This window comes from Streptomyces sp. NPDC038280 (genome assembly GCF_055600045.1).
Genome location: NZ_JBVJYZ010000001.1, coordinates 119,013 through 174,679 on the forward strand (window position 1 = coordinate 119,013; position 55,667 = coordinate 174,679).

At 71.9% G+C, this 55,667-nt stretch carries 50 protein-coding genes (1 of these 50 only partly in view); 24 read left to right on the forward strand and 26 right to left on the reverse strand.

Annotation, left to right across the window (positions count from 1 at the left end; translation table 11 throughout):
• From ACZ7J0_RS00545 to ACZ7J0_RS00555, 3 genes are all read left to right on the forward strand, one after another.
• Positions 1-1,341, forward strand: a 1,341-nt coding sequence (locus ACZ7J0_RS00545; protein WP_470882777.1) for a tachylectin-related carbohydrate-binding protein, incomplete at its 5' end; no start/stop codon positions are given.
• A gap of 932 nt (positions 1,342-2,273) precedes the next feature.
• A complete protein-coding gene (locus ACZ7J0_RS00550) occupies positions 2,274-2,984 on the forward strand; it encodes a recombinase family protein (protein WP_470884070.1) in 711 nt (236 codons plus the stop codon).
• 2 nt (positions 2,985-2,986) lie between these two features.
• Positions 2,987-3,118 carry a hypothetical protein gene (locus ACZ7J0_RS00555; RefSeq protein WP_470882778.1) on the forward strand — a complete coding sequence of 44 codons (132 nt, stop codon included), beginning with the start codon at positions 2,987-2,989 and terminating at the stop codon, positions 3,116-3,118.
• 143 nt (positions 3,119-3,261) lie between these two features.
• Here ACZ7J0_RS00555 and ACZ7J0_RS00560 read toward each other — a convergent pair whose 3' ends face one another.
• Complete coding sequence (locus ACZ7J0_RS00560; RefSeq protein WP_470882779.1) at positions 3,262-4,389, reverse strand: enolase C-terminal domain-like protein; 1,128 nt, start codon at positions 4,387-4,389, stop codon at positions 3,262-3,264.
• A 313-nt stretch (positions 4,390-4,702) separates the two neighbouring features.
• On the opposite strand from ACZ7J0_RS00560, the gene ACZ7J0_RS00565 reads away from it, so the two are divergent.
• Positions 4,703-5,152: a type II toxin-antitoxin system PemK/MazF family toxin gene (locus ACZ7J0_RS00565; protein ID WP_470882780.1), complete on the forward strand. Its 450-nt coding sequence runs from the start codon at positions 4,703-4,705 to the stop codon at positions 5,150-5,152.
• A 31-nt stretch (positions 5,153-5,183) separates the two neighbouring features.
• On the opposite strand, the gene ACZ7J0_RS00570 is transcribed toward ACZ7J0_RS00565, so the two are convergent.
• A complete protein-coding gene (locus tag ACZ7J0_RS00570; RefSeq protein WP_470882781.1) occupies positions 5,184-6,014 on the reverse strand; it encodes a TIGR02452 family protein in 831 nt (276 codons plus the stop codon).
• A gap of 149 nt (positions 6,015-6,163) precedes the next feature.
• Here ACZ7J0_RS00570 and egtA point away from each other — a divergent pair, with 149 nt between their 5' ends.
• Genes egtA through egtD form a run of 4 tightly spaced genes read left to right on the forward strand, consistent with a single transcriptional unit; the run spans position 6,164 to position 10,486 of the window.
• Complete coding sequence (gene egtA / locus ACZ7J0_RS00575) at positions 6,164-7,462, forward strand: ergothioneine biosynthesis glutamate--cysteine ligase EgtA (RefSeq protein ID WP_470882782.1); 1,299 nt, start codon at positions 6,164-6,166, stop codon at positions 7,460-7,462.
• A complete protein-coding gene (gene egtB, locus ACZ7J0_RS00580; protein ID WP_470882783.1) occupies positions 7,459-8,769 on the forward strand; it encodes an ergothioneine biosynthesis protein EgtB in 1,311 nt (436 codons plus the stop codon). Before egtA ends, egtB begins: the two co-directional genes overlap by 4 nt.
• Positions 8,769-9,524, forward strand: a complete 756-nt coding sequence (egtC, locus tag ACZ7J0_RS00585; protein ID WP_470882784.1) for an ergothioneine biosynthesis protein EgtC — start codon at positions 8,769-8,771, stop codon at positions 9,522-9,524. Before egtB ends, egtC begins: the two co-directional genes overlap by 1 nt.
• Positions 9,521-10,486, forward strand: coding sequence for an L-histidine N(alpha)-methyltransferase (gene egtD, locus ACZ7J0_RS00590; protein ID WP_470882785.1), 966 nt, complete (start codon positions 9,521-9,523; stop codon positions 10,484-10,486). Before egtC ends, egtD begins: the two co-directional genes overlap by 4 nt.
• On the opposite strand, the gene ACZ7J0_RS00595 is transcribed toward egtD, so the two are convergent.
• The 3 genes from ACZ7J0_RS00595 to ACZ7J0_RS00605 form a co-directional block, all read right to left on the reverse strand.
• Entirely contained in the window at positions 10,381-11,259 is an 879-nt protein-coding gene (locus ACZ7J0_RS00595; RefSeq protein WP_470882786.1) for a lysophospholipid acyltransferase family protein, read from the reverse strand. The genes egtD and ACZ7J0_RS00595 overlap by 106 nt on opposite strands.
• On the reverse strand, positions 11,256-12,032 hold the full coding sequence (locus ACZ7J0_RS00600; RefSeq protein ID WP_470882787.1) for a GNAT family N-acetyltransferase: 777 nt from the start codon (positions 12,030-12,032) through the stop codon (positions 11,256-11,258). The genes ACZ7J0_RS00595 and ACZ7J0_RS00600 overlap by 4 nt, the downstream gene beginning before the upstream one ends.
• Positions 12,033-12,211: 179 nt before the next feature.
• Positions 12,212-13,462: an extracellular solute-binding protein gene (locus ACZ7J0_RS00605; protein WP_470882788.1), complete on the reverse strand. Its 1,251-nt coding sequence runs from the start codon at positions 13,460-13,462 to the stop codon at positions 12,212-12,214.
• 264 nt (positions 13,463-13,726) lie between these two features.
• Here ACZ7J0_RS00605 and ACZ7J0_RS00610 point away from each other — a divergent pair, with 264 nt between their 5' ends.
• Positions 13,727-13,954: a dodecin gene (locus ACZ7J0_RS00610; protein ID WP_470882789.1), complete on the forward strand. Its 228-nt coding sequence runs from the start codon at positions 13,727-13,729 to the stop codon at positions 13,952-13,954.
• A gap of 56 nt (positions 13,955-14,010) precedes the next feature.
• Here the strand turns inward: ACZ7J0_RS00610 and ACZ7J0_RS00615 are convergent, their stop codons facing one another.
• Positions 14,011-14,499, reverse strand: a complete 489-nt coding sequence (locus ACZ7J0_RS00615; protein WP_470882790.1) for a phosphatase domain-containing protein — start codon at positions 14,497-14,499, stop codon at positions 14,011-14,013.
• 47 nt (positions 14,500-14,546) lie between these two features.
• On the opposite strand from ACZ7J0_RS00615, the gene ACZ7J0_RS00620 reads away from it, so the two are divergent.
• Positions 14,547-15,566, forward strand: a complete 1,020-nt coding sequence (locus ACZ7J0_RS00620) for an MsnO8 family LLM class oxidoreductase (protein ID WP_470882791.1) — start codon at positions 14,547-14,549, stop codon at positions 15,564-15,566.
• 9 nt (positions 15,567-15,575) lie between these two features.
• A complete protein-coding gene (locus ACZ7J0_RS00625) occupies positions 15,576-17,918 on the forward strand; it encodes an ATP-binding cassette domain-containing protein (RefSeq protein WP_470882792.1) in 2,343 nt (780 codons plus the stop codon).
• Between the two features lie 9 nt (positions 17,919-17,927).
• Here the strand turns inward: ACZ7J0_RS00625 and ACZ7J0_RS00630 are convergent, their stop codons facing one another.
• Genes ACZ7J0_RS00630 through ACZ7J0_RS00640 form a run of 3 tightly spaced genes read right to left on the reverse strand, consistent with a single transcriptional unit; the run spans position 17,928 to position 21,326 of the window.
• Positions 17,928-18,674: a succinate dehydrogenase/fumarate reductase iron-sulfur subunit gene (locus tag ACZ7J0_RS00630; RefSeq protein WP_470882793.1), complete on the reverse strand. Its 747-nt coding sequence runs from the start codon at positions 18,672-18,674 to the stop codon at positions 17,928-17,930.
• Entirely contained in the window at positions 18,671-20,617 is a 1,947-nt protein-coding gene (locus ACZ7J0_RS00635) for a fumarate reductase/succinate dehydrogenase flavoprotein subunit (RefSeq protein ID WP_470882794.1), read from the reverse strand. Before ACZ7J0_RS00635 ends, ACZ7J0_RS00630 begins: the two co-directional genes overlap by 4 nt.
• Position 20,618: 1 nt before the next feature.
• Entirely contained in the window at positions 20,619-21,326 is a 708-nt protein-coding gene (locus tag ACZ7J0_RS00640; protein WP_470882795.1) for a succinate dehydrogenase, read from the reverse strand.
• A 95-nt stretch (positions 21,327-21,421) separates the two neighbouring features.
• Between ACZ7J0_RS00640 and ACZ7J0_RS00645 the strand changes: the two genes are divergently transcribed.
• Complete coding sequence (locus tag ACZ7J0_RS00645) at positions 21,422-22,336, forward strand: LysR family transcriptional regulator (RefSeq protein ID WP_470882796.1); 915 nt, start codon at positions 21,422-21,424, stop codon at positions 22,334-22,336.
• Positions 22,337-22,406: 70 nt separating this feature from the next.
• On the opposite strand, the gene ACZ7J0_RS00650 is transcribed toward ACZ7J0_RS00645, so the two are convergent.
• The 3 genes from ACZ7J0_RS00650 to ACZ7J0_RS00660 all read right to left on the reverse strand — a co-directional run bounded on the left by ACZ7J0_RS00650 (position 22,407) and on the right by ACZ7J0_RS00660 (position 26,640).
• Positions 22,407-24,566: a putative bifunctional diguanylate cyclase/phosphodiesterase gene (locus ACZ7J0_RS00650; RefSeq protein WP_470882797.1), complete on the reverse strand. Its 2,160-nt coding sequence runs from the start codon at positions 24,564-24,566 to the stop codon at positions 22,407-22,409.
• Between the two features lie 2 nt (positions 24,567-24,568).
• Positions 24,569-25,381 (reverse strand): SAM-dependent methyltransferase, encoded by an 813-nt coding sequence (locus tag ACZ7J0_RS00655; RefSeq protein WP_470882798.1) that lies wholly within the window; start codon positions 25,379-25,381, stop codon positions 24,569-24,571.
• 266 nt (positions 25,382-25,647) lie between these two features.
• Entirely contained in the window at positions 25,648-26,640 is a 993-nt protein-coding gene (locus tag ACZ7J0_RS00660) for an SCO0930 family lipoprotein (protein ID WP_470882799.1), read from the reverse strand.
• 533 nt (positions 26,641-27,173) lie between these two features.
• Between ACZ7J0_RS00660 and ACZ7J0_RS00665 the strand changes: the two genes are divergently transcribed.
• The 3 genes from ACZ7J0_RS00665 to ACZ7J0_RS00675 all read left to right on the forward strand — a co-directional run bounded on the left by ACZ7J0_RS00665 (position 27,174) and on the right by ACZ7J0_RS00675 (position 28,800).
• The gene (locus ACZ7J0_RS00665) at positions 27,174-27,335 is read left to right on the forward strand and encodes a hypothetical protein (protein WP_470882800.1); all 162 of its coding nucleotides are present in this window, start codon (positions 27,174-27,176) and stop codon (positions 27,333-27,335) included.
• A gap of 14 nt (positions 27,336-27,349) precedes the next feature.
• Entirely contained in the window at positions 27,350-28,114 is a 765-nt protein-coding gene (locus ACZ7J0_RS00670; RefSeq protein ID WP_470882801.1) for a bestrophin-like domain, read from the forward strand.
• A 155-nt stretch (positions 28,115-28,269) separates the two neighbouring features.
• Positions 28,270-28,800 (forward strand): hypothetical protein, encoded by a 531-nt coding sequence (locus ACZ7J0_RS00675; protein WP_470882802.1) that lies wholly within the window; start codon positions 28,270-28,272, stop codon positions 28,798-28,800.
• Positions 28,801-28,904: 104 nt separating this feature from the next.
• Here the strand turns inward: ACZ7J0_RS00675 and ACZ7J0_RS00680 are convergent, their stop codons facing one another.
• Positions 28,905-29,408: a hypothetical protein gene (locus ACZ7J0_RS00680; protein ID WP_470882803.1), complete on the reverse strand. Its 504-nt coding sequence runs from the start codon at positions 29,406-29,408 to the stop codon at positions 28,905-28,907.
• Between the two features lie 309 nt (positions 29,409-29,717).
• On the opposite strand from ACZ7J0_RS00680, the gene ACZ7J0_RS00685 reads away from it, so the two are divergent.
• On the forward strand, positions 29,718-30,377 hold the full coding sequence (locus ACZ7J0_RS00685; RefSeq protein ID WP_470882804.1) for a class F sortase: 660 nt from the start codon (positions 29,718-29,720) through the stop codon (positions 30,375-30,377).
• 18 nt (positions 30,378-30,395) lie between these two features.
• On the opposite strand, the gene ACZ7J0_RS00690 is transcribed toward ACZ7J0_RS00685, so the two are convergent.
• Together ACZ7J0_RS00690 and lysX are read right to left on the reverse strand one after the other, a co-directional pair.
• On the reverse strand, positions 30,396-31,232 hold the full coding sequence (locus ACZ7J0_RS00690) for a polysaccharide deacetylase family protein (RefSeq protein WP_470882805.1): 837 nt from the start codon (positions 31,230-31,232) through the stop codon (positions 30,396-30,398).
• 96 nt (positions 31,233-31,328) lie between these two features.
• Positions 31,329-34,634 carry a bifunctional lysylphosphatidylglycerol synthetase/lysine--tRNA ligase LysX gene (gene lysX, locus ACZ7J0_RS00695; protein ID WP_470882806.1) on the reverse strand — a complete coding sequence of 1,102 codons (3,306 nt, stop codon included), beginning with the start codon at positions 34,632-34,634 and terminating at the stop codon, positions 31,329-31,331.
• 91 nt (positions 34,635-34,725) lie between these two features.
• Between lysX and ACZ7J0_RS00700 the strand changes: the two genes are divergently transcribed.
• Both ACZ7J0_RS00700 and ACZ7J0_RS00705 read left to right on the forward strand, forming a co-directional pair.
• Positions 34,726-35,190 (forward strand): universal stress protein, encoded by a 465-nt coding sequence (locus ACZ7J0_RS00700; protein ID WP_470882807.1) that lies wholly within the window; start codon positions 34,726-34,728, stop codon positions 35,188-35,190.
• A gap of 137 nt (positions 35,191-35,327) precedes the next feature.
• Positions 35,328-36,767, forward strand: coding sequence for an amino acid permease (locus ACZ7J0_RS00705; RefSeq protein WP_470882808.1), 1,440 nt, complete (start codon positions 35,328-35,330; stop codon positions 36,765-36,767).
• Between the two features lie 30 nt (positions 36,768-36,797).
• Here the strand turns inward: ACZ7J0_RS00705 and ACZ7J0_RS00710 are convergent, their stop codons facing one another.
• On the reverse strand, positions 36,798-37,994 hold the full coding sequence (locus ACZ7J0_RS00710; RefSeq protein WP_470882809.1) for a CapA family protein: 1,197 nt from the start codon (positions 37,992-37,994) through the stop codon (positions 36,798-36,800).
• Positions 37,995-38,185: 191 nt separating this feature from the next.
• Between ACZ7J0_RS00710 and ACZ7J0_RS00715 the strand changes: the two genes are divergently transcribed.
• Together ACZ7J0_RS00715 and ACZ7J0_RS00720 are read left to right on the forward strand one after the other, a co-directional pair.
• Positions 38,186-38,599, forward strand: a complete 414-nt coding sequence (locus ACZ7J0_RS00715) for a PaaI family thioesterase (protein WP_470882810.1) — start codon at positions 38,186-38,188, stop codon at positions 38,597-38,599.
• A 238-nt stretch (positions 38,600-38,837) separates the two neighbouring features.
• Positions 38,838-39,347: a hypothetical protein gene (locus ACZ7J0_RS00720; protein ID WP_470882811.1), complete on the forward strand. Its 510-nt coding sequence runs from the start codon at positions 38,838-38,840 to the stop codon at positions 39,345-39,347.
• Here the strand turns inward: ACZ7J0_RS00720 and ACZ7J0_RS00725 are convergent.
• From ACZ7J0_RS00725 to ACZ7J0_RS00745, 5 genes are all read right to left on the reverse strand, one after another.
• Positions 39,341-40,561, reverse strand: a complete 1,221-nt coding sequence (locus ACZ7J0_RS00725; RefSeq protein WP_470882812.1) for a sensor histidine kinase — start codon at positions 40,559-40,561, stop codon at positions 39,341-39,343. The two genes, ACZ7J0_RS00720 and ACZ7J0_RS00725, sit on opposite strands and share 7 nt — an antisense overlap.
• Positions 40,558-42,318, reverse strand: a complete 1,761-nt coding sequence (locus tag ACZ7J0_RS00730) for a sodium/solute symporter (protein ID WP_470882813.1) — start codon at positions 42,316-42,318, stop codon at positions 40,558-40,560. Before ACZ7J0_RS00730 ends, ACZ7J0_RS00725 begins: the two co-directional genes overlap by 4 nt.
• Positions 42,315-42,713 carry a hypothetical protein gene (locus ACZ7J0_RS00735; RefSeq protein ID WP_470882814.1) on the reverse strand — a complete coding sequence of 133 codons (399 nt, stop codon included), beginning with the start codon at positions 42,711-42,713 and terminating at the stop codon, positions 42,315-42,317. Before ACZ7J0_RS00735 ends, ACZ7J0_RS00730 begins: the two co-directional genes overlap by 4 nt.
• Before the next feature lie 25 nt (positions 42,714-42,738).
• Complete coding sequence (locus tag ACZ7J0_RS00740; protein WP_470882815.1) at positions 42,739-43,041, reverse strand: hypothetical protein; 303 nt, start codon at positions 43,039-43,041, stop codon at positions 42,739-42,741.
• Between the two features lie 379 nt (positions 43,042-43,420).
• Positions 43,421-44,215: a LytR/AlgR family response regulator transcription factor gene (locus ACZ7J0_RS00745; protein WP_470882816.1), complete on the reverse strand. Its 795-nt coding sequence runs from the start codon at positions 44,213-44,215 to the stop codon at positions 43,421-43,423.
• A 91-nt stretch (positions 44,216-44,306) separates the two neighbouring features.
• Here ACZ7J0_RS00745 and ACZ7J0_RS00750 point away from each other — a divergent pair, with 91 nt between their 5' ends.
• Positions 44,307-44,939, forward strand: coding sequence for an anti-sigma factor (locus ACZ7J0_RS00750; protein ID WP_470882817.1), 633 nt, complete (start codon positions 44,307-44,309; stop codon positions 44,937-44,939).
• Between the two features lie 467 nt (positions 44,940-45,406).
• On the opposite strand, the gene ACZ7J0_RS00755 is transcribed toward ACZ7J0_RS00750, so the two are convergent.
• The 4 genes from ACZ7J0_RS00755 to ACZ7J0_RS00770 all read right to left on the reverse strand — a co-directional run bounded on the left by ACZ7J0_RS00755 (position 45,407) and on the right by ACZ7J0_RS00770 (position 51,386).
• Positions 45,407-46,279 (reverse strand): Fpg/Nei family DNA glycosylase, encoded by an 873-nt coding sequence (locus ACZ7J0_RS00755; protein ID WP_470882818.1) that lies wholly within the window; start codon positions 46,277-46,279, stop codon positions 45,407-45,409.
• An 84-nt stretch (positions 46,280-46,363) separates the two neighbouring features.
• Entirely contained in the window at positions 46,364-47,716 is a 1,353-nt protein-coding gene (locus ACZ7J0_RS00760; protein WP_470882819.1) for a wax ester/triacylglycerol synthase family O-acyltransferase, read from the reverse strand.
• A 203-nt stretch (positions 47,717-47,919) separates the two neighbouring features.
• Positions 47,920-50,010, reverse strand: a complete 2,091-nt coding sequence (locus ACZ7J0_RS00765; RefSeq protein ID WP_470882820.1) for a SpoIIE family protein phosphatase — start codon at positions 50,008-50,010, stop codon at positions 47,920-47,922.
• 161 nt (positions 50,011-50,171) lie between these two features.
• Positions 50,172-51,386, reverse strand: a complete 1,215-nt coding sequence (locus ACZ7J0_RS00770; protein ID WP_470882821.1) for a DUF6777 domain-containing protein — start codon at positions 51,384-51,386, stop codon at positions 50,172-50,174.
• Positions 51,387-51,551: 165 nt separating this feature from the next.
• Between ACZ7J0_RS00770 and ACZ7J0_RS00775 the strand changes: the two genes are divergently transcribed.
• The 3 genes from ACZ7J0_RS00775 (at position 51,552) to ACZ7J0_RS00785 (ending at position 54,173) form a co-directional block, all read left to right on the forward strand.
• Positions 51,552-52,184 carry a DUF1990 family protein gene (locus ACZ7J0_RS00775; RefSeq protein ID WP_470882822.1) on the forward strand — a complete coding sequence of 211 codons (633 nt, stop codon included), beginning with the start codon at positions 51,552-51,554 and terminating at the stop codon, positions 52,182-52,184.
• A gap of 39 nt (positions 52,185-52,223) precedes the next feature.
• Positions 52,224-53,663: a lipase maturation factor family protein gene (locus ACZ7J0_RS00780; protein WP_470882823.1), complete on the forward strand. Its 1,440-nt coding sequence runs from the start codon at positions 52,224-52,226 to the stop codon at positions 53,661-53,663.
• A gap of 339 nt (positions 53,664-54,002) precedes the next feature.
• The gene (locus ACZ7J0_RS00785; protein WP_470882824.1) at positions 54,003-54,173 is read left to right on the forward strand and encodes a hypothetical protein; all 171 of its coding nucleotides are present in this window, start codon (positions 54,003-54,005) and stop codon (positions 54,171-54,173) included.
• Between the two features lie 91 nt (positions 54,174-54,264).
• Here the strand turns inward: ACZ7J0_RS00785 and ACZ7J0_RS00790 are convergent, their stop codons facing one another.
• Positions 54,265-55,667 carry the 3' portion of an SDR family NAD(P)-dependent oxidoreductase gene (locus ACZ7J0_RS00790; RefSeq protein ID WP_470882825.1) on the reverse strand. It continues 64 nt past the right edge of the window, so the window shows 1,403 of its 1,467 coding nt (coding positions 65-1,467); the start codon falls outside the window, past its right edge; its stop codon occupies positions 54,265-54,267.

The following is a 55,667-nucleotide window of genomic DNA, read 5'->3' on the forward strand; positions in this document are numbered from 1 at the left end:
GTCATCTACGCCATCACACCGGAAGGCGAGTTGCGGTGGTACCGCCACGACGGATGGCAGGACGGCACCACAAGCTGGACCGCCGGACAGGGCGGAGTCAGGGTCAGCGGCGGCTGGGACATCTACACCACCGTGTTCGGCGGCGGCGAGGGCGTCATCTACGCCATCACACCGGAAGGCGAGTTGCGGTGGTACCGCCACGACGGATGGCAGGACGGCACCACAAGCTGGACCGCCGGACAGGGCGGAACCCTGATCAGCGGCGGCTGGAACATCTACAGCAAGGTGTTCGGCGGCGGCGAGGGCGTCATCTACGCCATCACGCCGGAGGGTCAGTTGCGGTGGTACCGCCACGACGGATGGCAGGACGGCACCGCAAGCTGGACCGCCGGACAGGGCGGAAACCTGCTCAGCGGCGGCTGGAACATCTACACCACAGTCTTCGGCGATTCCGCCGTCGGCCACCCGCGCGGGGTGCTGCCGATCGGTGACATCTTCTACCAATGCAGCCGTTTTGGCGCGGATGGCGTCCTGCGGGTAGCTGAAGAGGGAACGGTGTCGGTCGACTCCCAAGAGCGGATGTCGATCAGTGGACCAGCGATACCAGGAGAAAACTTCTCCTGGCAATGGAGCCTCCTCGATGAGAGTAAAACCCTCAGATTCCGGAGAGGAGAGTATTCGATTACGGCTGATGGGCGAGCTCAGGTCGCCATAGTCAATCTCAGCGGCTCGTTTGACGGCAAGAAACTATCTGCCAAGGGTCACGCCGAAGTCGTCACGGCTAAGGTTGAAGGATCGACCTCGGTTACTGTTCCAGGTGGGTCGGCGGGCGCTGGTGGAATCGCTGTGGGGCCCTCTGCCCACACCGATGTCGAGATCAGTCCGGACGGAGCGGGCGTCGAGGTCGGCGCTTCGGCAGGCACGATTGGCGGGCACACCGAGATAAAGATCGGAGGCCAAACATACGGCACCGGCGTCGAGTTCGGACTCAAGGCAGAAGCGGGTCTACATTGGGGACCCACAAGCACCATCAAACTGCCTCTCATAACGGTTAGCGGCCCCAATCCGATGGCTGGGGCAACCTCGTTCGTTACACACGCCGTAACGGACCTTGCTCGAGACCCGATTAAGACCTCGGAAGAGACGTTCGGCGACATCCTCGGTGCGGGAAAGGACGCCGCCAAGTCCGTCGGCCAGGCGGTAGAGCTAGGCGAAGACCTCGTCGGCTTGGCGAAGAAGATTTTCCAGGTAGATGACGACGATAGTAATATCGTGACCAGCAGTCAGACATCAGGCTTCCGCCCCAAAACTCTGCCACCCGGCGCAGTCATCATTGACTGATGCAACTTTTGACGGGGAGTCGCATAAACAGCGCAGAAACGGCCCGCCACGGCGCGCGGCGGACGAGCCGGCACTGGAAGGCCCGTACCGCGCCTCGGCCCGCGTCCGTGGCGTCGGCCCACTGCTCACGGCCAGCGAGACGCTCTCGCCCCCAACACCACTGATTCGGAGTCGATCACAATCCTGGTCGAGGTCAGCCTGCGGCCTGCACAGTGGGACCGAAAGCTTCGGATGATTAGGAGCGATCATGAGACGCGGCGGGCAGATTGACATAATCCCGAGCTGGACCCCCCAGACTGCTCAGATAGAGATTGAATGGGAGGACACTGGGATCTCAGACCCTCACCCGACAGACAAATGGTTTGGCACTATTGCATTTATTGGTGGAGCCATCAGCCAAGAAGGGGCCTGGGAGTGGGAACCCACTGCAAAGACCCTTCACTTGTGGGTGCCAGTGCCGGGCGGGGAGGGGCACCGGCATCTGATCGCAACGCTCCGTCAATTCACGTTGCCTCTGGCATCGGGCATGACGGGGACCGGAGCCCTGGCCCCCACCCTCGGGCTTCCAGTTAACGGGGAATTGACACTGTCGTGGCGTGGGCAAGTCCATGGCACTTGATGCGGGTCACCGCCCCGGATGCGCTAGGGGTGGGGCCGGAATATGAGCGAAACGTGCCACACACCAGCGCTGGTAGGTCACAGGCGCGAATCGGTGTCGTAGGCGGTTGGCGAGGACGTCCACCGACGCGAAGAGGCGACAACGCCGGGGGTGTTTCATAGGTCGCTCGTGAAACACGGCGCCGTCCGCCGATCATGCTGCGGGTTTCATGTTTCATGAGTTGTTGCAAACGGCTGGACTCTGACACACCCCCATGAAACAGTCGGGGCTCGTGAGCGACGACGCCAAGCGCGTGGAATCGCACGCGCGCCCGATGTCCACCTGTGCAGTCCCGGCGGGCTCGCCGTGCCGCACCGGTAAGGGCAAGGTGGCCATCCAGTACCACAGCCCGCTTCCGGCTCGTGCCCCAACTCGCCAAGGCCCTGAACGTAACGACCCCCGCCGTGCGCAAGCCCGGCTCTGTCTGGACCGAGCTGCCCCGGCCCGCGGGTGCCGGCACCGAGCCGGTCGGTCACCTACGCCTCGGGTAGTCCGTGCGTCCAGAGCCCGCCAGTCCCTGGACTCCCAGCTCGACTCGCTGACCGAGGCCGGCGTGACCCGGATCTTCTCCGAGAAGATCTCCACCCGCGCTACCCAGCGGTCCGAGCTGGACAAGGCCGTCAAGCTCACCGGCGAACTGCGCGCCTCCGGTGTCCGCGTCACGCTCGTCGTCCACGAGCACAAGCGGCTCGGCCGCGGCATCGAACTGGCGTTGCTGGCCGAAGAGCTGAAGACCAGTGACGTCGGCCTTCAGTTCCTCACCGGTGAGCTCCAGGGCTCGCACTCGCACGACCCCTCCGGCGTCGTGTTCACGGTCCTGGCGGCTCTCTCCGGCATGGAACGCGAGTACATCCGCGACCGCACCCTGGAAGGCCACGCGTCCGCCCGCAAGCACGGCAAAACAATCGGCGGCGCGGGCGTCACCGACGACCACATGCTCTCCATGGCTCTCTCTCTCTCTCCCCCCCCCGCGAGCAGGAGATGAGCTTGCGCGACATCGCCGCCCGGCTCGTCATCACCACGGGCAAGGAGAAGGGCCAGCACCCCTCGCCCGCGACCGTCATGCGGATGCTGCGTGAGCACGACGAGCAGATGGCCGCGACGGAACCCGTGCGCTGACCTGCGGATCATTCCCTAGCGTTGTTTTTTCGGCGAGAACTACTGGGACCCCGATCTGAGGCCCCGGGGCCCGGCGCCGGATGGACGGCTCGACCCCAGGGTCCGGGCCCTGCCGCCCGGCCCGTCCTCGTGAGCCGGCCGGCTCAGTCCGTCGCGCGGCGGTCCTCCAGGCGGCCGCTCCAGACGCGGGTGACCGCCGGGTGGGCGGTGTCGAGTTCGAGGCCGACGCCTGGGGTGTCGGGGAGCGTGAGGCGACCGCCGTCGACGCGTTCGGCGCCGTGGACCACGTCGGACCGCCACGGGGTCTCCCCGAAGGCGTACTCCATCGGCTCGTCCGTGGCGCACACCGCGGCGAGGTGGGCGGAGTGGAGCGTGGCGACCGGGCCGGCGGGGTTGTGGACGGAGATCCGGGCGGCGGCCGCGTCGGCCAGGCGCTGGGCGCCCAGCGTGCCGCCGGCGTGCTTGACGTCCGGCAGGAGCACGTCGATCAGCCCCTCCACCCGCCACACCTCGGCGGGGTCGCAGGCGTACTCGCCTCCGGCCAGCGGGATGGCGGTGCGGGCGCGCAGTCGGGCCAGTTCCCGGGGGCGGCTGATACAGACGGCGTCCTCCAGCCAGTGGAGGCCGAGGTCACTCAACGGGCCCAGCAGCGGCACGAGTTCGTCGAAGGTGAGCCGCTCGTGCGCGTCGGCCATCAGCAGGGTGCGCTCTCCGACCGCGTCCCGGACGGCCTTGAGCCGGGCGATTCCGAGCCGGGACAGCGGCAGTTCTCCCGGGGCGTCGAAGGGAGCCACCTTCACGGCACGGAACCCGTCGGCAAGTGCCCTGTCGGCGACGGTGGCGAGGTCCTTGGGGGTGCGCCCGCCGGGAGCCCGGCCGAGACTCGCGTACAGCTCGATCGGGCCGGGGGCCCTGCCGCCCATCCACGACCACAGGGGGAGGCCTTCGAGACGCGCGGCGAGATCGGCGCGGGCCTGCTCCATGCCGCCGCCGACGGTGACTCCCGCGAAGCACGACTCGACGGCGCGCTCGTCCGCGTCCGCGCACTCGGCGGCGTCCCGGGCGCCGGGATCGTTCCGGGCCGTTTCGGAGCACGGTCCGTGCCGTACGGCCGTGTCGAGGACCGCGATCACCTTGGCGAGCGGGCCGGCGTCGGAGCACTCGCCGTATCCGTACAGCCCCTCCGCCTCGTCGGCGGTGAGTCGCAGGACCAGCCACTCTCTTCGCGCGCCGGCCGCGATTCTGAAGAGCTCCCAGATCTCACCGCTCATGCCGCGGCACCGCCCGTGCGTCGGAGGGCGGCCGGGCGGCTCGTGAGCCCGGCGGGCAGCACGGCGACCATCGGGGCGGACAACACGGCGGAAATAAGGTCTGCGCAGCGCCCCCGCGCATGGCTTCGGCTCGCATGTGGGCGCTGCCCTCCCCGTTCCACTTGGTCGGCTAATTGCGGAAATTAAGTGACCGAGGTCGTGCGGACGCAAGCATGGAGGGCCATCTATGTCACATTGCCCTGTCATCTCACCGTGGCACATTCGCCGTCCGGGGGTTTCCGGGACGGGCGGTGCGGGCTCTACGGTGTGGCGGGTGACGATCTTCTCCAGCACCCCGAACCACCCGGGCCGGCAGGGCCCTTCCGCCACGACCGAGGCCGACCCGCTCGACGTGGGCCCGGTCCGCACGTCGTACGCCCCCGACCGGGACGGGGACCCGGACCCCGGTGAGATCGTGTGGACGTGGGTGCCGTTCGAGGAGAACGACGGACGCGGCAAGGACCGTCCCGTTTTGGTGGTGGCCCGTGAGGCCGCCGGCACGCTCCTCGCCGTGCAGCTGTCCAGCAAGCATCACGACCACGACCGCGAATGGGTGCCGATCGGAGTCGGCGACTGGGACAGCGCCCGGCGCGAGTCGTGGGTGGACATCGACCGTGTGCTGCGGGTCCATGAGGACGGGATGCGGCGCGAGGCGTGTGCGCTGGACCGGCGGCGGTTCGACCTCGTCGTCCTGCGCCTGATCGAACGCTACGGCTGGTCCTGACCTCGAACGCCACCGGCGCCCGCCGCCTTCCTCAGCTTCCGGGGCTCCCGAACGCCGTCCTGAACGCGGCGAGCGTGGCGCCGCCCGCCGTACGGTCCAGGACCGCGAAGACGATCTCGTCGAAGTGCCCCGCGAACCGGCCCTCCCCGGTGAGCAGGGCACGGAAGGCCCCCGCCACGCGCACCGGGTCGTTGCGGAAGACCCCGCAGCCCCACGCCCCGAGCACCAGCCGCCGGTAGCCACCGGTGACGGCCGTCTCCAGGACCCGCTCGGCCCGTGAGCCGAGCGCCTCCCCTATCCGGCCGGCCAGCTCGGGCGTACGTGCGCGGATCACCCCGGCGTTGGGTGCGGGAGAGGTGAGGAAACCGACCTCGTAAGGCCTCTCCAGGAGCCGTCCCCGGTCGTCGCGGAAGACCGGGACGCCGGGAGAGAGAATGACCCGGTCGGAGTAGAAGGGACTGCGGTCGTCCCGGTGGTGGGCGTAGAACTCGGGCGCCCGCAGCAGCGTCGCGTAGAGCGCGGAGCCCCGGCACACGGCCTCTTCCTGGGCCTGGGCGCCGTTGAGGTATCCCCCGCCGGGATTGCGGGCGGAGGCGAAGTTCAGTACGGCGACGGGGCCTGGAGCACTCTCTGTGAGGCGCCGGGCGGCCTCCAGGCTGCTCTCGCCGGTCACCTCGACGGCGGTCGTTCGGTCGGTGTCCGGAACGACGGGAAGCGGCTCGGGGCCGTACATGCGGGTCCGGGCCAGGGACGCGGCCAGCGCCGGCCCGATCTCCACCTCGCGGCCGTCGGGGGCCAGGTAGCGGCCCGCCTCGACGATGGTCTCGGTCTCCTTGGCGATGCCGCGCAATCGTGCACTCATACCCGCGATCATCGCGGCACACGCCCCCGCCGAGCGATCTATTTTCCCAGCCCGGAGCCGATCGCGCGCGGCGGCGAATGGGCGCACTTGTGCGGTCGGCGACCGTGGCCTTAGGTGGATTCAGCGCCCTTCGACTGGAGGATCCGATCATGTCGCCCAGCGATGCAGACGAGGGCGGCCCGCCCCTCACCGAGGACGAGGCCGAGGATCTGCTGCGATGTATCTGCTTCAAGACGGGTCCCCCGCAGTCGGTGGGTGTCGAGGTGGAGTGGCTGGTCCATGAGCTGGCCGACCCCCGCCTGCCGGTCTCCGGCACCCGTCTCGAGACCGCCGTCGCCGGTCTCGCGAGCGTGCCACTGCGCTCGGCGCTGACCTTCGAACCGGGTGGACAGCTCGAGCTCAGCTCGCCTCCCGCCGCCTCCCTGATGGAGTGCGTGGACGTCGTCTCGGCCGATCTGGACGCCGTACGGTCCGCACTGCGCCCGCACGGCCTGCGCCTGGCCGGTCACGGTGTCGAGCCGTGGCACGCGCCGCGCGGCCGACTGCTGCGGGAGCCCCGGTACGACGCGATGGAGGCGTCCTTCGACCGGAGCGGCCCGGCCGGCCGGGCGATGATGTGCGAGTCCGCGTCGGTGCAGATATGCCTGGACGCGGGCCATGAGGAGCCGGGGCCTCTCGGCTACGGACGGCGCTGGCAACTGGCCCACCTCCTGGGGGCGGTGCTGGTCGCCGCCTTCGCCAACTCCCCGGTCCACGGCGGCCGCCGCACCGGCTGGCGTTCCACCCGGCAGTCGCTCTGGGCGGATCTCGACCCGCTGCGGGGCATGGCGCCCCCTCCCGGCGGGGATCCCCGGGCCGCGTGGGCCACGCATGTGCTGGACACCCCGGTGATGTGCGTACGGGCCGAGGAGGGGCCCTGGGAGGTGCCGGAGGGGCTGACCTTCCGCCGCTGGCTCCGCTCCGGGAACCGCCGGCCTCCGACCCTCGCCGATCTCACCTACCACCGGACGACGCTCTTCCCCCCGGTGCGACCCCGCGGCCATCTCGAACTGCGCATGATCGACGCCCAGCCCGGCGACGACGGCTGGATCGTGCCGCTCGCCGTGACCACCGCGCTGTTCGACGACCCGGAGGCCGCCGAGACCGTCTACCGGACGGTCAAGCCCCTCGCAGAGACGGCCGGCGCCCTGCCCGCTCCGCGCAACGCCCTGTGGCGGCACGCCGCCCGGCGCGGACTCGCCGACCCGGAGCTGCACGCGGCCGCCGTCGCCTGTTTCACCCTGGCGCTCGAGGCGCTGCCCCGGATCGGCGCCACCGCCGCCGTCCGGGACGAGGTCGCCGCCTTCCACGAACGCTATGTCGTCCGGGGGCGCTGCCCGGCCGACGACCCCTCCACGTACGCGTATCCGTCCGCGTCGCTCGTCCTCGGGAAGGACCCCCGCTCATGACCGAACCGGAGAAGCTGCGGGAGCGGGCGCTCGAGGCGCTGACCACCGCCCGTGCCCGTACGGCCGTCCTCACCAGCTGCGTCGACGACCGTGACCTCACCGCGCAGCACTCGCCGCTGATGTCTCCGCTGGTGTGGGACCTCGCCCACATAGGCAACCAGGAGGAGCAGTGGCTGCTGCGGGACGTGGGGGGCCGGGAAGCGCTGCGCCCGGAGATCGACTCCCTCTACGACGCCTTTCAGCATCCCCGGGCGCTGCGGCCGACGCTGCCGCTGCTGGCTCCCGCCGAGGCGCGGGCGTACGCCTCCGATGTGCGCGGGCGGGTGCTGGACATCCTGGAGAGGGTGCCACTGGAGGGCCGTCCGCTGACCGACGCGGCCTTCGCCTTCGGGATGATCGCGCAGCACGAACAGCAGCACGACGAGACGATGCTGATCACCCATCAGCTGCGACGGGGACCCGCCGCGCTGTCCGCGCCCGAGCCGCCGGGGGCCGGGGACCTGACCTCGCTCCCGGCCGAAGTGCTGGTGCCGAGCGGGCCGTTCACCATGGGTACCTCCACGGAGCCGTGGGCTCTGGACAACGAGCGCCCCGCTCATGCCCGCTTCGTGCCGGCGTTCCACATCGACACCGTGCCGGTCACCAACGGCGCCTATCAGCGCTTCATCGACGACGGCGGGTACGCGGACGAGCGGTGGTGGGCGGCCGCGGGCTGGGAACAGATCCGCAAGCACGACATCTCCGCACCCCTGTTCTGGCACCGTGAGGGCGGGCAGTGGATGCGCCGCCGCTTCGGGATGACCGAGCCCGTACCGGCGGACGAGCCGGTGCTCCACGTGAGCTGGTACGAGGCCGACGCTTACGCCCGCTGGGCGGGCCGGCGGCTGCCGTCGGAGGCGGAGTGGGAGAAGGCGGCCCGTCACGACCCGGTCGCGGGCCGTTCCCTGCGCTACCCGTGGGGCGATGCCGACCCGACTCCCGAGCACGCCAACCTGGGCCAGCGGCATCTGCGGCCGGCGCCGGCCGGAAGCTATCCGGCCGGTGCCTCACCGCTGGGGGTGCGGCAGCTGATCGGCGATGTGTGGGAGTGGACGTCCAGCGACTTCCTGCCCTACCCGGGCTTCGCCGCGTTCCCGTACCGCGAGTACTCGGAGGTCTTCTTCGGCAGTGCGCACAAGGTGCTGCGCGGCGGGTCGTTCGCCGTCGACCCCGTGGCCTGCCGGGGCACCTTCCGCAACTGGGACCTGCCGGTCCGCCGCCAGATCTTCTCGGGCTTCAGGACCGCACGGGACACGGAGGATGCCTGATGTGCCGTCATATCGCCTACCTGGGGCCGCCGGAGGCCCTGGGCGAGGTGCTGGTCCGGCCGGAACACGGGCTGTACCGGCAGTCCTGGGAGCCGCGCCGGCAGCAGTACGGCACGGTCAACGCCGACGGTTTCGGGGTGGGCTGGTACGCCGGAGAGGACCCCCTGCCCGCCCGCTACCGCCGTGCCGGGCCGATCTGGGCCGACCAGTCGTTCACGGATCTGGCCCGGGTGGTGCGCAGCGGCGCGCTGCTCGCGGCGGTACGGGACGCGACCCTGCCCGGCGCCGACGCGGAGGCCGCGGCCGCCCCGTTCGCGGACGGACCGTGGCTGTTCAGCCACAACGGCGCGGTCACCGGCTGGCCCCGTTCACTGGCGCCTCTCGCCGCCGCGCTGCCCGCGGCCGAACTGCTGTCGCTGGAGTCGCGCTGTGACTCGGCGCTGGTGTGGGCCCTGGCGCTGCACCGGCTGCGGGACGGCGAGGAGCCGGGCCGGGCGCTGGCGGCGACCGTCCTGGAGGTCGCCGAGGCGGCGCCCGGTTCGCGGCTCAACCTGCTGCTCACCGACGGCCGGACGATCGCGGCCACCGCCTGGGGCGACACGCTCTGGTACCGCGCGGGGCCCGGCGAGAGCATGGTCGTCGCGTCGGAGCCGTACGACGACGATCCGCTCTGGCGGGAGGTCCCCGATCTCACCGTGCTCACCGCCACCCGTACCGATGTGTCCGTGACCCCGCTCAAGGAGCTTGCCGCGTGAGCCCGTTCCTGCTGACCCGCACCCTGCCGGAGGACGCCACCGACGCGGCCCTGCGCGCCGATGTCCTGCACGGCCTGACCCGCATGCCCAAGGAGCTGCCGCCCAAGTGGTTCTACGACGCGCGGGGCAGTGAACTGTTCGACGAGATCACCCGGCTGCCCGAGTACTACCCGACGCGCGCCGAGCGGGAGATCCTCATGGACCGCGCGCCGCTCATCGCCGCCGCCACCGGTGCGCGCACGCTCGTGGAGCTCGGGTCGGGGTCGTCGGAGAAGACCCGCTTCCTGATCGACGCGCTACTGCCGGAGCTGGACGGCTATGTGCCGGTGGATGTGAGCGAGAGCGCCCTGCGGGGCGCGGCGGATTCGCTCATGGCCGAGCGCCCGGGGCTGCATGTGCACGCGCTGGTCGCCGACTTCACCCGGGGGCTGGCGCTGCCGGGCACGGCGGGGCCCCGTCTGGTGGCGTTCCTGGGCGGCACGATCGGGAATCTGCTGCCCGTCGAGCGCGCGGCGTTCCTCGGTTCCGTACGCTCCCTGCTCACTCCCGGGGACGCGCTGCTGCTCGGCACGGATCTGGTGAAGGACGAGGCGACGCTGGTGGCCGCGTACGACGACGCGGCCGGGGTGACGGCGGCCTTCAACAAGAACGTCCTGTCGGTGATCGACCGGGAGCTGGGCGCCGACGCCGACCCGGACGACTTCGATCATGTGGCGGTGTGGGACGCGGAGCACGAGTGGATCGAGATGCGGCTGCGGGCCCGCACCTCGCTGACGGTGAAGATTCCCCAGCTGGACCTGGCGGTGGCGTTCGAGGCCGGTGAGGAGATGCGTACGGAGGTGTCGGCGAAGTTCCGTCAGGAGGGCGTGCGGGCGGAGGTGGAGGCGGCCGGGATGGAGCTGACGCACTGGTGGACCGACGAGAAGGAGCGGTTCGCGCTGTCGCTGGCGACGGCGCGCTGAGCCGCGCGAGCCAGTGAACGGCGGTCGGTGTGGCGGCCCGCGGGGATCGGGGGCAGGATCCTGATCTCCGCGGTGAGCCGGCCGGTGAGCACGGTCCGCCACAGCGAGGCGGCGAGCGGGTCGTCACCGACGAACGCGGCCGGCCCGGTCGGTGTGTAGGCGAGGCGGACGGGCTGGACGGGGGCGCCCGCTTCAATGGCGGCCTGGAAGGTGGCCGGGCGGAAACGGCCGCGCTCGCGGCCGCACCAGGTGGAGCCCTCGGGGAAGACGACGACGCGTGAGCCGCTCGCCAGCGCGCCCGAGACGCGGCGCACGGCGGCGGGCAGGGCGCGCAGCCGGTCGCGGTCGACGAAGAGGGTGCCGCCGAGAGCGGCGAGGGTGCCGAGCACGGGCCAGGCGCGAAGCTCGGTCTTGGCCAGCATCCGGCCGGGCAGGACGGTGGCGAGCAGCGGGATGTCGAGCCAGGAGATGTGGTTGGCGACGACCAGCCACGGACCGCCGGTGGCCGGTGGCCGGCCGGTGACCCGGATCCGGACGCCGAAGGCGCGGACCACCGCCCGCGCCCACACGCGGGTCAGCCGGAGCCGGGCCGTGCGGGTCAGCAGGGCGGTCGCGGGCGCGAGGAGCAGCCCGAGCAGGACGGCGGCGAGTCCGGCCGTGAGCCGCGCGGCGGCGAGCGGCCGGCCGGCCGCCGGTCCCTCGGACCGCGCACAGCCGCCCGGTGTGCAGGGCGCGCTGGGCAGCCAGGGAGAACCGGCCCCCGGACCGGTCATCGCACCGGGGCGAGGGAGAGGAAGTGGCGCAGATAGCGGGGGTTGGTGCGGCGCAGCGAGAGCAGGACGTACAGGTCGGCGACGCCGAAGTCGACGTCGTGGGCGGGCGCGCCGCAGACCCAGGCGCCGAGCCGCAGGTAGCCGCGCAGGAGCGGGGGCAGTTCGGCGCGGCCGGCGGGCCGGGCGATGCCGTCCGGGGACCAGAGCTTGTGCGGTGTCACCCAGTACTCCTCGGGGGCGAGGTGCTTGTCCCTGACCACGTCCCAGGTCCCGGCGGCGAGGGAGCCCCCGTCGGCGAGCGGTATCGAGCAGCAGCCGGCCAGCCAGGTGTGGCCGGTGCGGGTCATGTAGCGGGCGAGGCCGGCCCAGACGAGGGCGATGACGGCGCCGTTGCGGTGGGCGGGGTGGACGCAGGAGCGGCCGACCTCGACGAGGTCGTCGCGGATCGCGTCGAGCCGGGCCAGGTCGAACTCGCCCTCCGAGTAGAGGCGTCCGGCGATCCGGGCCCGGTCGGGCGGCAGGACGCGGTAGGTGCCGACCACCTCCCCGGTGGTCTCCTCCCGTACGAGGATGTGGTCGCAGTAGGCGTCGAAGGCGTCGATGTCGAGGCCGGGTTCGGGCCCGTCGAGGCGGGCGCCGAGTTCTCCGGCGAAGACCAGGTGGCGCAGCCGCTGGGCCGCCCTGACCTCGTCCTGGTCGCGGGCGAGGGAGACGACATAGCGGGGCTGGGCGTCAGTGGGCGGTGCGACGAGGGCGGCGGTCGGTGCGGACATGTCGGGCTCCTCCGGCGGACGGAAGGGGACGTGAGGGGCGGGCCGCGGGTGCGGCGGCCCGGCTCCTTACTTCTTCCGTGACCGGCTGGATTCGACATGACGGCTCGGCGGATCGGGGATGTGCGACGGCTGAATGACCGGATTTCCGGCGCCGGGGGGCTCGCGACGAGGGGTGCCGGTCAGTCGGCGAGTGCCCTGGTGATCTTCGCCGACGCCTCCTCGGCGGCGCGGCCGGGGTCCTGCCCTTCGAGGACGGCGGTCATGTACGGCTTGATCGGGTTGTCCGCCTCCACGGTGGCCCACTGGGGCGAGTTGGGCGTGGCCCGGCCCCGGACGGCGCCGGCGGCCATCGCGGCGGTCGCCTCCTCGCCCCCGACGACGGACGCCAGCGACGTCTTGTTGGGGACGTAACTCATGGTGCGCGCGAGGTCGGACTGCCACTCCTCGCCCGCCAGCTCCTCGACGACGTCGATGGCGGCGCCGCGGTCGGGCGCGTTGTCGGGGACGATCAGGTCGGAGCCACCGGTGAACACCGCGCACGGCGCGGCGGCGGACTTCCCGGGGATGGGGAAGAAGCCCAGCTTGTCCTTGAGGGCGGGGTTCTTCTTCTCGATCAGGGCGGCGGCGCCGGGAGTGGAGATGATCTGGGCGACCCGGCCCCCGGCGAAGACGTCGGACTGCGGCGGGGTCTGCTCGTCGGCGTCCTTGGGGCCGGCGCCGAGCGACTGGAGTTCCCGGTAGAAGTCCATGCCCTTGAGGGCCGCGGCGCTGTCCAGCGCGCCGGTCCAGAGGCCGCCCCGTTCCACCGCGAGCTCCCCGCCCTCCTCCCAGATGAAGCCGGCGAGGGTGTACCAGTCCTGGCCGGCGAGGTAGATCCCCTGGGTGCCGCCGCTGTTGAGCGTCTCGGTGTCCTTGAGCCACTGCGCGCGGGTCTTCGCGGGCTTCTCGATCCCCGCCCGGGCGTAGAGGTCCTTGTTGTAGACGACGACACGGTTGGCCGCGTACCAGGGGATGCCGTACTGCGCGCCGTCGATGCTGCCCGGCTGGGCGAGGCCGGGCAGCCATTCCTCGCGGCCGAGGTCTCGCATCGATTCGAGGGTGAGGTCGTAGAGCCGGCCGGTCTCGGCGTACTGCGCCACCTGGGTGTTGCCGACCTCGATGACGTCCGGACCGCCCTTGCCCTCCAGGGCGGCCGTGACCTTCTTTCCGATGCCGGTCCACTCCTGGAAGGTGAACCGCAGCTTCACGGACGGGTGTGTGTCCTCGTACGCCTTGGTGAAGCGGTCGAGGAAGTCGTCGGTGACGCTGTCCTTCATCAGCCAGACGTCGACCGTGCGCGCCTTCGCGCCGCCGCCCGGGAGGATCCCGCATCCGGTGAGCGCGGCGGCGGAGACGAGCGCGAGCGGACAGAGGAGAGAGCGCTTCTTCACGTGGGTCACCTTCTGCGTTTCAGCATGGGAGGACGGACCCGACGTGGGGGGTCGAACAAAACGTTCGTACGGGTGTGTGGCCTGGATTCTGGTCTGGACCAACGGGGTGGTCAAGTCCCGGAATGCATGCTTCTGCCAGGCAGATGGGCCCGCGGCCACCCCGTCCACCATCCCGCTCCCGATGAATCGCGCACCCGGCCGTGGTGGGGCACGGTGGAGTGACACCCGCGACCGCGGCGCTCGCGACGAGAGAGGCGGACCCTCATGTCCCACCACACCTACCGTGTCACCGAGATCGTCGGGACCTCCCACGAGGGCATCGACCAGGCCATCCGCAACGGCATCGCCCGCGCCTCGGAGACCGTGCGCGCGCTGGACTGGTTCGAGGTGACCGAGATCCGCGGCCACATCGCGGACCAGCAGATCGCGCACTACCAGGTCGGCCTGAAGGTGGGGTTCCGCCTGGAGGACGGCGACGGGGCAGGTACCTGACCGGCCGGTGCGCGAGCCGCCCGCACCGGATCCGGCCGTACCGCCCGCGCCCCGTCTCAGGTGCGGCCCTGGTTCTCCTGGGCGTCCTTCAGCTCCCGCGAAGGCGCTCCCCAGCGGGCACGTACGACCGGGAACCCGGCGCGCTCGGCGGCCTCGCACACCAGCTCGTCGTCGTCGACGAGCATCCGGACCTCCCGGTCGCGGGCGAGCGCGTTCAGGATCTCCAGCTTCGTGGTGCGGGCGGGCCGCCGGTCGTGGTTGCGCCGCATGTGGATCCGGCCCTCGGGAAGGCCCTGCGCGGCCAGCCAGGTCACCGTGTCCCGGCGGCAGCGCTCCGGCCTGCCCGTGAGGTACACGACCTCGCACTCCCGTGCGGCTTCGAGACAGAGCGCCACGCCCTTGTCGAGGGGCGGATCCTGCGGCGCCGCCGCGAAGAACGCGTCCCAGTCACGCGGTCGCCTCTCCAGGAAGTGCTGGCGGTGCCCGGAGTCGGAGAGCGTCATGTCCAGGTCGAATACGGCCACTGGCCTGCTGTTTCGCGTCACGCTCCGAGCTTAGGGAATCCCCGGGCGGCTCAGGCGTTGAACGGGGCGTGAGCTCTCTTCTCGCTTCGACCCGGTTCTCCGTCCTCGACCGTTCACGCACCCGCGCGGGGCAGGACGCTCCCGCGGCACTCCGGGACACCGTCCGCCTCGCCCAGGAGCTGGAGGGGTACGGCTACCACCGCTTCTGGGTCTCGGAGCACCACAGCGTGCCCGGCGTCGCGGGGTCCGCGCCGACCGTCCTCGCGGCGGCCGTCGCGGCCGCGACCTCGGTGATCCGGGTCGGCACGGGAGGGGTGATGCTGCCCAACCACCAACCGCTCGTCGTGGCCGAGCAGTTCGGGGTCCTGGAGTCGCTCTTCCCCGGCCGGATCGACATGGGTCTGGGCCGGTCGGTGGGGTTCACGGACGGCATACGGCGGGCCCTGGGCCGGGACAAGAAGCACGCCGACGACTTCGCCGGCCAGCTGACCGAGCTGCTCGGCTGGTTCACCGGCGACCAGACGGCCCATCCGCAGGTGCACGCCCGCCCGGCCGAGGGCCTGCGGGTGCCGCCGTACGTCCTGGCCACCGGTGAGGGAGCGGCCATCGCCGCCGCCGCGGGCCTTCCGCTGGTCATCGGCGACCTGAGGGGCCGCGACAAGCTCCTCACCGCCCTCGACGCCTACCGTGCGGGCTTCCGCCCTTCCGTGTGGTCCGCCGAGCCCCATGTCGCCGTGGCGGGCACGGTCGCCGTCGCCGGGACCGAGGAGGAGGCGCGCCGGCTGCTGATGCCGGAGGCGTGGTCACTGGCGTACTCGCGGACGCACGGCGTCTTCCCGCCACTGGAGTCGCCCGAGCGGATCGAGTCCCTGGCGATGTCGGAGAAGGAGCGGGGATTCTACGAGGCCGGGCTGCGTGGACACATCCACGGCACCGAGGACCAGGTCCGGGAGGCGCTGGAGCAGGCCGTGAAGGAGACGTCGGCGCAGGAGATCCTGGTGACGACCAGCACGTACGACCGGGACGCGCTGCTCGACTCGTATCGGAGGATCGCCCGGATCGCGGGCCTGACCAGGGCGGACACCTAGACTCCGGGGATGCACGGCAGCCCCCATGACCCGTTCGTCCGCGTCCGCGGAGCCCGCGAGCACAATCTCGACCAGGTCGACGTGGACATCCCCCGCGACGCGATCACCGTCTTCACCGGGGTCTCCGGGTCAGGCAAGTCATCGCTGGCGTTCGGGACGATCTACGCCGAGGCGCAGCGCCGCTACTTCGAATCGGTGGCGCCGTACGCCCGGCGGCTGATCCACCAGGTGGGCGCGCCCAAGGTCGGTGAGATCACCGGTCTGCCGCCGGCCGTCTCGCTGGAACAGCGGCGCTCCTCGCCGGGTTCCCGCTCCTCCGTCGGCACGGTCACCACGCTCTCCAACTCGCTGCGGATGCTCTTCTCGCGCGCGGGCGACTATCCCGAGGGGGCGGACCGGCTCGACTCGGACTCCTTCTCGCCGAACACGGCGGCCGGTGCCTGCCCCGCGTGCCAGGGACTGGGCCGGGTGCACGAGACCAGCGAGGAGTTGCTGGTGCCGGATGCCTCGCTGTCGATCCGCGAGGGCGCGATCGCCGCCTGGCCCGGCGCCTGGCAGGGGAAGAACCTGCGGGACGTGCTCGACACCCTCGGCTACGCCGTCGACCGGCCGTGGCGCGAGCTCGACGCCGCGGACCGCGAGTGGATCCTGTTCACCGACGAGCAGCCGGTCGTGACGGTCCATCCGGTCCGCGAGGCGGGGCGCATCCAACGCCCGTACCAGGGCATGTACATGAGCGCCCGGCGCTATGTGATGCACACCTTCGCCGACTCCAAGAGCCAGACGCTGCGCGCCAGGGCCGAGCGCTTTCTCAGCAGCGCTCCCTGCCCCGTCTGCCACGGGAGCAGGCTGCGGCCGGAGGCGCTCGCGGTGACCTACGTGGGCCGTACGATCGCTGAGCTGGCCGCCTTGCCGCTGACTTCGCTGGCGGAGGTGCTGCCCATGGGCGCGCGGAGCGAGACGGCCCGGGTACTGACCGGGGATCTGTCGGCGCGGATCGCCACGGTCACCGAGCTCGGGCTCGGCTATCTCAGTCTGGACCGGACGACGCCGTCGCTCTCCAGCGGAGAGCTGCAGCGGCTGCGGCTCGCCACCCAGCTGCGTTCGGGGCTGTTCGGCGTGGTGTACGTCCTTGACGAGCCGTCGGCGGGCCTGCACCCCGCCGACACCGAGGCGCTGTTCGTCGTCCTGGACCGGCTGAAGGCGGGAGGCAACACCGTCTTCGTCGTGGAACACCATCTCGATGTCGTGCGACGTGCCGACTGGCTGGTGGACGTGGGGCCCGGGGCCGGGGTCCACGGCGGAAGGGTGCTGCACAGCGGACCGCCCGGGGAGCTCGCGTCGGTCGCCGAGTCGGTGACCCGCCGGTTCCTCTTCGACCGGGAACCGCCGGCGCGGCGCCCGGTCCGCGAGCCGTCCGGCCGGCTGCGGATCGGCCCGGTGAGCCGGCACAACATCCGGGGCCTGGAGGTGGAGTTCCCCCTCGGTGTGCTCACGGCGGTCACCGGTGTCTCCGGATCGGGGAAGTCGACCCTGGTGGGGGAGCTCACCGGCCAACTTCCTGATGTGCAACGGCTGGTGACGGTCGACCAGAAGCCCATCGGCCGGACCCCCCGGTCGAATCTGGCGACGTACACAGGGCTCTTCGACATCGTCCGCAGACTGTTCACGGCCACCGACGAGGCGCGGGCGCGGGGCTACAGGGCCGGCCGGTTCTCCTTCAACGTGAAGGGCGGCCGGTGCGAGACCTGTCAGGGCGAGGGGTTCGTCTCCGTGGAGCTGCTGTTCCTGCCGAGTACGTACGCCCCCTGCCCCGACTGCCACGGCGCCCGCTACAACGACGAGACCCTCCAGGTGCGGCACACCGGCCTGAACATCGCCGAGGTGCTCGATCTGACGGTCGAGGCGGCGGCGGACTTCTTCGCGGACACCCCCGCCGCCGCCCGCAGTCTGCGCACCCTGCTCGACGTGGGGCTCGGCTATCTCCGACTGGGCCAGCCCGCGACGGAGCTCTCCGGCGGCGAGGCGCAACGGATCAAACTCGCCGCCGAACTGCAGCGGCAGCGTCGCGGCCACACTCTGTACGTCCTGGACGAGCCGACGACCGGTCTGCACCCGGCCGATGTGGACGTGCTGATGCGCCGGCTCCACCAGCTGGTGGACGCGGGCCACTCGGTGGTGGTCGTGGAGCACGACATGGACGTGGTCGCCGAGGCGGACTGGGTGATCGACCTGGGGCCGGGTGGTGGCGACGAGGGAGGCAGGATCGTCGCCACCGGCACACCGGGCCGGGTCGCGCGGGCGGAGGGGAGCCGCACGGCTCCCTACCTCGCCCGCGCCCTGGGCCACTGAACGCCCGCGTCAGCGGCGGACCTTGCGGTTCGCCCGCAGCCACTCCTTGTTCATCGCCGCGATCGACGGCAGCGGGATGCCCTTGGGGCAGGCCGTCGCGCACTCGCCGGTGAGGGTGCAGCCGCCGAAGCCCTCCGCGTCCATGGTGGCGACCATGTCGAGGACGCGGGTCTCGCGCTCCGGTGCGCCCTGCGGCAGCACATTGAGATGGTTGATCTTCGCCGAGGTGAAGAGCATCGCCGAGCCGTTGGGGCAGGCGGCGACGCAGGCGCCGCAGCCGATGCACTCGGCGTGCTCGAAGGCGAAGTCCGCGTCGGACTTGGGCACCGGGGTCGCGTGGGCGTCCGGGGCCGCACCGGTCGGGGCGCTGATGTAGCCGCCGGCCTGGATGATCCGGTCGAACGCGGACCGGTCCACGACCAGGTCCTTGACGACCGGGAACGCGGAGGCGCGCCAGGGCTCGACGTCGATGGTGTCGCCGTCCTGGAAGGACCGCATGTGGAGCTGGCAGGTGGTGGTGCGCTCGGGGCCGTGGGCGTCGCCGTTGATGACGAGGCTGCACGCACCGCAGATGCCCTCCCTGCAGTCGTGGTCGAAGGCGACCGGCTCCTCGCCGCGCAGGATGAGGTCCTCGTTGAGGGTGTCGAGCATCTCCAGGAACGACATGTCGGAGGAGATGTTGTCGACGTCGTAGGTGGCCATGGCGCCGGGGGCGTCGGCGTTCTTCTGGCGCCAGACGCGCAGGGTGAGCCTCATGCGTAGCTCCGCTGGGTGGGGTGGACGTACTCGAAGACGAGGTCTTCCTTGTGCAGGACGGGGGCGTCGCCGGTGCCCTGGAACTCCCAGGCGGCGGCGTAGGAGAACTCCTCGTCCCGGCGGGCGGCCTCGCCGTCCGGGGTCTGGGACTCCTCTCGGAAGTGCCCGCCGCAGGACTCCTCCCGGTGCAGTGCGTCGAGGCACATCAACTCGGCGAGTTCGAGGTAGTCGACGACGCGGTTGGCCTTTTCCAGCGACTGGTTGAACTCCTCGCCGGTGCCGGGAACCTTGATCCGGCGCCAGAACTCCTCGCGGATCTGCGGGATCCGGTCGAGCGCCTTGCGCAGGCCGTCCTCGGTACGCGCCATCCCGCAGAACTCCCACATCAGTTCGCCGAGTTCGCGGTGGAAGGAGTCCGGGGTCCGGTCTCCGTCGACGGCGAGGAGCAGGTTCAGCCGGTCCTGGGTCTCGGCCAGCACCTCCTGGACGGCGGGGTGGTCGGGCGTGACCTGCTGCGCGTGGGGGTTGCGGGCCAGGTAGTCGTTGATCGTCGACGGCAGGACGAAGTATCCGTCGGCGAGGCCCTGCATCAGCGCGGAGGCGCCGAGCCGGTTGGCACCGTGGTCGGAGAAGTTGGCCTCGCCGATGGCGAAGAGGCCGGGGACGGTGGTCTGGAGGTCGTAGTCGACCCACAGACCGCCCATCGTGTAGTGCACGGCGGGGTAGATCCGCATCGGCGTCTCGTACGGGTTCTCCGCGGTGATCCGCGCGTACATCTCGAAGAGGTTGCCGTACTTCTCCTCGACGGCCTCGCGGCCCATCCGCCTGATGGCGTCGGCGAAGTCGAGGTAGACGCCCTGGCCGCCGGGGCCCACACCGCGCCCCTCGTCGCAGACGTTCTTCGCGGCGCGGGAGGCGATGTCGCGGGGGACGAGGTTGCCGAAGGACGGGTAGACGCGCTCCAGGTAGTAGTCGCGCTCGTCCTCGGGGATCTCGTTCGCCGGACGGGTGTCGCCCTGCGCCTTGGGGACCCAGATGCGGCCGTCGTTGCGCAGCGACTCGCTCATCAGGGTCAGCTTGGACTGGTGGTCGCCGGTGCGCGGGATGCAGGTGGGGTGGATCTGGGTGAAGCAGGGGTTGGCGAAGTACGCGCCGCGCCGGTGCGCCCGCCAGACGGCGGTCGCGTTGGAGTTCATGGCATTGGTCGACAGATAGAAGACATTGCCGTAGCCGCCCGAGGCGAGGACCACCGCGTCGGCGAAGTGGGTGGAGATCTCTCCGGTGATCAGGTCGCGGGCGACGATGCCGCGCGCCCGGCCGTCGACGACGACGAGGTCCAGCATCTCGGTGCGCGGGTGCATCTCGATGCCGCCCGAGGCGATCTGCCGGGAGAGCGCCTGGTAGGCGCCGAGGAGGAGCTGCTGGCCCGTCTGGCCCCGGGCGTAGAAGGTACGGGAGACCTGGACGCCGCCGAAGGAGCGGGTGTCGAGGAGACCGCCGTACTCGCGGGCGAAGGGCACGCCCTGGGCGACGCACTGGTCGATGATCTCCACCGAGATCTGCGCCAGCCGGTGGACGTTGGACTCCCGGGCGCGGAAGTCGCCGCCCTTGACGGTGTCGTAGAAGAGCCGGTGGATGGAGTCGCCGTCGTTGCGGTAGTTCTTGGCGGCGTTGATGCCGCCCTGGGCGGCGATGGAGTGGGCGCGGCGCGGAGAGTCCTGATAGCAGAACTGGACGACGTGGTAGCCCTGTTCGGCCAGAGTGGCGCCGGCCGACCCGCCCGCGAGGCCGGTGCCGACGACGATGACCGTGTGCTTGCGCCGGTTGGCCGGATTGACCAGCTTGGCCTCGAAGCGGCGCTTGTCCCAGCGCTCGGCGACGGGACCCGAGGGGGCCTTGCTGTCGACGACGGGTTCGCCGGTGATGTAGTCGGAAAAGTTCATGTCAGCTCACGACTCCGGTCATGACGGCGACGGGTACGGAGATGAAGCCCGCGGTCAGCACCAGCGCGAGGGCGTTGGCGAGGAATCTCAGCGCGCGTTCGCGGGCGGCGTTGCCCACGCCGAGGGTCTGGGCGGCACTCCAGAATCCGTGCCGGACGTGCAGGCCGACGGCCAGCATCGCGACGATGTAGATCACGTTGCCGTACCAGGTGGAGAAGGTGTCCACGACGTTCTGGTACGGATGGCCCTCCTGGAATCCGCCCGGGTGGACGGTGCCGGTGGTCAGGTCGAGCACGTGCCAGACGATGAAGAGGGCGACGATGACACCGCCCCAGCGCATGGTGCGGGTGGCGTAGCTCGCCCGCGCGCGCTTGTGGGCGTAGGCGGTGGGCCTGGCCCTGATGTCACGCCTGCTGAGCTGGTACGCGGAGACGGCATGGCCGACGACGGCGGCGAGGAGCACGATTCGGACGAGCCACAGGGCCCACTCGTGGTGCAGGACGGGGGCGCCCATGACGCGCAGCCAGTGGCCGTAGGCGTTGAACTCCGCGGGGCCGAAGAACACCTTCAGATTGCCCATCACATGGGCGACCAGGTAGCCGAGCATGATCAGGCCGCTCACGGCCATGACCGTCTTCTTGCCGAGGGTCGATCCCCAGAAGGTGCGTGTGGGGGACGGTTGTCGATCCGTCCGCGTTGCCAGAGCCATGGACCTGACGCTAGGGCCGGAGGCCCCGAGAGGTCCAAGACATGGTCTGGCTCATCTCCATAGGCAATGCCTATCGACCACTTATCGTGTGGTGTATGCAATTCCAGCAGCTGCTCTACTTCGTCGCCGTCGCGGAGACCCGTCACTTCACCCGCGCCGCCGAACGGGTCCATGTCTCTCAGCCATCGTTGTCGCAGCAGATCAGGGCGCTCGAGCAGGAGCTGGGCGCCGAGCTCTTCAGCCGGGCCAGGGGCAATATCGCCCTCACTGACGCGGGCGAGGCGCTGCTGCCCCTCGCCCGCCGGATCCTCGCCGACACCGACACCGCGCGGCACGAGATCCAGGAGCTGGCCCAGCTGCGCCGGGGACGGGTCAGGCTCGGGGCGACGCCGAGCCTGTGCACCGGACTGCTGCCCGACGTCCTGCGCTCCTTCCATGATCAGCACCCCGGTGTCCGGCTGCTGATCGAGGAGAGCGGCTCGCACGACCTGGTACGGGAGCTGGCGCGCGGCGCGCTCGATCTGGCGCTGGTGGTGCTGCCGCTGCCGACGCCCTCCCCCGCGCTGACCACGGTCGAGCTGCTGCGCGAGGACCTGGTGGTGGTCTCTCCTCCCGGCCTTCATCCGGGCGGCGCCTCCGCGACGGCGGACGCGCCGGGCCGGCCGGTGCGCATCGCGGATCTGCGCGACCAGCCGCTGGTGATGTTCCGGCACGGCTACGACCTGCGCGAGCTGACCGTCGCCGCCTGCCGGGCCGAGGGCTTCGAGCCGTCGTTCACGGTGGAGGGCGGCGAGATGGACGCGGTGCTCGGGTTCGTACGGGCGGGTCTCGGCGTCGCCGTGGTCCCGGCCATGGTCGCGGCCAGGGCGGGCCGCGACCTGCGGGTGACCGCGCTCGCCAGGCCCGGGCTGCGGCGGACCATCGCGCTGGCACACCGCAGCGACGTGGCGCCGCCGCGTGCGGCCCGCGAGCTCCAGAAGGTACTGCTGGCCTCGCGGGCCCAGTGGTAGGGCGCCGGCGGACGGCCCCGGGGCCGGGTCGGGCCGCGTCGGACTCGTGGCGGACGGCCCCGGGGCCGGGTCAGACCGCGTCGGCGAGGACCAGTGAGTGGATCCGGTCCGGGGCGCCGGGGCGGGCGTAGTACCAGCCCTGGGCCGTGTCGCAGCCGAGTTCGCGCAGCTGCTCCGCCTGGGCGCCCGTCTCCACGCCCTCCACCGTCACCGCGAGCTCCAGGCTGTGCGCCAGCGACACGATCCCTTCGACGATCTTCAGGTCGACCGGGTCGGCGGGATGCCGCTGCATGCCCTGGGTGAAGGAACGGTCCAGCTTCAGGACGCTCACCGGCAGCCGGCGCAGGTTGGCCAGGTTCGAGTAGCCGGTGCCGAAGTCGTCCAGCGCTATGTCCACGCCCATGTCCGCCAGCTGCCGCAGCGGCTTGAGGAGGTCCTCGTCGGCGCCGATCAGCGCCGATTCGGTGACCTCGAGGCACAGGGCGCCCGGTTCGAGTCCGGAGCGCTCCAGGACGTCGACGGTGTCCGCGACGAGGCCCGGGTGGTGCAGCTGGGTGGGGGACAGATTGACGTTGATCCGCAGCGGGCCGCCGTCGGAGTGCCTCCGCTGCCAGTACCGGGCCTGGCGTACGGCTTCCTGGAGGACCCAGCGGCCGAGCGGCACGATCAGCCCGGTGTGCTCGGCGAGCGGGATGAAGCGGTCGGGGCCGAGGACGCCGTGCTGCGGATGGCACCAGCGGACCAGCGCCTCCGCCCCGTGGACGCTCCCGTCGCCGAGATGCACCAGCGGCTGGTACTCGATGAAGAACTCGCCGCGCTCCAGCGCCGCGGGCAGCGCGGTGGTCAGGCCGTGGCGGGTGATGGCGCGGGCGTCCGCCTCCGGGTCGGCCAGCTCGAAACGGTTGCCGCCCGCCGACTTGGCCCGGTACATGGTGATGTCGGCGCTGCGCAGCACCTCGGCGGAAGTCCGTTCGCCGGCCGGGCCCTCGACGACGCCGACGCTGCCGCGCACGGTCAGTTCGCGGCCGTCGAGCCGGATGGGGGTGGCGAGGGCGCCCAGGATGCGGTGGGCGAGCTCGGCGACCTCGGCCTGGGTGTCGGGTCCGGTGGTGAGCGCCACGAACTCGTCACCGCCGAGCCGGGCGACCATCTCCCCGGGCGCGGTGGCGCAGCTCTGCAGCCGGTCGGCGACCTCGACCAGGAGACGGTCCCCGGCGGAGTGGCCGAGGCTGTCGTTGATGGCCTTGAAGCCGTCGAGGTCGAGGTAGCAGAGGCCGAAGCGGGTGTTCCCGGCGGCGGTGAGCGCCTTGTCGAGGCGTTCGAAGAAGAGGGTCCGGTTGGGCAGTCCGGTGAGCGCGTCATGGGTGGCTTCGTAGCGCAGCCGGAGGTTGAGCAGCCGCCGCTCGGTGGTGTCCTCCATGAGCGCCAGCTGGTACTGCGGGCGGCCGTCGGCGTCGCGGAGCAGCGAGACCGTCAGATTGGTCCACAGGACGGTCCCGTCGCCGCGGTAGTACGGCTTCTCGACCCGGTAGTGGTCGCGTTCGCCGCGGACCAGCTCGCTGTAGAGCTTCCAGACGTGCGGGGCGTCCTCGGGATGCACCCACTCGTTGACGTTGCGGCTGCGCACGGTGTGTTCGAGGCCGCCGAACATCCGGGTGAGGGCGTCGTTGACCTCCAGGACGTTTCCCTCGAGGTCGGCGATGCCGATGCCAATGGCCGCGCCTTCGAAGACGGCCCGGAAGCGCGCCTCGGTGGCGTGCAGGGCGTGTTGGGCGTCGATGCGGGCCAGGAGCGCCGAGCGGGCGATGGCCTCCTGCTCGGAGCGGGTGCGCTCGCGCAGGGTGTGGGCGAAGCCGGCGGCCAGCGCGTGCTGGAGGCGGGCGCAGCGGGCTCTCAGGTCCTCGGCGGTCGTGCGCTGTTCCCTACCGCAGTACAGCACCAGGTAGGAGTCGATGACCCCGAGCGTCCGGCTGAGGGCGTCGGCGTCGGTGCAGTGCGCGGCGACCAGCGCGGCGCCGACCCGGTGGGCGGGGGCGGTGTCGAAGGGTCTGGCGTGCAGCGCGTCGCACAACTCGCGGGCGAAGGGCAGCAGATGTTCCTCGAACTCGGCGCGGGTGAGTGACGTCGCCGTGAGCGGGAAGATCGCCCGGCTCCAGATCGTCACGAACCGTCTGAGTCTGTCCTCCAGGCCGTCGGGTTCCGCCGCGGAACCGGATGCCTGCGACGGCATCTTCACGCCTTGCGCCCCACCCCTGCGAAGCCCGAGAAGGCGTATGGATCCTCTTGGTCGACCGGTCCGTCGGGACGCCACAGCGGCATGGAGACCAGGCCGGGCTCGACCAGTTCGTATCCCTCGAAGAAGGCGGCGATCTCCGGGCGGGAGCGCATCACCAGTGGGCTGCGCGCATTGCGGTAGACGTCGACGACGCCGCCCGCCTGCTCCTGGGGCAGCGGGATGCCGTCGTAGGAGGCGTGGGTGAGAACGACCAGGCTGCCGGGCGCCAGGGCGTCGCGGAGCTCCGCGGCGGCCCGCAGGGGCTCGTCCTCGTCCTCCAGGAAGTGCAGTACGGCGACGAGCAGCAGGGCCACCGGCTGGTCCAGGTCGAGGAGTTCGCCGACCCCGGGGTTGTCGATGATGTCCCGCGGCTTGCGCAGGTCGGCGGCGACGACGGTGGCGCGGTCGTTGCCCTCCAGCACGGCCTGGCTGTGCGCGACGGCGACCGGGTCGTAGTCGACGTACACCACCCGGGCCTCGGGGCTCGCGGCCTGCGCGACCTCGTGGACATTGCCGAACGTCGGTATGCCGGAGCCGATGTCGAGGAACTGGGTGATGCCCTCGTCGACGGCGAAGCGGACGGCGCGGCGCATGAAGGCACGATTCGCCTGCATGATCTTCGGCAGCCCCGGCATGAACTCCATGGCCTTGCGGGCGGCCGCCCGGTCAACCTCGAAATTGTGCGAACCGCCCAGATAGAAGTCATACATGCGGGACACGCTCGGCACCGAAATGTCGATGCCCGGCGGGGCCCAGGCGGGACGCTCCATCGATGTCTCCAACAAGTCGCCACGGGGGGTGCGGCCATGTTCCTGGCCGGGTGTTCGAGCCGAGGCTACTGATCGCCCGCCAAGAGAGCGAGCGGAAACGGAAATTCACGGTCCGTTCTTGGTCACACGCCATTGGCACGTGCGGCTTCCGACGGACGCGTCGCGGCCCGAACAGACCGACACAAAGGGTCGCATGCGGCCGGCCCACCGCCACCCCGGGGGGGTGTGACAGTGGGCCGGCGGGCCGGAGTCGCGGCGTGGGGGACCTACTTGGGCGCTCCGACCAGCTTTCCCTGCGGGGAGACGGCGTACCAGGTGCCGCCGACACCCTGGCCGTTGGTGTCACCGGGCTTCTGGTCGCCCGAGAAGGTGTAGATCGGCCAGCAGTCGATGGTCTGCTGCTTGACGCCGTCAGGACGGGCGAAGGTGACGAAGCCCTTCTTGATGATGCCCTCGGTGTCGTTCTTCTCGACCGGGGCCACCACCGGCCACTTCTCCAGGCAGGCTCCGGTGCAGGCCGTCTTCATCGGCCAGGCGGAGTCCTTCTTGAAGCGATAGACCGTCATGCCCTTGGAATCGACCACGACGTCACCGAGCTTGGGGTCCTTGCGGACGGAGAGGCCGGCCAGATCGGCGGAGCCCTCCTGGCCGCTCTCCTCGCCGCCCCCGTAGCCGTCGCCCTCGCCGCCGCCGCCGGCCGCCGGGGCGGCCTTCTTCCCGTCGGGGGCCGCGGCGTACCAGGTGCCGCCCACGCCCTGGCCGTTGGCGTCTCCGGGCTTGGTGTCCTTGGCGTAGCGGTACATGGGCCAGCCCCCGAGGGTGAGCTGCTTGGTGCCGTCGGCGCGGGTCACCTCGCCGAGCAGGGCGGCGTCCGTGCCGGCCGGGACCTTCGCGTCACCGGCGGAGACCACCGGCCAGGCCTTGGCGCACTCCCCCTCGCACGTCGCCTTCGGCGGGCTCGCGGTGTCCTTGTCGAAGCGGTAGAGGGTGAAGCCCTGGCTGTCGGTGACCACCTTGCCGAGCTTCTTGCTGTCCCAGACCGCGAGTTGACCCGCCGGCTTGGCGGCCTGGGTCCCGGTGTCGGCGCCGTAGCCGCTGTCGGAGCCGTAGCCGTTCTCGGCGGGGGCCTGGGCCGGGTTGGCGGCGCCGACCGACTGTCCCCCCAGACGTTCGTCGCCCTTGTCCTGACCGCACGCCGTCGTCAGCGCGAGCACGGCCGCCGCGGTCAGCGCGAGAGAGGCGTTACGCCAGGTCTTCATGTCAACTCCCAAGGGGTTCTATCCGGTTGCGGCGCCTCTGTGTGCCGCTCATGGCCCTAGGTACGGGCGACCGCGTGCCTGGTGTTCAACGGTCGGGGAAAGAATTTCCCGGACGGCTCCAAACACGTCCGGCGCAGAACCCCTCCATCCGGGGAATCGTCGCCGCTCACGGCGTATCCACCGACCCGGCTGACCATGCTCATCGGGTGTACGGATCCCAAGTCGCCCGGACGATGGCGGCCGTCGCGTTCCTGTGGCTCCTGGCCGCACCGCCCGACGCCGACGCCGTCGCCGCCGCTGTCTCCGACAACTGCACCATCGCCACGATCGGGGAGGATCCCGGGTCGTCGGTCGCCATCGCGGGGTCGGCCACCTGTAGGGCGGGGCCGCCTCCCGCTCCCAAGCCCCGGCCTCCGAAGCCGAAACCGGCTCCGCCGCCGCCCCCTCCTCCCGTACGGGTCGCTCCGCCACCACCGCCCCCACCGCCTCCGCCACCCCCTCCCCCGGCACCCCCGCCGTCCCCCGAACCGTCCGTGCGGCCCAAACCCCCCGCGCCGACCCCCGTCGCCCTGCCGGTCTACCGGCCCCTTCGGCGTCCCGAACCCAAGGGAGGCCCCTCCCTGGTGTCGATGACGCTCCTGGTCACCGCCCCCGCGGTGCTCGCGACGGCCGCGCTGCGCCCCCGTTCCCGCTGAGCCGGAGGTTCTCCTTGTCGGAATGGCTTGTTCTGACCATCGCGATGGCCGCCGCGTGCGCCGTCGTGCTCACCATCGTCGTGATCAACCACCGCCGGGTCGGCGACGACGACGATCCGTCCGAGACCCCGGACGTCATGGAGTACATGACGATGATGATCGGCGTGGTCTACGCGATTGTCCTCGGTCTCGCCATCGCCGGCGTGTGGGAGGCGCGCGGCGCCGCCCAGGACACCGTGCGCCACGAAGCGCAGGCGCTGCACGAGATCTCGGCGCGCGTCGAGGTGTATCCGGAGGCGGTCCGTCAGCGGATCCGGGCCGACACCGACGCGTACGCGACGCAGGTGGTGACCAAGGAGTGGGACCACATGTCCACGCACGGGGAGCTCACGGAGGAGGGCACGGAACTGCTGGAGCGGGTGCGCCGGGGGGTCACCGACTACAAGCCCGCCAACGACCACGAGGGCCAGGCGTACCAGCCGCTGGTGGACCTGGTGGCGGCGGTGGACGACGCCCGTGGCGCCCGGGGGGAGAGCGCCGGGGCGACCATGCCCGGGGTCGTCTGGTTCGGTCTGATCACCGGCGCGCTCGTGACCGTCGGTCTGATCTTCACGCTGCAGATCCGGCGGACCTTCAGAGAGCTGCTGCTCGCCGGCCTCTTCAGCGCGCTGATCGCCTTTCTGCTCTTCCTGATCTGGGACTTCGACGCGCCGTTCGGGCGGGGCATCTCCGCGACGGCGGGGCCGTTCCTCGACCTGTTTCCGCACATCAGAGGGTGACCGAGGGCCGAATGGGCGACAGCGGTGCCCCATTCGCCCGTCTGGGATCGCGGCTGTGGTAGTGGGCTCCTAGCGTTTCGGGTATCGAGGTGCATTTCCCGCGATTTGTGGAAACCCCTTCCGCAGCTGCTCCTCGGAGACCCGGAGGATTCACCATGCGCGCGATACGTGCCGCATCAGCCGCTCTGCTGGGAGCGGCCGCACTCGCCCTGACCGCTCCCGCCGCGTCCGCGGCCGACACCGCGAAGGCTCCGGGCGACTTCGTCATCACGCCCTCGACGGTCGCCCCGGGCGGCCGGGTCACCCTGGCGGCGCCCGGCTGCGCCACCACCGCCACGGCGTCCTCGGGCGTCTTCGACACGGTGACGATCCCGCCCGGAAGTTCCGCGACGGCCACGGTGGACCTGGACGCCAAGCGAGGCGCCGTGTACACGGTGCACTTCGTCTGCAGCGGCAGCACGACGGGCACCCTCGACCTCACCATCGCCGGCGGCGCGACGACCACGCCGACGCCGACGATCAGCTCGACCGCGCTCACCCCGTCGCGGGGCGTCCGGGGCGGCTTCGGCGGCGCCGTCAGCGGGATGAACACCGGGATGCTCGCCGCGGGCACCGGCCTCGTGGTCGTGGCGGCCACCGGCGTCATCTACGTGCTGCGGCGCCGTGCCGAGGAGCGCCGGCACTGACGTCTCACGCGCCGCGCGCAGGCTGCAGCAGCACGCCCGTCGCCCCCGGGTCCTGGCGAGGACTCGGGGGCGACGGGCGTACTCGGACCGGGAGGTTCGGCCGGTCAGACCTTTCCGCCGGCCAGACGGCGGCGACGGGCGACGAAGACACCGCCGCCGAGGGCGGCCACGGCGACCAGGCCGCCGCCGACCGCCATCTCCGTGGAGCTCGGGCCGAGCGAGCCGCCGAGGCCGCCCATCGCGCCGCGCCCGGACAGCACGGTGAACTGGGCGGTGGCTACCGCGCTGCTGTCGTTGCACCGGACAGCCAGGTTGTACTGACCGGGCGTCGCGCTGTCGAAGATACGGGCGACTGCGGTCGAGATGCCGTTGGAGCTGGACGAGAGGGTCGTCGTCGGGAACGCGTTCGACGTGACCGTGCCCCCGCGGTTGCAGCCCCGTGCGGTGATGGTCAGGGTCGACCCCTGGTGGACCGAGAAGGGCGTGACGGTGACATCGCGTGGACCGGTGCCCCCGCTGCCCCCGTTGACGGCGAGCGCGACGGGGGCCATGAGCCCGAGGGTCGCGCAGGCGGTGGCGGCCACCGCCAGAGTGCGTGCAGCACGCATTGTGGAACCTCCAGCGAAAGGCGCCCCAAAGCGGTGCTCCGGGAGATTCGACGAGTACGCCTTTCATGACGAACCCTCACAAATGCGGGCACGTCTCGCATGTCGGCACTGGTCCACTCCGGTGAGCCGACACGCCGCGCCGGGGGCCGCGAACCTGACGGACCCGCAGGTCACAGCCCGTCAGAACTTTTATATGGCGAATACTCGGATGGGCCATCCCCCTGTCACCCGCCACCCGTTCGCCCCTCCCCGATCGCCGGTTCGGCATCGTGCGCTTACCGTGCGAGCAGATGTCACGAAAGGAGAACCATGGGCCTGCATTTCGGCGGCTCGGAGTTTTTCAAGCGGCGCTCGCCCTGGGGCGCCCTGGCTCTCGTCATGCTCTCCGGCATGGCGATGATGCGCAACGGCGTGGACGCGAGCATGGGTCCGCCCCAGCCCGCCGCCGCGGCCGCGCCCGACACCCGCCCCCTCGGCTCGGCGCCCACCCCGCCGGCCTCGTTGCAGACGCTGCCGTACGCCCCCGCGTCGAGGATCAAGATGCCCGCCATCCGGGTCGACGCCGCGATCATGGACGTCGGTCTGGACCCGAACGGCTGGATCCAGGCTCCGCCGCCGCAGGACTCGAACATGGCCGGCTGGTACCAGAACGGCATCGCGCCCGGCCAGCGCGGCACTTCCGTGATCGTCGGCCATGTCGACAACGCCTCGGGTCCGGCCGTCTTCTACGGTCTCGGCTCCCTGGAGAAGGGCCAGCACGTCGAGGTGGAGCGGTACGACGGCCGGGTCGCCGTCTTCGAGGTGTACGGCGTGGAGGTGTACGCGAAGGACAACTTCCCCGGCCTCCAGGTCTACGGCGACTCCGGGCACGCCGAGCTCCGGGTGATCACCTGCGGCGGCGGCTACTCGAGGGGCAGCGGCTACTCGGGCAATGTGGTGGTCTTCGCCCGGATGGTCGCCACGCGCTGAGCGGCCGCCGCCCGGCGGTCAGCGGGGGGGCACCGTGATCCGGTACCCCGCGTCGAGCAGTTCAGGCAGATAGAGGCGCAAGGCGGCGACGCTCTGGGAGCGGTCGCCGCCCGCGTCGTGCGAGAGCACGACAACGCCTGGACCCGCGCCGTCCAGGACCCTGCGCACGATCGCGTCGGTACCGGGCTCCTCCCAGTCGAGGGTGTCGCAGGTCCAGGCGAGCGGCTCCATGCCCAGCTCGGCGCCGATCTCGAACGAGTGCCGGTTCCACGCCCCGTAGGGGGCCCGGTACCAGAGCGGGGGGCTGCCGAGGGTCTTCTCGACCACCTCGCTGGTGCTGCCCAGCTCCTTGCGGATACGGGACGGGGCGAGCTTCGGGACGAGCGGGTGCGACCAGGTGTGGTTGCCGACGACATGGCCGTCGTCGGCCATCTGCTTCAGCAGGTCGGGGTGCTCGACGGCCATCTCGCCGCAGACGAAGAACATCGCGCGGACGCCGTACTGGCGCAGGGTGCGCAGAATGCCGGGGGTGTAGCGGGGGTCGGGCCCGTCGTCGAAGGTGAGCACCATCGACCGGCCGACGCCGGACATCCGCAGGAACGGCCGCTGGCGGACCGGCGGAAGCGCCCGGCGGAAACGCGGAGGCGTGGCCGCGGTCATGGGCTGGAGACGGTACGTGGAGGGGCGGAGGCGGGCCTTGACCGGGGGGCCCGCCGCCACGTGCGGGACGGCGGGGGCCCGGCCGGGGGTCGCGGCCCGCTCGGCGGCGAAGACACCGACCGTGGCGGTGGCCCCGAGCGCGGCGGCGAGGCGCAGAACCGCCCTGCGCCGCGGGGGCATCTCATCGTTTTTCATGACTAATGGCTCGCATGGCGGATGTCGCCACGCCGGGGCAACACGGTGCCGGGGCACCGAAAACACCCGATGAGCCCATCGCCGGGCCGGGCCGGCTCAGTGCCGCCGCACCAGAGGGAACGGCAGCGTCTCGCGAATGGTGAGCCCGGTGAGGAACATGACCAGCCGGTCGACCCCGATCCCGAGCCCGCCGGTCGGCGGCATCGCGTACTCCAGGGCGTCGAGGAAGTCCTCGTCGAGCTCCATCGCCTCCGGGTCGCCACCGGCGGCGAGCAGCGACTGCGCGGTCAGCCGGCGCCGCTGCTCCACCGGGTCGGTCAACTCCGAGTAGGCCGTGCCGAGTTCGGTGCCGAAGGCGACCAGGTCCCAGCGTTCGGCGAGCCTCGGGTCGTGGCGGTGCTGCCGAGTCAGCGGGGAGACGTCGGTCGGGAAGTCCTTGTAGAAGGTGGGCACCTTGGTCCGCTCCTCGACCAGCCGCTCGTACATCTCCAGGACGACGTCCCCGCGGCTGTCGTCGGGCGTGTGCGGCACCCCGGCGCGGTCGCACAGCGTGCGCAGGACCCGTTCGTCGGTACCGGCGTCGACCTCCTCCCCGAGCGCCTCGGACACCGCGCCGTACACCGTCCTCACCGGCCAGGGCCCGGAGATGTCGTGCACCTCCAGCTTTCCGTCCGGGCCGGCCTTGTGGGCGACGGGGGCGCCGAAGGCGGCGACGGCCGCGCCCTGGATCAGCTCGCGGGTCAGCTCGAGCATCACGTCGTAGTCGGCGAAGGCCTGATAGGCCTCGAGCATCGTGAATTCCGGGTTGTGCTTGTAGGAGACGCCCTCGTTGCGGAAGGTGCGGCCCATCTCGAACACCTTTTCCAGGCCGCCCACGCACAGCCGCTTCAGGTAGAGCTCGGGCGCGATCCGCAGATAGAGGTCGAGGTCGTAGGCGTTGATGTGGGTGGTGAAGGGGCGGGCGTTGGCCCCGCCGTGGATCTGCTGGAGCATCGGGGTCTCGACCTCCAGATAGCCGCGGTCCAGGAGGCCCTGGCGCAGCGCCTGGACGGCGGTGGAGCGGGCGCGTACGACGTCGCGGGCGTCCGGGCGGGCGACGAGGTCGAGATAGCGGCGGCGCACGCGCGCCTCCGGGTCGGCGAGCCCGCGCCGCTTGTCGGGCAGGGGCCGCAGGCACTTGGCGGTGAGCTGCCAGTCGGTGACGAGGACGGAGATCTCGCCGCGGTCACTGGCGCCGATGTCACCGGTGGCGGCGACATGGTCGCCGAGGTCGATGTCACGGGTGAAACGGCGCAGTACACCGGGGCCGGAGCCGTCCCGGGTGAGGAGGAGCTGCCGGTCCCCCGACCAGTCGCGCAGCACGGCGAAGACGACTCCCCCGAAGTCGCGTACGGCCATGACACGTCCGGCGACGGTGACCCGCTCGCCGCGCCGGGCGGCGGTGACCTCGGCGAGCGTGGCGGTGCGCGGTGCGATCCCGACGGGATACGGGTCGACGCCGTCGGCGCGCAGGCGCTCCAGCTTGCGGTGACGGATCCGCACCTGCTCGGGCAGCCGCCGCTCCCGCTCCGCCGCCGAGGCGTCGGGTCCGGTCAGCCCGAGGGAGTCGATCGACGGCAGGCCCTCGGTGGTGACGGGGTTGGTGACGCCCCTGGGGCGGCCCTTGCCCCAGAGCTTGCGCAGGCTCGGTACGGAGACGAAGCCCTCGGCGATGCCCGAGGCGAGGCCGATCCGGGCGAGGGAGCCGGCGTCCCCGTAACAGAGGAAGCGGGGATACCACTCGGGCTGGTACTTCACATTGGACCGGTACAGCGCCTCCAGCTGCCACCACTTGGAGAAGAAGAGCAGCAGCCTCCGCCAGGCGCGCAGGACGGGGCCGGCGCCGATCCTGGCGCCCTCCTCGAAGACCGAGCGGAACACGGCGAAGTTGAGGGAGATCCGGCGCACCCCGAGCTTCGGGGCCGCCGCGCACAGCTCGGCGACCATGAACTCCATGACGCCGTTGGGGGCGGTGCGGTCACGGCGCATCAGGTCGAGCGAGATACCGTCGCGCCCCCAGGGGACGAAGGAGAGCAGCGCGATCAGTTCGCCCTGGCCGTCGAAGGCCTCGACCAGCAGACAGTCACCGTCGGCGGGGTCGCCGAGCCGGTCCAGGGCCATGGAGAAGCCGCGTTCGGTCTCGGTGTCGCGCCAGGCGTCGGCCCGGTCGACGATGCGGCGCATCTCCTCGTCGGTGAGCCGGGTGTGGCGGCGGACGGTGATGCTCGCGCCGGTACGCGCGACCCGGTTGACAGCCTGACGGGTCACCCGCATCTCACGGCCGGTCAGGTCGAAGCGGGCGACCTGCAGGATCGCCTCGTCGCCGAGCTGGATGGCGCCGAGTCCGGAGCGGGCGTAGGCCCTCGCGCCCTCCTCGGACGCCCCCATCACGGCGGGGGCCCAGGCGTAGCGGCGGGCGACGTCCAGCCAGGCCTCGATCGCCTGTGTCCATGCCTCACGATCGCCGACCGGGTCGCCGCTGGCCAGGCAGACGCCGGCCTCGACGCGGTAGGTGACGGCGGCCTTGCCGCTGGGCGAGAAGACGACGGCCTTGTCGCGGCGCGTGGCGAAGTAACCGAGCGAGTCCTGGGAGCCGTACGCCCCGAGCAGGGCCCGGATGCGCGGCTCCTCGTCTCCGTGCAGGGCGGCTTCCATGCGCTGGGAGCGGAAGAGCGTCGCGGCGGACGCCAGCAGCGCGAGGGCGCCGAAGAGCCCGGGGAAGAAGAAGAGCAGCCGGGGCGGGCGCCCGTCGAACTGCTCGCCGGACACCAGCCCGCCGAGGACCCGGTTCGCCGCCCACAGCAGCCGCTGCCCCCGCGGGAGCGTGCCCGGGAACAGCTCGATCAGGCCCCATGCCACGAGCACACCGGCGGCGAGCCCGAGGACCAGCACGAGCAGCGCCCTCCGCAGGGCACCGCGCCGGGTCCTGGCGTAGAACTCGTGGCGGCCGAGGACCAGGAGCGTCAGCGCGGCGGCGCTGACGACGAGGTTGGGGATCCAGATCCAGTCGCTGTCGAAGGCGAGCAGCAGGACGTCGGAGAGGAGGAGCAGGGCCAGATAGGCGACGACCAGCCACCAGGCCGCCTTCTTGCGGGCGCCGATTGCGGCGGCGAGCAGCAGCAGGAAGACCGCGTAGGCGAGGTTGGCGCTCACGGGGACGGCGACCCGGTCGAGGAACCGGACGATCGGCCCCAGTCCCGCGCGCAGGGGCGGAACGAGGGAGAGCAGCGCGCAGAAGAGCCCGAGCCCGGAGAAGAACACGGCGAAGGCGTTCGGGACCTTGCTCAGGAATTCGCTGCGTCCCGGGCCGGAGGCACGGGCGGAAGAGGGTGCGGGAGAGGGCTGCCCCACGCTGACACTCATGCTCCGACTCTAAGGAGCCCCCGCCGGGGTCGCCTGTCGGGTGAGAAGGGGCCGGGCACCATCCGAAAGGGCAGGCCGTAGCCTTGGTGGTGTGAGTGAGCAGCGGCAGCCCGAGCGGTTCGAGCGGGGGACGGACGGTCCGAAGGTGATCGTGGCCGGCGTCGACGGATCGCAGTCGTCGCTGCGCGCGGCGGCCTACGCGGGCGGTCTGGCGCGCCGCCAGAACGCGCTGCTGGCGCTGGTGTACGTCCAGCCGGTGATGCCGGCCGGCGCGGCGCTCGGGGCGCCGGTGGCGGACACCACCGGTGAGATCGCCGAGGGGCTGGTGGCCGAGATCCGGGAGGCGGCCGAGCGGGTCAGGGAGATCTGGGAGGTCCGTTGGGAGTTCCACACCTTCCGCGGCGATCCGTACACGGGTCTGGTGAGGGCGGCCGACGAGCTCAAGGCGGATGCCGTGGTGGTGGGTGCGTCGGAGTCGGCGGGACACCGGCTCGTCGGATCGGTCGCGGTGCGGCTGGTGAAGGCCGGCCGCTGGCCGGTGACCGTTGTGCCGTAGCCCGCGCGGACCGTGTGTCGGCGCTCGTGGTCGTCGCGCGTGCGTGACGATCGCCTGAGTGCCGTCTTCCGTGGGCGGCGCCGGTGGGCCATCATGGCCCGCCGTCAGCCGATGCCGTCTGCGAAGAGGTGACGTCCATGGCCGGATTCCGGATGGGACACGGCGTGCTGCGCCGCAAGCCCATCGAGCAGATCGAAGAGACCGACGTCCACCAGCGGCTGACCCGGACCCTGGGTCTGTGGCAGCTGACCGCCATCGGCGTCGGTGGCATCATCGGCGCCGGCATCTTCACGCTGGCCGGCACGGTCGCCAACGGCACGGCCGGGCCCGCGGTGCTGCTGTCGTTCCTGATCGCGGGCGTGGCCAGCGCGGCGGCGGCCTTCAGCTACGCGGAGTTCGCGGGGCTGATCCCCAAGGCCGGTTCCGCGTACACGTACGGCTACGCGGTCCTCGGCGAGCTGGTCGGCTGGTTCATCGGCTGGGACCTGCTGCTCGAGTACACCGCGATCGTGGCGGTCGTCGCCATCGGGATCTCGGGCTACTTCAGCTTCCTGATCGAGGAGATGGGCGCCGAGCTGCCCGCCTGGATGCTGGGCGCGCCGGGCACCGGCGACGGCCACCGGGTCGATCTCTTCGCGGCGCTGCTGTGTCTGCTGATCGCCTATCTGCTGACGCTCGGCATCAAGAACGCGGCCCGCTTCGAGACGGTCGTAGTGGTGCTGAAGGTGTTGGTGGTGCTGCTGGTGATCGGAGTGGGTTTCTTCCACATCGACACCTCGAACTACGACCCGTTCTTCCCCTATGGCGTCGGCGGCGCGTTCACCGGCGCGGCGACGGTGTTCTTCGCGGTCTTCGGGTACGACGCCATGTCGACGGCGGCCGAGGAGTCCAAGGACGCCCAGCGCCACATGCCGAAGGCGATCCTGTACTCGCTGGCCATCTCGATGGTGCTGTACGTCCTGGCCTGTCTGGTGCTGACGGGCATGCAGAACTACAAGGACATCGACCAGGAGAGCGGGTTCTCGTCGGCGTTCAAGGCGGTGGGGCTCAGCGGGCTCGCGGACGTGATCGCGGTCGGTGCCATCATCGGCATCCTCACCGTCATGTTCACGTTCATGCTCGGCGTCACCCGGGTGTGGTTCAGCATGAGCCGCGACGGGCTGCTGCCGAAGTGGTTCGCGAAGACGCACGAGACGCGCCATGTACCGACCCGGGTGACCTGGATCGTCGGCTTCGCCTCCGCGGCCATCGCCGGCTTCCTGCCGATCGGCGAGGCGGCCGAGCTGACCAACATCGGCATCCTGCTCGCGTTCGTGGTGGTGTGCGTCGCGGTCATCGTGCTGCGCTACAAGCGACCCGAGCTGCCGCGTACCTTCCGCTGCCCGGGGATGCCGGTGGTGCCCGCGCTCGGCGTGGTCTTCTCGATCTGGCTGATCACGTTCCTGCAGTGGCAGACATGGGTGCGGTTCGCGGTCTGGTTCCTGGTCGGTCTGGTCGTGTACTTCGGCTACTCGTACCGCAAGTCGGAGCTGGCCAGGGCGGAGGAGGAGGCGCCGGAGCCACCGCCCGGCGGCTGACCGGCCTCTGCTTCCCCCCTCACCCCGCCACTACTTGCCCATTACCAGACCGTCCTTGGCCGCGCCCCGGCCGAGGACGGTCGCGCGGATCGAGTTGCGTACGCCGGTGAAGCCGGCGCCCGCGTCGATGGCGGCGTTGAGGTTGAGCACGCGGCCGGAATCGAGGTCGAACATCTGGGGGAGGAACTCGGCCTTGGTGACGTCCCAGCGCGCCCCGGGAGTGCGGGGAGGCATGAAGGTGAAGCGGCCGAGGGTGCCCTGGTTGCCCCGTGGATCGAACCTTCCGGAGTAGTTGTACATGTCGCCGGCGATCTGGTCGCCCATGCCGTAGATGATCCAGGTGCCGTTGACCTTCTCGTACGCCTGCGGGATGTGGGCATGGGTGCCGATGATCAGGTCGATGTCGGGCCGGGCGCCGGTCTTGGAGGCGGTGAGCGCCCTGCCGAGGGTCAGTTGGCGCTCGTCGGGGTCGGTCTGCCACTCGGTGCCCCAGTGCATGCTGACCACGACCACGTCGGCACCGGCCTTCCGGGCTTCCCTCGCATCGGCGATGATCTTGTTCTGGTCAATGAGGTCGACCGCCCAGGGCTGCCCCTCGGGGAGCGGGTAGCCATTGGTGGCGTACGTGTAGGCGAGCTGTGCGACGGTCGCGCCGCCCGCCTTGAGCAGGGTGGGGCGGGCGGCCTCGGCGGCGGTCCGCGCGGAGCCCGCGTGCCGGACGCCCGCCTTGTCGAGGGCGTCCAGGGTGCGTCGCAGGCCGGCGGCGCCGTCGTCCAGACTGTGGTTGGAGGCCGTGGAGCAGGAGTCGTAGCCGGTCGCCCGCAGCGCGGCGGCGACCTGGGGCGGCGAGACGAAGGCCGGGTAGCCGCTGAAGGGGCCGTCTTCCTCGCCGTACACCGTCTCCATGTGGCAGATCGCCAGGTCGGCCCCGGAGACGACCGGCGCGACGCCGGCGAGCATGGGCCGGAAGTCGTAGCCAGAGCCGCCGGCGTCGGCGGCGGCCCGGCGGATGATCGAGTCGTGCGGCAGGACGTCTCCCGAGGCGACGAGGGTGAAGCCGGCCGGCGCCGAGGCGCCGCCGCCGACCGCCGAGGGGGCGGTGGGGCGCCCGGACTCCCCCCGGGGCAGCGCGCCTTCCGCGTTCGTGCTCACGCCGGAACAGCCGGTCGCCGCCGCGAGCAGGGCGGCCGCGACGGCCACCGCTCCGTGACGCATGCGCTTGGTCATCAGCCCAGCTCCGAATGCATGAGTGCGACGATCGGACTGTCTGACAACACAGGGGAGGCAAGGCCCCGTCAAGGATCAAGGCCGGTGAACGCCCCAAACACCCCCCAAGGGCGCATCGCTCCGCCGGCCGGCGGCGAACCGCCGCCCGCGCGCCCTTCCCTCCCGCGCCACCGCCCCCGCACAATGCCCCTGTGACGCTGACTCTCGCCGCCGCCGAAAAGATCCTCGCCGACAACTTCGCCCCCTGGGTCCTCGATCTCGGCCTCTGCGTGGTCGACACCGGCGAACAGGAAGCCGTCCTGCGCCTCCCGTGGTCGGACCGGCTCGCCCGCGAGGGCGGCGGGCTCAGCGGCCAGGCCCTGATGGCCGCCGCGGACACGGCGACGGTCGTGGCGGTGTCGGCCGCGCGCGGCGGCTTCGTCCCCATGACGACCGTGCAACAGTCGATCACCTTCCAGCGGGCGGTACTGGGCGCCGACGTCCTGGTGCACGCCCGGCTGACCAAGACCGGCCGGCGCATGGCATTCGCGGACATCACCATGCGCGCCGAGGACTCGGACGAGACGGCCGCACACGCGACCGCCGTGTACGCCCTGCTTGGCTGACGCATCGTCATATCCCTGCCATGCGGCGGCTCGTGAGCCGCCCCGTAGGTCCCGTACGTCACCGCCGTCCCCCCGCTCCCCATCCGCCACGGCGCGGCCGGAAAACGTATCCGAAACCACACCCGCGAGTTGAGCAAAGAGCGGCCCGCGCCCGTGTCTCACGGTGGAGGCTCGTCGTCTAGGTCGGTGTGGCCCGACGAGGGCCCGCCCCGAAGACGTCCGGGAGAAGGTGGGAGCGTTGCTGCCCGAGAGCACGAACGGCACCGGCGGAGGAGAGGACCCCTGCGCCGTCCCCATGGCCTGGTGGTCCGCCGAGTCCATGGCCGACGAGCTGCTGCGCACCGGCCGGCTCGTGGACCCGGGCTCGCTGGAGTACCAGGCCGGCAGACAGACCCTGGCACTCACCATCTACCTCTGCGACGACGCGGACGCGCGCGCCGGCGCCCGGGCGGCGGCCCGGCCCGACGAGTGGCTCTCGCGCACGTCGTACGACCATCCCTGGCCGCAGTGGGTCCGCGCGCGCCTCGCCGAGCGAGCCGCGCGGGACCGGCGCCACGGTCCGGGGCCCGACCTCCTGCTGGCCCTGGAGGTCTGGCGGAGGCTGGAGGCGACGGAGATGCTCGCCACCGATCTCAGGGGCCGCTCCCCCGGCGGGACCGGGTCCTCCGTCGAGGAGGCGGACCAGGTCTGGACGCCGGCCTGGCAGTTGGGCCTCCCCCTGGGACACCTGGCCATCCACCTCTACTGACGGTCGGGACGGTTCGGGGTCCGGTGGACGCCCGCGCGGTACTTCGGGATCCGTACCGTGACCTTCATCCCGGCGCCGACGCCGGTCTCGGCGACGAGACCGTACTCATCCCCGTACACCTGGCGCAGCCGCTCGTCCACATTGGACAGGCCGATGCCGGACGACGCGGGCCGCTCGCCCGCGAGGATCGCCCGCAGCAGGTCCGGCTCCATGCCCACCCCGTCGTCCTCGATGGTGACCACGGCCTCGGAGCCCGCGTCGCGGGCGGCGATCGTGACCGCGCACGCCTCAGTGGAATCCTCGAGACCGTGCTTGACGGCGTTCTCCACCAGGGGCTGGAGACACAGGAACGGCAGCGTCACCGGGAGCACTTCGGGCGCGATCTGCAGCGTCACCTTGAGCCGGTCACCGAACCGGGCCCCGGCGAGCGCCAAGTACTGCTCGATGGACCGGAGTTCGTCGGCCAGGTGGGTGAAGTCACCGTGGCGCCGGAACGAGTAGCGCGTGAAGTCGGCGAATTCCAGGAGGAGTTCACGGGCGCGCTCGGGGTCGGTGCGGACGAACGACGCGATGGCCGCGAGCGAGTTGAAGATGAAGTGCGGGGAGATCTGAGCCCTCAGGACCCGGATCTCCGCCTCGATGAGCCGGGTGCGGGAGCGGTCGAGTTCGGCCAGCTCCAGCTGTACGGAGACCCAGCGGGCCACCTCGGTCGCGGCCCGCACCAGCACCGCCGACTCGCGCGAGCCGTATGCCACCAGCGCGCCGAGCACACCCTCCTCGCCGGTGAGTGGGGCGATCACGGCCCAGCGCAGGGGGCATTCCGGATCGGCGCACTCGATGTGGGCGCTCTGGCCGCGGCCGGACCCGAGGAGCCCGGCGACCTGTTCCATGACCTGGGCGCGGTGGTGGTCGCCGCCCGGACCGTCCCAGGCGAGCACCGACTCGCGGTCGGTGAGGCAGAGCGCCTCGGTTCCGAGGAGGGAGCGCAGCCTGCGGGCGGCCTTGCGAGCGGTGTCCTCGGTGAGCCCGGCGCGCAGCGGCGGCGCGGCGAGGGAGGCGGTGTGCAAGGTCTGGAAGGTGGCCCGTTCGACGGGGGTGCCGAGGTCGAGGTCCGGCTTGCCGCCGCGCCGGACGGAGAGCCGCCCGAGAGCGACCCCGGCGGCGAGGAGCACGACGCCGGCGGCGGTGAGCGTCGCGAGGTGCGCCCCGCTCACCGCTCGGCCCCTTCCGGCTGCGGTCGGTCGGCGAGGTCCTCGGGAAGGTGCAGCCGTGCGAGGATCGCCGGGGTTCCGGCGGGTATGTGGCGCGCGGTGGCCAGCGACACCGACACCATGGTGAGGAAGCCGAGCGGGACCGACCAGACAGCGGGCCAGGCCATCAGGGTGTGCGGCCAGCCGTCGGGGGCGAGCCCGGCCCGGGTCGTCATGACGGCGGTGAGCGCGGACCCGCCGCCGACGACGAGCCCGGCCACCGCCCCGGGCGGGGTGAGCCGCCGCCACCAGATACCGAGCACGAGCAGCGGGCAGAACGAGGACGCGGAGACGGCGAACGCGAGCCCCACCGCGTCGGCCACCGGCACGTTGGAGGCCACCACGCTGACAGCCAGGGGCACCGCCACGGCGAGCACGGTCGCCAGCCGGAAGTGGCGTACGCCGCGCGAGGGAAGCACGTCCTGGGTCAGCACACCGGCGACCGACATGGTGAGCCCCGACGCCGTGGAGAGGAACGCCGCGAACGCCCCGCCGGCCAGCAGCGCGCCGAGCAGGTCCCCGGCGACCCCGCCGATGATCCGGTCGGGCAGGACGAGCACGGCGGCGTCGGCGGCACCGGTGAGGGCCAGCTCGGGGGCGTAGATCCGGCCGAGCGCGCCGTAGACCGGCGGCAGCAGGTAGAAGACGCCGACGAGGCCGAGGACGACGACGGTGGTGCGGCGCGCGGCGCGGCCGTTGGGGCTGGTGTAGAAGCGGACGGCGACATGGGGAAGCCCCATCGTGCCCAGGAACGTGGCGAGGATCAGCCCGTAGGTGGCGTACAGCTGGTGGCCGTCACGGCCTCCGGCCAGCGGCTGCGACCAGCCGTGGGGGTTCCCCCGGCCGAAGGCTGAAGGAGGATCGGTCCCGGTGGCGGCCCGCTCGGGGACCTGGGCGCCGGGGGGAAAGCGCAGGGTGGTGCCCGACTCGATCCGATGGCTGCCCTCGGCGAGGGTCACCCGCTGTTCGTCGTACGCGGCGGAGTCGACGCGTCCGGCGACGGTGAGCGTCAGCGGCGCGTCGAGCTCGATCCGTACGGTGTCGCCGACACGGACGTCGGTGTGCTCCCGGAAGACGGCGGGCGCGTCGAACCGCGCGCGGGGCGTCTCGTCCCCGACCCACGCGGTGACGAGGAAGAGCGCGGGCACGAGCAGCGCGGTGAGCTTGAGCCAGTACTGAAAGGCCTGGACGAAGGTGATGCTGCGCATCCCGCCCGCCGCGACGGCGCCGGTCACGACGACCGCGACGACGAGTCCGCCGACCCATCCGGGCGCGCCGGTGAGGATCTCCAGGGTCAGTCCCGCGCCCTGGAGTTGCGGCAGCAGATAGAGCCATCCGATCCCGACGACGAAGAGGCTGGCGAGCCTGCGCACCTGGGGCGATTCGAGGCGCGCCTCGGCGAAGTCGGAGAGGGTGTACGCCCCCGAGCGGCGCAGCGGGGCGGCCACGAGGACGAGCAGGACCAGATAACCGGCGGTGTATCCGACCGGGTACCAGAGCATCTCGGGGCCCTGGAGGAGGACCAGTCCTGCGATGCCGAGGAAGGAGGCGGCGGAAAGGTACTCGCCGCTGATGGCGGCCGCGTTGAGGGCCGGCTTGACGGTACGGGATGCCACGTAGAAATCGGAGGTGGTCCGGGATATGCGCAGCCCCAGGGCTCCGATGAGAACCGTGGTGAGGACGACGGCGGTGACGGCGGCCACCGCGTAGGTCTGGTTCACCGTCCTTCCACGAGGCCGGTGAAGTCGCGTTCGTTGCGCTCGGCCCTGCGGACGTACCAGCGCGCGATGCCCCAGATGACCGGGTAGACACCCGCGCCGAGGGCCGCCCAGACGACGGGTGCGGAGTCGAGCGCGGCGCCGCCGACCGCGGCCGGGAGCGCGAGCAGCAGCGGGAGCGAGCCCACGAGCAGGGCCAGGGCACCGAGGGCGGAGAGCGCGGCCCGCAGCTGGCTGCGCATCAGGGAGCGGACATAGGTGTGGCCGAGGGTGGTCTGCTCGCTGATCTCGGAGCGCGCGGGCGCGTAGCCGGGCGGCCGGCGGGCGGAGCGCGGCACTCCGGTGACGGTCTCGCGCCGGGGGCGGCGCTGCGGGTCGGACCTGGGCTCTGCGGACATCGGTGCGGAGTCTACGCAGAAGCGATTACCGACGGTAGACGCTCTGGCCAGGCGTTCCTGTGGCGCCCAGCGCGATCTCCAGCTCGACGTACGACTCCTCCGCGCGCCGGAACGCCATCTCCAGGGCGGCCGCCGTGGCCGGTCCGACGAGCTCGTGCGCCGATTCCCTGATCTCGTACAGCACATCGGCCCAGCGGGCGGCGGCGCTTCTGACCCGGGCGAGCACGGCTTCCACGTCCGCGGCGCCGGTGGGCGGCAGCCCGGGCAGGGCGCGCAGCGAGCGCAGCTCGTCGAGGAGCGTGTCCAGCGGTGCGTCGGTCTCCGGCATCGGTCGGCGGCCCCCCTTTCACGATCAGGGTAGGCGGGGCGGCACGGCGGCCGGGCGAAAACCGGCCGTGGCTCGGCGTACGGCCCGCCCGGCACGGTGAGCGGCGGCCGCGGGGCGGCGAACGGTCGACGGGGCGGCGCGGGCGGCCGGTCCACCAGGGGCGCGGGGCGGACGCGGCGGCCGGGGCCCGGGGCGTGGGTCACCTCCGGGCGCGCGGCGGTCGCGGTCGGGGGGCCGGGGCGTGGGTCAGCTCCAGGCGCGCGGTCGCGGTCGGGGGGCCGGGGCGAGGGTCAGCTCCAGGCGCGCGGTCGCGGTCGGGGGGCCGGGGCGAGGGTCAGCTCCAGGCGCCGGGCGAGCGGTCGCGGTCGGGGGAGCCGGGTCAGCCGCGGGCGTGCCGCATCAGCAGCTCCCGCAGCTGGCGGGCGTGCCGGCGGCTGACGGCGAGCTCCGCCCGGCCCACCCGCACGGTCGTCGCCCCCGCGTCCAGGCGCAGTTCGTCGATGCGGCCGAGCGCGACGAGATGACTGCGGTGTATCCGTACGAAACCGCGTGCCGCCCACCGCTCCTCCAGCGTGGAGAGCGGGACGCGCACCAGATGGCTGCCGTCGTCGGTGTGCAGCCGGGCGTAGTCGCCCTGCGCCTCGACATAGGCGATGTCGTCGATCGGCACGAAACGGGTCACTCCGCCGAGTTCGACGGGGATCTGATCGGCGGTGGTGCTCGGCGGGACGGGCGCGACCGTCTCCGCCTGCGGCGCCTCGGGCGTACGGGTCTCGCGCGCCGTCATGACCACGTCCCGGGCGCGTCGGACGGCCTCGGCGAGGCGCTCCCGACGGACCGGCTTGAGGACGTAGTCGACGGCCTTCAGGTCGAACGCCTGCACGGCGAAGCCCTCGTGGGCGGTGACGAAGACGATCGCGGGCGGCTGGGCGAAGCCGGCGAGCAGCCGGGCCACGTCGAGGCCGGTGAGCCCGGCCATGTGGATGTCGAGGAAGACCACGTCGATGGCGTCCTCACCATCGGGCCCGGCGTCCAGCGCGCGGCCGATGCGGCGCAGCGCCCCGGTCGCGTCGGTGGCTCCCTCCGCGCTCCGGACGCGGGGGTCGGAGCGCAGGAGGTAGAGCAGTTCCCCGAGGGCCGGCTCTTCGTCGTCGACGGCCAGTACGCGCAGCATGGTGCGGAGTGTAGGCCGGGGCCCGCCGGTTGAGCACGGGGGTGGTTTCCGTACGTAAGGGAGGGCAGTACACCGGAAGCGAGGAAGGTCCATGAGTCTGCGGGAACGACACCGGGATGTGGCGGCCTACGCCCTGGGCGCCCTGGAACCGGCCGACGCGTTCCGCTGCGAGGAGCATGTGTCGGACTGCCCGCATTGCGCGCGGCGGCTCGCGGACTTCACCTGGGTCACGGCGTGCCTCGCCGAGCTGAGAGAACCGCCCGGACCGCACCGGCCACCGGGCACCGCGCCCCCTCCGGCCCCTCGCGCCCGGCGAGGGCCACGGCTTCGACTGCGGCTCGTCGCGGCGGCCGCCGTCGGGGCCGTGGCCCTCGCCGTGCCCGCCGCCTCGCTGGCCCTGCGCGACGACGCGCCGACCGCCGCCGTGATCTCGGCGACCGACCCGGCCACGGGTGTCTCCGCGGCCGCCGCCCTGCGCGACGAGCCCTGGGGGACCGCCGTCGAGCTACGGGTGTCGGGGGTGCGTGGTCCCCGTGTCTGCGAGCTGGTCGTGGTCGGCAGGGACGGCAGGCAACATCCGGTCCTCGGCTGGTCGGTGACAGCCGATGAGCGCTCGGCGCCACTGGTCGAGGGCGGCACGGCGCTACGGAGCGACGAGATCGACCGCCTGATGGTGCGCCCCCGGGGCGGCAGCCCACTCGTCATCCTCGCCCTCACCCGATAGCGGCGGCCGACCACTCGGGCCGTCTGCGGACAAGGCGGCCGGCCCGGTCGCCCCCTGGCGGCAGCCCGCTCGTTTCCCTCGGCCCCCGACGGCGGCGCGCCACAGGGCTCGGCCCGGGTTGGTCGGCTCCCGCCCCGCGACACGACGGCCGGCCACGAGGGTCGCGGCCGCTGGCGGCGGCCCGCTCGTACCCTCGTCCCCCAGCGGCGGCCGGCCCGGTTGACCGCCGTTGGCAAGGCACCCCGCTCGTCGCCCTCCGCCCCCGACGGCGGCGAGTCACAGAGGTCGGCCGTTGGCACGGTCGGCCCGGCCGGTCGGCTCCCGCCCCGCGACACGACGGCCGGCCACGAGGATCGGCCGTTGGCGGGGCCGCGACCCGCTCCTCGGGCTCGGCCCGGCGCGCGGCGTGCCGCGCCCCGCCCGGCTCCCGCGGCTCGCGTGGTCGGCCGGAACCCGCCCCGGCCCCGCTACTTCAGCAGCCGCGACAGTCTCCGGTCGGCGAGCGGCTTGCCGCCGGTCTGGCAGGTCGGGCAGTACTGCAGTGACGAATCGCTGAAGGACACCTCGCGGATGGTGTCGCCGCACACCGGGCACGCCTCACCGGTGCGCCCGTGCACCCGCAGGCCGCTCTTCTTCTCCGCCTTGAGGCGCCCGGCCGCGATCCCGTGCGAGCGCTCCACCGCGTCCCGCAACGTCGTGCGCAGCGCCTCGTACAGCATGGTGATCTCCTCCTCCGTGAGGTTCCCCACCGGCTTGAACGGCGACATCCGGGCCACGTGCAGGATCTCGTCGCTGTACGCGTTGCCGATGCCCGCGATCAGGCTCTGGTCGCGCAACGCGCCCTTGATCTGCCGTCGTTCCCCGCCCAGCAGCGCGGCGAAGGCGTCCCGGTCGAAGTCGGCGGCGAGCGGGTCGGGGCCGAGTCGGGCGACCCCCGGCACATCGGCGGGGTCGCGGACCAGATGGACGGCGAGGCGCTTGGTGGTGCCCGCCTCGGTGAGGTCGAAGCCGTCGCCGCCGGTCAACGCGGTACGCAGCGCCAACGGGCCCTTGCCGGGGCGGGGCACGCCGGAGGGCAGGACGTCCTTCCACTGGAGCCAGCCGGCCCGGGCGAGGTGGATCACCAGATGGAGCGCGCCGTCACCGGCGCCCGCGCTGATGGCGAGCCACTTGCCGTGGCGGGCGACGCCGGTGACGGTCTCTCCCTCGATCGCGGTGAGCGGCGGATCGTAGGTCTTGAGCACGCTGATCGCGACGGGCAGGACGCGGGCGATCTCCTTGCCCACCAGGTGTTCGTCGAGGAACTCTCTCAGCGCTTCGACTTCGGGCAGTTCGGGCATGTCTCCACCCTGCCGCACGGGCCCGACAGCCGCGCGTTCACCGGCCCTTCGAACCCCGGGCCCCTCCCCCGCCCGCCGCGTCGGTCAGTCCGGTGCGCCGACGGCGTCGATCAGGGTCACGAGTTCCTCGGCCAAGCCCTTCGCGAGCCGGTCCAGGTCGGGGACGGCCTCGCCGTCGGCGACCAGTCCGATGTGCACGTCGCCGCCGTACGGTGACATGGCGATGGCCAGGGACTGCCCCCGGGCGAGCGGCGCCATCGGGAAGAGGCCACTGAGCGGACGGCCGCCGAGCGAGAGCGCGGAGCGCGGCAGCGGCACATTGGTGACCAGGATGTCGAAGAGCATCCGGGCGGCGCCCCCGGCGAGCGAGGCGCCGAACCGGTGGGCGAGCGGAGGCAGCTGATCGGCCAGTACGGCGACCGCCCCCGCGCCGCGCAGCGGTCCGGCGGCCTTGTTGCGGTCCATGGCGGTGCGTACGGAGTCCAGCCGCTCCCGCGGGTCCGCCTCACCCACGGGCAGGTCGACCAGGTACGCGGAGAGCCGGTTGCCGGAGCCCGAGGGGCTGCCGGGCCGGCGTCGCGACACGGGGACGAGGGCGCGGGGGTCGGCCGACGGCAGCGGCCCGCCGCGCTCCTCCATCCAGCGGCGCAGCGCGCCGGTGACCGTCGCGAGCAGGACGTCGTTGGCGGTTCCTCCGGTGGTCCGGCGGATCCGCCGGACCGCGTCCAGGTCGAGGGTGGCCGTGGCGACCCTGCGGGTGCCGCTGGAGTGGGCGGCGAGGGCGGTGGCGTCGCCCGGATCGAGACGGCTGGCGCGCACCACCGAGGCACCCACACCCACGGCCCGGCCGATGTCCTCGAGGCGGTCGAGGGCGGCGCCGAGGAGCCGGTGAGGGCCGGGCAGCCAGGAGGAGGGCGGCACCGGCCGGGCCCGTCGGCGGGGCGAGGCGGTGCGGGCGGCGGCGATCTCGTCGAAGATCCCGGCGCCGATGGCGACGGCGCGCAGTCCGTCGGCGAGCGCGTGGTGCAGCTTGACCAGGACCGCGAAGGAGCCGTCGTCCGGGCCGGTCAGCAGGTACATCTCCCAGGGCGGCCGCCCCCGTTCGATGGGCCGCTCCATGAGCTCTCCGGCGAGCGTGGCCGTCTCGGCGGCGAAGTCCTCGCCGGGGAGCCGCAGTTCGCGGACGTGGCGGCGCACGTCGAAGTCCTTGTCGAGGGACCAGGCCGCGCCGCCGACGGGCAGCAGGACGTCGCGTACGCGCATCCGCAGCCGGGGAATGGCCGCGGCGCGGCCGGCGAGGAGCCCCAGAAGGTCGGCGGGGGCGCCCGCGGCCGGCGCCGGCCCGAAGTGGGCGAGCGCGCCGAGATGCATGGGGTGGTCGGCGGATTCGAGGTGCCAGAAGGCCAGATCAAGCGGGTCGAGGAGCTCGCTGCTCAAAGGATCCTCATGTTCTGGAGGGCTCGTCGGCGCTCCTGAGCAGGGGGCTTGGCGGCCCGCTGCGGAGCGCGGATGAGCTGTCGGACCAGCAGTCAATCGCTTGCGGTCGGTTACGGTCAAGTACGATCAGTTCACGCTGAGTTAACAGAGGTGCGGGGGCACGGGACGCCCGGCCGTCACTCCCGGCCGGGCACCATGAGCCGTCACTCCCGACTCGGCACCATGAACTCGCACCAGACGCACTTGCCGCTGCCTCGCGACTCCACTCCCCATACGTCGGTCAGCTGGTCGACCAGCAGCAGCCCCCGCCCCGAGACGCCCGACTCCCCCGCCTCACGACGGCGCGGCAGCGCGCTGGAGCGGTCCTCGACCTCCACCCGCAGCCGCCGCTCGGGCCCGTTCAGCATCCGGAGGGTCACGATGGCACCGCCGTCGGTGTGCAGTAGGGCGTTGGTGATCAGCTCGTCCGCGACCAGTTCGATCTCGTCGGCGCGTTCCTTGGCGCCCCATGCCCGTACGGCCGCCCGGATCATGTGCCGGGCGGACCTCAGCGCCTCGGGGTCGCTCTGCCCCACGTGCTGCTGGAGCCGCCCGCCCGCCTGCGGGAAGTACGCGCCCCGGCGGCGCAGCAGCAGGATGGCCACGTCGTCGTCCCCGCCCCGCTCGTCGACGACCTCGCACAGCTGGTCGGCGAGCTGCTGGAGGTCCCGGGGCCCTCGTCGCACCAGCGCGGCCAGCCACTGCATGCCGTCGTCGAGGTCCGAGCCGGGCGTCTCGACGAGCCCGTCGGTGTAGAGCAGCAGGGTCTGGCCCGGATCGACCTCCAGCGTGCTGACCGGATAGTCGAGCCGGCCGAACTCGGCGGAGAGGCCCAGCGGGAGTCCGCCCGGCACGGGCAGCCGGCGACAGCTGCCGTCGGTGTCCTGGAGGAGCGGTTCGACATGCCCCGCCCGCACCACCTGCGCCACCCCGGTCACGAGGTCGGCTTCCACATAGGTGCAGGTGGCGAAGCGGTCGGTGTCCAGCTCGTGGAGGAAGACGGAGGCGCGCGCCATCACCGTGGCCGGGGTGTGCCCCTCCGCCGCGTAGGCACGCAGCACGATCCGCAGCTGTCCCATGACGGCGGCGGCGTGGGTGTCGTGCCCCTGGACGTCTCCGATGACCGCGCCGACCCTCCCCCCGGGCAGCGGGATGACGTCGTACCAGTCACCACCGATGTCCCGGCCGAGCCGCGCCGAGCGGTAGCGGACGGCGATGTGCGCGCCGGGCACCTCGGGGATGCGGCGGGGCAGCATCGCCTGCTGGAGCCCCTCGGCGAGGTCGTGTTCCTGCTCGAAGAGCATCGCGCGCTGGAGGCTCTGGGCGATGCTGCTGGCGAGCGCCACCAGCACATTGCGCTCGTCGGCGGTGAATCCCGTCCGGTCGTTGTAGAGCAGCCCGAGCGCGCCGATGGGCCGGGCCTGCGCGATCAGCGGCAGATAGGCGGCGGCGGTGATTCCGAGCCCGCTGATGTGCGGCCACAGGGCGGGGTAGGACTCGGCGAAGTCGCGGGGCGATTCGATGAAGCGGGGGGCCAGGGTCCGCACGACCTCGCTCATCGGGTACGCCTCGTCCACCCGGGTGAAGCGAGTGCCGGGCACGAAGGCGTCGTCGGGCCCCTCGGCGATCAGGTGGATGCGGCCCGCCTCCAGGAGGCCCATGACGAGGCTGGTGGCGCCGAAGTACTCCAGGCCGTGCTGGTCATTGAGCAGATCGATGATGTCCTGGACGGTACGGGCGTGGGCGAGGGCGGCCGTGGTCGACTCCACGACGCTCGTGCGTCTGCGGCGCTCCTCGTCGAGACCGAGCCGGGCGGCCGAGTCGGCCAGCTCGTCGGTGGCGTCGCGGACGACGCCGAGGATGCGGCGCGGCCGGCCGGTCTCGTCGCGCCGGATGACGCCCTGGGTGTGGGTCCAGCGCACGCGTCCGTCGCGGCAGCGGACGCGGAAGTACGCGCCGTAGTGGGAGCTGCCGTCCTTGAGCGCCTGGGTGACCAGGGAGTCCAGCCGGGTGGCCTCGTCGGAGCTGACGCGGGGGGCGAGCGTGGTGGGGTTTCCGTCGTAGTCGGCGGGGTCCATGTCGAAGACACCGAGGGCGGACGGGTCCATCTCCATCAGACCGCTGTCGAGGTCCCAGTCGAACCTGCCCATGTGGAACTGGGGCCCGAACTCCGCGAGAAAGCGGCAGTTCATGCCCGCCGACGGCCCACAGTCGCAGGACTCGACAGCCTTGCCGCCCCCTGAACCCGCATCCATGGCCCCACGCTAGGCGGACCCCCGGGCGGGCGCATGCGGGCGACGCCAGGCGGGCCGCCACGCGACGGCCGCATGCGCCCGCCGCAACGCGACGGCGGACGAGGGGCCCGCCCCCGACCTCTCGTCGAGATCGAGGGGCGGGGCGGGCGCGCGGCCGGGTCTCAGCCCTCGAAGATCTCGGGCCGGTCGGGCGTGTGGGCCTGCTCGTACTCCGGCTCCGGTCCCGGCGGGAGCACGTCACCGGGCGGGAGCACATCACCGGGAGGCTGGTCCGGTTCGGTCGGGTGCTCCGGTTCGGTCGGCGGCAGCGGCGGGACGAGATCGCCGGTGTCGGGGGGCGTCCAGTCCGGGGCGGGACAGCCGGGCGGGACCAGCGGCGACGGGTCGTCCGGCACGGGGGAGGTGAAGTCCGTGCCCGGGCAGTCGGTACCAGCCGGCGGAGGGTCGGTCGTCGTCTCCTCCCGGCCGGGTGCATCGGGGGTTCCCGGCTCGGAGCGGGAGGTGTCGGGCGAGGTGGAACCGGGAGGGCGCGTGCCGTCGCCGGAAGCGTGGGAGTCGGGCGGTGCGGACGCGATCAGATGGCACTCGTCGGGATCGCACGGCGGATCCACGGCGGGCCTGGTGTCGGCCTCTCCGCCGGTGCCGGTCTTCCGTTCGATCCAGGTGCGATCGGAGGCGTTCACGATCACCAGACTGTTGATGATCATTTGGGTGGGGTTGATGGCGACGACCCGGGCGGGATCGTAACCGGGCCAGGGCTTGCCCCGGTGGATCGCGCCGTCGAAGGAGACGGGGTTGCGCAGCGGGTTTCCGCAGGCGCAGCGGACGCGCGGAGCGCCGTACTGGTCGACGAGGACGGCCGTTCCGGCCTGCAGGACGGACTGGAAGGCGATCGCGGAGCCGGACCGGTAGCCGTGATTGGTGACACGGGTGTCGACGCGCAGGACCACGGGGGTGAGGCCCCGCAGCCAGTTGGCGAGGTTGGCCTCGCTGATCCCGGCGGCTCGGGAGAAGGCGCGGGCCTTGACGACGTCGTCGGTGAGGAAGCGGACCTGACGCTCGATGTCACAGCTGGACTGGGTGCGGGTGCCGCCGTACAGGCCCGGCGTGGACCCGGTGACGGCGCGCGTCGCGGGGTTGTTCGACGACTGCGGCGCGGAGAGCGGCCGGGCGGGTGAGGTGGCGGTCGCGGAGGGAGCGACGGTTGAGGCGGTGAAGGGGTCGGATCCCTGGGCCGCGACCGGCTCGAGGAAGACCTCTTTCACTTCCGTCGCCGTCTCCTCCCGGTCGCCGCCGCCTCCGCCGCAGCCCGAGATCAAGGCCGCGGCGACAAGCGTGGCGAGGAGGCCATGGCGACGGCGTGTGGGTGAGCGCACCAGAATCTCCCGCCTTCCACCTTGAGTTGTTCCTCCCATCTCTGCCGGATTCCGCGCCACCCCGCAAACGGAGACGGGCCGGTCGGCCCCACACTTGAACGCGTTCAAGAAACCCTCTACGCTGGAGGCAGCGACTTGAACACGTTCAATCTGGAGGTGGTTCGCATGTCCGCACTGGTCGGACTGATGGTGACGCTCGGCAGGTCGGCAATCGTCCCGGCTGGGCGACGCCTGGCGAACGCCCCTGGGCTCTCGGCCATACGGAGGGCGACCGCGTCCACCACCCCGGTGAAGCGGGTGCTCAGCTACCCCCACGTGGGCGCCACCGCCCTCACTCCGCTGCCCGAGGGCTACCACCACCTCCACCACATGGCCCGGATCGGCCAGGGCCGGGCCGCCTTCGTGGCCGCGGGCGCCGCCGTCACCACCTGGCGGATGCACCGCCGGTCGGGCGCGCGGGTACGAGCGGCCGCCGTCCGCGCCGAACCCGGTGTCACCCTCGAGGTCTCTCTCGGCCTCGGCCCGGTGCGCGTGACCGCCCCCTGCGAGGTCATCTGGACGGCGTACGAGAAGGACCGCGCCGGATTCGCCTACGGCACCCTGACCGGTCACCCCGAGTCGGGCGAGGAGTCGTTCATCGTGGACATGCTGGAGGACGGCTCGGTCTGGTTCACGGTCACGGCCTTCAGTAGACCCGCGGCCTGGTACGCACGTATCGCGGGCCCTCTGGTGCCCGTGCTGCAGCGAGCGTACGCCCGCCATCTGGGCCGCACGCTGGCCCGGATCGCCGCGGGCTGAGAGGCGACGCGGGAGCCGCCGCGACCGATACTGGACGGGATGGAGTGGTTCACCGCACCCGAGTACTGGCTGAGCAGGATCGTGTTCCAGCGCGCTCTCGCCGGCCTCTACCTGGTCGCTTTCCTGAGCGCCGCCCTCCAGTTCCGGGCGCTGATCGGCGAGCGCGGCATGCTTCCGGTGCCGGAGTATCTGCGCCTCGTCCCCGCACGCCGGGCGCCGACGCTCTTCCGCCTGCGCTACTCGGACCGGCTCTTCGCGCTCTGCGCCTGGACCGGCGTGGTGGTGTCCCTCGCGCTCGTCGCCGGCGCGGGCGACGAGGTGCCGCTCGCGGTCGCGATGCTGCTGTGGGCCGTGCTGTGGGTGCTGTACTTGTCGATCGTCAACGTGGGGCAGACCTGGTACGGCTTCGGCTGGGAGTCGCTGCTCCTGGAGACGGGCTTCCTCGCGGTCTTCCTCGGCAATGAACGCACCGCTCCCCCGGTCCTGGTGATGTGGCTGCTGCGCTGGCTGCTGTTCCGGGTGGAGTTCGGCGCGGGGCTGATCAAGATCCGCGGGGACCAGTGCTGGCGGAATCTCACCTGCCTGTACTTCCACCACGAGACCCAGCCGATGCCGGGACCGCTGAGCTGGTTCTTCCATCGCCTGCCGCGCCCTCTGCACCGGGTGGAGGCGGGGGCCAACCACGTGGTCCAGCTCCTCGTCCCGGTCCTGCTGTTCACTCCGCAGCCGGTCGCGAGCGCGGCGGCCGGGGTGATCGTGGTGACCCAGCTGTGGCTGGTGCTCTCGGGCAACTTCTCCTGGCTGAACTGGCTGACCATCGTGCTGGCCCTCTCCGCCGTCGACGGCTCGCGTCTCGTCGCCGCCCCCGCGCTGCCCGGCCCCCCTCTCTGGTACGTGGTCCTGGTCACCGCCCTGACCGCGCTGGTCCTGGTCCTGAGCTACCGCCCCGCCCGCAATCTGCTCTCCCGGCGGCAGGCGATGAACCGCTCCTTCGACCCCCTCCACCTCGTCAACACCTACGGAGCCTTCGGCACGGTCGGCCGGATCCGCGACGAGATCGTCATCGAGGGCACGGACGACCCGGTGTACGACGCGCAGACGGTGTGGCGGGAGTACGAGTTCAAGGGAAAACCCGGCGATGTGCGGCGCCTGCCGCGCCAGTTCGCCCCGTATCACCTGCGGCTCGACTGGATGATGTGGTTCGCGGCGCTCTCCCCGGTCTACGCGCGCGACTGGTTCGGGCCGTTCGTCGAACGTCTGCTGGACGGCGACCGGGACACCCTGCGGCTGCTGCGCCACAACCCCTTCCCCGACGGCCCGCCGGCGATGGTCCGCGCCCGGCTGTACCGCTACCGGTTCACGACCTGGAGCGAACGGCGCGCCACCGGCGCCTGGTGGCACCGGACCCATCTGCGCGAGTACATGCCGGCGACCCGGCTCAGCGCCCGGGCCGAGGACACCGCTCCCGAGCGGACCTGAGGGCCGCGCGGGCGGCGGCGCCCACGGTGGCGCCCGGGGCCGGAGTGACCCTTGATGTCACCGAAAGGCGGTATTCGTTCACAGGCCGCACACTGTCGAACAGGATCCCCCTTACAGGCGGATCCGTGTCCGGAATGCACCCCAGAAATGGGCCCCATCGAGCGGGACGGCGCTCATTTGGTTACTCTGGGGCGTACGGTCGGCCAACAGGGATCCACAAACGCCCCTGAGCCGACCTGGGGACAGACCTCCAACCAGGTCGCGGTCCCGCCCGAAGACCGGCGCCACCGCGACCGAACGGTCCCTTCCCCATTGGTACGCGACACGAAGGAGTGCGCGGTGACACCAGAACTGACGAAGCAGGAACAGCGCCCGGCGGAACGCCTGGAGCGGACGAAGGCATCCGGTGAGTTGGGAAGCCTCGAGGTGTGGGCCAGATCCGCACCCATCCGGCTGGCCGGCTACGAGGACGACCTCGCGGAGCCGCACATCCTGCCAGGAATCGACTGAGTCGCACGCTTCGCACCTGTGCCCCGGCCGGAAGGCCGGGGCACAGGTGTGTTCGCGCGGAGCCGTCGGCCCCTGCCGGGGCCGGGCCGGCCTACCAGTTCGCGGGCGCGTAGTCCTTGAGGAAGCAGCCGTAGAGGTCCTCGCCGGATTCGCCGCGCACGATCGGGTCGTACACGCGCGCCGCGCCGTCGATCAGGTCGAGCGGGGCGTGGAAGCCCTCCTCGGCGAGCCGCATCTTGTCCGGGTGCGGGCGCTCATCGGTGATCCAGCCGGTGTCGACGGCGGTCATCAGAATGCCGTCGGACTCGAACATCTCCTGCGCGCTGGTGCGCGTGAGCATGTTGAGGGCGGCCTTCGCCATGTTGGTGTGCGGGTGGCCGGCGCCCTTGTAGCCGCGGCTGAAGACGCCCTCCATCGCGGAGACGTTGACCACATAGGTGCGCTTGGCACCCGAGGCGGCCATGGCCGGGCGCAGGCGGCTGATCAGGATGAACGGCGCGGTGGAGTTGCACAGCTGCACTTCGAGCAGCTCCACCGGGTCCACCTCGGACACGGTCTGGATCCAGCTGTTCGTGTCGTGCAGGTCGGGGACCAGACCGCCCGCGTCGATCGCGGTGCCGGCCGCGATGCGCTCAAGAGAGGCGGAGCCGGTGACGAGCGCCAGCTCGGTCACGTCCTGTGCGGTGAGGCCGTCGCCACGGCGGGCGGAGGGCAGCGCCGCCACGGCGTCCACGGTGCCGCTGCCGAACGTGCCGATGATCTGCGCGGGCGGCAGCTCCCCGGCGGGCAGCGGCGCGGACTCGGCGGCGACCAGTTCGCTGTAGGCCTGCGGGGAACGCCGTACGGTCTGGGCGGCGTTGTTGATCAGGATGTCGAGGGGGCCCTCGGCGGCGACCGAGTCGGCGAGGGCGACGACCTGCGCGGGGTCGCGGAGGTCGATACCGACGATCTTGAGCCGGTGGATCCACTCGTCGCTGTCCGGCATCGCCTTGAAGCGGCGGATCGCGTCGTTGGGGAAGCGGGTGGTGATCGTGGTGTGGGCGCCGTCGCGCAGCAGCCGCAGCGCGATGTACATGCCGATCTTGGCGCGGCCGCCGGTGAGCAGGGCGCGCTTGCCGGTGAGGTCGGTACGGGCGTCGCGGCGGGCGCGGTTCTCGGCCGCGCAGTCCTGGCAGAGCTGGTGGTAGAAGGCGTCGACCTCGACGTACCGGGTCTTGCAGATGTAGCAGGACCGGGGGCGCTGGAGTATGCCCGCGATCTCACCGAGGACGGAGGAGGACGGCAGGAACCCTTGCGTCTCGTCGTCGATGCGCTCGGCGGAGCCGGTCGCGGTGGCCTCGGTGACCGCCTTGTCGTGGGCGGTCTTGGCGGCCCGGCGCTCCTGGCGGCGGCGCTGCTTCACGGTCCGGTAGATGCCGGCGGTGGCGCGGCGGACGGCGATCGCGTCGGGGTGGTCCACGTCGAGCTTGTCGAGTTCGTCGAGGACGCTCAGGC

Excerpts from the sequence above, each read along its gene's own strand:
- ACZ7J0_RS00550 (WP_470884070.1), top strand. The coding sequence starts at position 2,274 with ATGTCCACCTGTGCAGTCCCGGCGGGCTCGCCGTGCCGCACCGGTAAG.
- ACZ7J0_RS00560 (WP_470882779.1), bottom strand. The coding sequence starts at position 4,389 with ATGAGCGGTGAGATCTGGGAGCTCTTCAGAATCGCGGCCGGCGCGCGA.
- ACZ7J0_RS00570 (WP_470882781.1), bottom strand. The coding sequence starts at position 6,014 with ATGAGTGCACGATTGCGCGGCATCGCCAAGGAGACCGAGACCATCGTC.
- egtA (WP_470882782.1), top strand. The coding sequence starts at position 6,164 with ATGTCGCCCAGCGATGCAGACGAGGGCGGCCCGCCCCTCACCGAGGAC.
- egtB (WP_470882783.1), top strand. The coding sequence starts at position 7,459 with ATGACCGAACCGGAGAAGCTGCGGGAGCGGGCGCTCGAGGCGCTGACC.
- egtC (WP_470882784.1), top strand. The coding sequence starts at position 8,769 with ATGTGCCGTCATATCGCCTACCTGGGGCCGCCGGAGGCCCTGGGCGAG.
- ACZ7J0_RS00595 (WP_470882786.1), bottom strand. The coding sequence starts at position 11,259 with ATGACCGGTCCGGGGGCCGGTTCTCCCTGGCTGCCCAGCGCGCCCTGC.
- ACZ7J0_RS00600 (WP_470882787.1), bottom strand. The coding sequence starts at position 12,032 with ATGTCCGCACCGACCGCCGCCCTCGTCGCACCGCCCACTGACGCCCAG.
- ACZ7J0_RS00610 (WP_470882789.1), top strand. The coding sequence starts at position 13,727 with ATGTCCCACCACACCTACCGTGTCACCGAGATCGTCGGGACCTCCCAC.
- ACZ7J0_RS00625 (WP_470882792.1), top strand. The coding sequence starts at position 15,576 with ATGCACGGCAGCCCCCATGACCCGTTCGTCCGCGTCCGCGGAGCCCGC.
- ACZ7J0_RS00630 (WP_470882793.1), bottom strand. The coding sequence starts at position 18,674 with ATGAGGCTCACCCTGCGCGTCTGGCGCCAGAAGAACGCCGACGCCCCC.
- ACZ7J0_RS00635 (WP_470882794.1), bottom strand. The coding sequence starts at position 20,617 with ATGAACTTTTCCGACTACATCACCGGCGAACCCGTCGTCGACAGCAAG.
- ACZ7J0_RS00640 (WP_470882795.1), bottom strand. The coding sequence starts at position 21,326 with ATGGCTCTGGCAACGCGGACGGATCGACAACCGTCCCCCACACGCACC.
- ACZ7J0_RS00645 (WP_470882796.1), top strand. The coding sequence starts at position 21,422 with ATGCAATTCCAGCAGCTGCTCTACTTCGTCGCCGTCGCGGAGACCCGT.
- ACZ7J0_RS00650 (WP_470882797.1), bottom strand. The coding sequence starts at position 24,566 with ATGCCGTCGCAGGCATCCGGTTCCGCGGCGGAACCCGACGGCCTGGAG.
- ACZ7J0_RS00655 (WP_470882798.1), bottom strand. The coding sequence starts at position 25,381 with ATGGAGCGTCCCGCCTGGGCCCCGCCGGGCATCGACATTTCGGTGCCG.
- ACZ7J0_RS00660 (WP_470882799.1), bottom strand. The coding sequence starts at position 26,640 with ATGAAGACCTGGCGTAACGCCTCTCTCGCGCTGACCGCGGCGGCCGTG.
- ACZ7J0_RS00675 (WP_470882802.1), top strand. The coding sequence starts at position 28,270 with ATGCGCGCGATACGTGCCGCATCAGCCGCTCTGCTGGGAGCGGCCGCA.
- ACZ7J0_RS00680 (WP_470882803.1), bottom strand. The coding sequence starts at position 29,408 with ATGCGTGCTGCACGCACTCTGGCGGTGGCCGCCACCGCCTGCGCGACC.
- ACZ7J0_RS00685 (WP_470882804.1), top strand. The coding sequence starts at position 29,718 with ATGGGCCTGCATTTCGGCGGCTCGGAGTTTTTCAAGCGGCGCTCGCCC.
- ACZ7J0_RS00690 (WP_470882805.1), bottom strand. The coding sequence starts at position 31,232 with ATGAAAAACGATGAGATGCCCCCGCGGCGCAGGGCGGTTCTGCGCCTC.
- lysX (WP_470882806.1), bottom strand. The coding sequence starts at position 34,634 with ATGAGTGTCAGCGTGGGGCAGCCCTCTCCCGCACCCTCTTCCGCCCGT.
- ACZ7J0_RS00705 (WP_470882808.1), top strand. The coding sequence starts at position 35,328 with ATGGCCGGATTCCGGATGGGACACGGCGTGCTGCGCCGCAAGCCCATC.
- ACZ7J0_RS00710 (WP_470882809.1), bottom strand. The coding sequence starts at position 37,994 with ATGACCAAGCGCATGCGTCACGGAGCGGTGGCCGTCGCGGCCGCCCTG.
- ACZ7J0_RS00735 (WP_470882814.1), bottom strand. The coding sequence starts at position 42,713 with ATGTCCGCAGAGCCCAGGTCCGACCCGCAGCGCCGCCCCCGGCGCGAG.
- ACZ7J0_RS00740 (WP_470882815.1), bottom strand. The coding sequence starts at position 43,041 with ATGCCGGAGACCGACGCACCGCTGGACACGCTCCTCGACGAGCTGCGC.
- ACZ7J0_RS00745 (WP_470882816.1), bottom strand. The coding sequence starts at position 44,215 with ATGCTGCGCGTACTGGCCGTCGACGACGAAGAGCCGGCCCTCGGGGAA.
- ACZ7J0_RS00750 (WP_470882817.1), top strand. The coding sequence starts at position 44,307 with ATGAGTCTGCGGGAACGACACCGGGATGTGGCGGCCTACGCCCTGGGC.
- ACZ7J0_RS00755 (WP_470882818.1), bottom strand. The coding sequence starts at position 46,279 with ATGCCCGAACTGCCCGAAGTCGAAGCGCTGAGAGAGTTCCTCGACGAA.
- ACZ7J0_RS00765 (WP_470882820.1), bottom strand. The coding sequence starts at position 50,010 with ATGGATGCGGGTTCAGGGGGCGGCAAGGCTGTCGAGTCCTGCGACTGT.
- ACZ7J0_RS00775 (WP_470882822.1), top strand. The coding sequence starts at position 51,552 with ATGTCCGCACTGGTCGGACTGATGGTGACGCTCGGCAGGTCGGCAATC.
- ACZ7J0_RS00780 (WP_470882823.1), top strand. The coding sequence starts at position 52,224 with ATGGAGTGGTTCACCGCACCCGAGTACTGGCTGAGCAGGATCGTGTTC.